Annotated in this window: 56 protein-coding genes, 1 tRNA gene and 1 pseudogene (1 of these 58 only partly in view); 31 read left to right on the forward strand and 27 right to left on the reverse strand. The window is 62.2% G+C overall.

Annotated features, from left to right (window positions below; translation table 11 throughout):
• Together EFD55_RS05955 and EFD55_RS05960 are read left to right on the forward strand one after the other, a co-directional pair.
• A protein-coding gene (locus EFD55_RS05955; RefSeq protein WP_125843689.1) for an elongation factor G crosses the window boundary here: on the forward strand, positions 1–696 show its final stretch. It extends 1,251 nt beyond the left edge of the window; only the last 696 of its 1,947 coding nucleotides appear in the window; its start codon lies beyond the left edge, outside the window; its stop codon occupies positions 694–696.
• 116 nt (positions 697–812) lie between these two features.
• On the forward strand, positions 813–1,895 hold the full coding sequence (locus EFD55_RS05960) for an acyltransferase family protein (RefSeq protein ID WP_125843690.1): 1,083 nt from the start codon (positions 813–815) through the stop codon (positions 1,893–1,895).
• 95 nt (positions 1,896–1,990) lie between these two features.
• On the opposite strand, the gene EFD55_RS05965 is transcribed toward EFD55_RS05960, so the two are convergent.
• On the reverse strand, positions 1,991–3,037 hold the full coding sequence (locus tag EFD55_RS05965; protein WP_125843691.1) for an NAD(P)-dependent alcohol dehydrogenase: 1,047 nt from the start codon (positions 3,035–3,037) through the stop codon (positions 1,991–1,993).
• Between the two features lie 206 nt (positions 3,038–3,243).
• Between EFD55_RS05965 and EFD55_RS05970 the strand changes: the two genes are divergently transcribed.
• The 3 genes from EFD55_RS05970 (at position 3,244) to EFD55_RS05980 (ending at position 7,013) form a co-directional block, all read left to right on the forward strand.
• Positions 3,244–4,152 carry an AraC family transcriptional regulator gene (locus EFD55_RS05970; protein ID WP_125843692.1) on the forward strand — a complete coding sequence of 303 codons (909 nt, stop codon included), beginning with the start codon at positions 3,244–3,246 and terminating at the stop codon, positions 4,150–4,152.
• 99 nt (positions 4,153–4,251) lie between these two features.
• On the forward strand, positions 4,252–5,310 hold the full coding sequence (locus EFD55_RS05975) for a glycosyltransferase family 2 protein (protein ID WP_125843693.1): 1,059 nt from the start codon (positions 4,252–4,254) through the stop codon (positions 5,308–5,310).
• On the forward strand, positions 5,310–7,013 hold the full coding sequence (locus EFD55_RS05980; protein ID WP_125843694.1) for a hypothetical protein: 1,704 nt from the start codon (positions 5,310–5,312) through the stop codon (positions 7,011–7,013). Before EFD55_RS05975 ends, EFD55_RS05980 begins: the two co-directional genes overlap by 1 nt.
• A 37-nt stretch (positions 7,014–7,050) precedes the next feature.
• Here the strand turns inward: EFD55_RS05980 and EFD55_RS05985 are convergent, their stop codons facing one another.
• Both EFD55_RS05985 and EFD55_RS05990 read right to left on the reverse strand, forming a co-directional pair.
• Complete coding sequence (locus EFD55_RS05985; protein WP_125843695.1) at positions 7,051–7,416, reverse strand: DUF4087 domain-containing protein; 366 nt, start codon at positions 7,414–7,416, stop codon at positions 7,051–7,053.
• A 23-nt stretch (positions 7,417–7,439) separates the two neighbouring features.
• The gene (locus EFD55_RS05990) at positions 7,440–7,898 is read right to left on the reverse strand and encodes a hypothetical protein (RefSeq protein WP_125843696.1); all 459 of its coding nucleotides are present in this window, start codon (positions 7,896–7,898) and stop codon (positions 7,440–7,442) included.
• A 190-nt stretch (positions 7,899–8,088) separates the two neighbouring features.
• On the opposite strand from EFD55_RS05990, the gene EFD55_RS05995 reads away from it, so the two are divergent.
• Complete coding sequence (locus tag EFD55_RS05995; RefSeq protein ID WP_125843697.1) at positions 8,089–8,739, forward strand: TetR/AcrR family transcriptional regulator; 651 nt, start codon at positions 8,089–8,091, stop codon at positions 8,737–8,739.
• 48 nt (positions 8,740–8,787) lie between these two features.
• Complete coding sequence (gene ilvC / locus EFD55_RS06000; RefSeq protein WP_125843698.1) at positions 8,788–9,807, forward strand: ketol-acid reductoisomerase; 1,020 nt, start codon at positions 8,788–8,790, stop codon at positions 9,805–9,807.
• A gap of 72 nt (positions 9,808–9,879) precedes the next feature.
• Here the strand turns inward: ilvC and EFD55_RS06005 are convergent, their stop codons facing one another.
• Together EFD55_RS06005 and EFD55_RS06010 are read right to left on the reverse strand one after the other, a co-directional pair.
• Complete coding sequence (locus EFD55_RS06005) at positions 9,880–10,878, reverse strand: DUF808 domain-containing protein (protein ID WP_125843699.1); 999 nt, start codon at positions 10,876–10,878, stop codon at positions 9,880–9,882.
• Positions 10,879–10,980: 102 nt separating this feature from the next.
• The gene (locus EFD55_RS06010) at positions 10,981–11,907 is read right to left on the reverse strand and encodes an MYG1 family protein (RefSeq protein ID WP_125843700.1); all 927 of its coding nucleotides are present in this window, start codon (positions 11,905–11,907) and stop codon (positions 10,981–10,983) included.
• 229 nt (positions 11,908–12,136) lie between these two features.
• Here EFD55_RS06010 and EFD55_RS06015 point away from each other — a divergent pair, with 229 nt between their 5' ends.
• Positions 12,137–12,970, forward strand: coding sequence for a glycosyltransferase family 25 protein (locus EFD55_RS06015; RefSeq protein WP_125843701.1), 834 nt, complete (start codon positions 12,137–12,139; stop codon positions 12,968–12,970).
• Here the strand turns inward: EFD55_RS06015 and EFD55_RS06020 are convergent.
• The 8 genes from EFD55_RS06020 to EFD55_RS06055 form a co-directional block, all read right to left on the reverse strand.
• The gene (locus EFD55_RS06020) at positions 12,912–14,294 is read right to left on the reverse strand and encodes a sensor histidine kinase (protein ID WP_125843702.1); all 1,383 of its coding nucleotides are present in this window, start codon (positions 14,292–14,294) and stop codon (positions 12,912–12,914) included. The genes EFD55_RS06015 and EFD55_RS06020 overlap by 59 nt on opposite strands.
• Positions 14,281–14,958, reverse strand: a complete 678-nt coding sequence (locus tag EFD55_RS06025) for a winged helix-turn-helix domain-containing protein (protein WP_125843703.1) — start codon at positions 14,956–14,958, stop codon at positions 14,281–14,283. Before EFD55_RS06025 ends, EFD55_RS06020 begins: the two co-directional genes overlap by 14 nt.
• Positions 14,959–15,046: 88 nt before the next feature.
• A complete protein-coding gene (locus EFD55_RS06030) occupies positions 15,047–15,634 on the reverse strand; it encodes a class I SAM-dependent methyltransferase (protein ID WP_125843704.1) in 588 nt (195 codons plus the stop codon).
• Positions 15,624–15,956, reverse strand: a complete 333-nt coding sequence (locus tag EFD55_RS06035; protein ID WP_125843705.1) for a type II toxin-antitoxin system RelE/ParE family toxin — start codon at positions 15,954–15,956, stop codon at positions 15,624–15,626. The genes EFD55_RS06030 and EFD55_RS06035 overlap by 11 nt, the downstream gene beginning before the upstream one ends.
• Positions 15,943–16,191 (reverse strand): ribbon-helix-helix domain-containing protein, encoded by a 249-nt coding sequence (locus tag EFD55_RS06040; RefSeq protein WP_125843706.1) that lies wholly within the window; start codon positions 16,189–16,191, stop codon positions 15,943–15,945. Before EFD55_RS06040 ends, EFD55_RS06035 begins: the two co-directional genes overlap by 14 nt.
• 118 nt (positions 16,192–16,309) lie before the next feature.
• The gene (locus EFD55_RS06045; RefSeq protein ID WP_125843707.1) at positions 16,310–16,687 is read right to left on the reverse strand and encodes a type II toxin-antitoxin system VapC family toxin; all 378 of its coding nucleotides are present in this window, start codon (positions 16,685–16,687) and stop codon (positions 16,310–16,312) included.
• Entirely contained in the window at positions 16,687–16,896 is a 210-nt protein-coding gene (locus EFD55_RS06050; RefSeq protein WP_125843708.1) for an AbrB/MazE/SpoVT family DNA-binding domain-containing protein, read from the reverse strand. The genes EFD55_RS06045 and EFD55_RS06050 overlap by 1 nt, the downstream gene beginning before the upstream one ends.
• A gap of 170 nt (positions 16,897–17,066) precedes the next feature.
• Positions 17,067–18,167 (reverse strand): branched-chain amino acid aminotransferase, encoded by a 1,101-nt coding sequence (locus EFD55_RS06055; protein WP_125843709.1) that lies wholly within the window; start codon positions 18,165–18,167, stop codon positions 17,067–17,069.
• Between the two features lie 323 nt (positions 18,168–18,490).
• On the opposite strand from EFD55_RS06055, the gene EFD55_RS06060 reads away from it, so the two are divergent.
• A complete protein-coding gene (locus EFD55_RS06060; RefSeq protein ID WP_125843710.1) occupies positions 18,491–19,711 on the forward strand; it encodes an aminotransferase-like domain-containing protein in 1,221 nt (406 codons plus the stop codon).
• A 261-nt stretch (positions 19,712–19,972) separates the two neighbouring features.
• Here EFD55_RS06060 and EFD55_RS06065 read toward each other — a convergent pair whose 3' ends face one another.
• From EFD55_RS06065 to EFD55_RS06075, 3 genes are all read right to left on the reverse strand, one after another.
• Entirely contained in the window at positions 19,973–21,016 is a 1,044-nt protein-coding gene (locus EFD55_RS06065; protein ID WP_125843711.1) for a DUF2278 family protein, read from the reverse strand.
• 102 nt (positions 21,017–21,118) lie between these two features.
• The gene (locus EFD55_RS06070; RefSeq protein WP_125843712.1) at positions 21,119–22,177 is read right to left on the reverse strand and encodes an aldo/keto reductase; all 1,059 of its coding nucleotides are present in this window, start codon (positions 22,175–22,177) and stop codon (positions 21,119–21,121) included.
• Between the two features lie 138 nt (positions 22,178–22,315).
• The gene (locus EFD55_RS06075) at positions 22,316–22,786 is read right to left on the reverse strand and encodes a MarR family winged helix-turn-helix transcriptional regulator (protein ID WP_125843713.1); all 471 of its coding nucleotides are present in this window, start codon (positions 22,784–22,786) and stop codon (positions 22,316–22,318) included.
• Positions 22,787–23,013: 227 nt separating this feature from the next.
• On the opposite strand from EFD55_RS06075, the gene EFD55_RS06080 reads away from it, so the two are divergent.
• Positions 23,014–23,781, forward strand: a complete 768-nt coding sequence (locus EFD55_RS06080) for an alpha/beta fold hydrolase (RefSeq protein ID WP_125843714.1) — start codon at positions 23,014–23,016, stop codon at positions 23,779–23,781.
• Positions 23,782–23,822: 41 nt separating this feature from the next.
• Here the strand turns inward: EFD55_RS06080 and EFD55_RS06085 are convergent, their stop codons facing one another.
• On the reverse strand, positions 23,823–25,721 hold the full coding sequence (locus EFD55_RS06085; RefSeq protein WP_125843715.1) for a CASTOR/POLLUX-related putative ion channel: 1,899 nt from the start codon (positions 25,719–25,721) through the stop codon (positions 23,823–23,825).
• A gap of 203 nt (positions 25,722–25,924) precedes the next feature.
• On the opposite strand from EFD55_RS06085, the gene EFD55_RS06090 reads away from it, so the two are divergent.
• The 3 genes from EFD55_RS06090 to EFD55_RS06100 are packed head-to-tail and all read left to right on the forward strand — an operon-like array spanning position 25,925 to position 29,611.
• The gene (locus EFD55_RS06090) at positions 25,925–26,902 is read left to right on the forward strand and encodes an ABC transporter substrate-binding protein (RefSeq protein ID WP_125843716.1); all 978 of its coding nucleotides are present in this window, start codon (positions 25,925–25,927) and stop codon (positions 26,900–26,902) included.
• A 7-nt stretch (positions 26,903–26,909) separates the two neighbouring features.
• The gene (locus EFD55_RS06095) at positions 26,910–28,604 is read left to right on the forward strand and encodes an ABC transporter permease (RefSeq protein ID WP_125843717.1); all 1,695 of its coding nucleotides are present in this window, start codon (positions 26,910–26,912) and stop codon (positions 28,602–28,604) included.
• Positions 28,592–29,611 (forward strand): ABC transporter ATP-binding protein, encoded by a 1,020-nt coding sequence (locus tag EFD55_RS06100; RefSeq protein ID WP_125843718.1) that lies wholly within the window; start codon positions 28,592–28,594, stop codon positions 29,609–29,611. Before EFD55_RS06095 ends, EFD55_RS06100 begins: the two co-directional genes overlap by 13 nt.
• 31 nt (positions 29,612–29,642) lie before the next feature.
• On the opposite strand, the gene EFD55_RS06105 is transcribed toward EFD55_RS06100, so the two are convergent.
• Both EFD55_RS06105 and EFD55_RS06110 read right to left on the reverse strand, forming a co-directional pair.
• Positions 29,643–29,864 carry a hypothetical protein gene (locus tag EFD55_RS06105; RefSeq protein WP_125843719.1) on the reverse strand — a complete coding sequence of 74 codons (222 nt, stop codon included), beginning with the start codon at positions 29,862–29,864 and terminating at the stop codon, positions 29,643–29,645.
• A gap of 121 nt (positions 29,865–29,985) precedes the next feature.
• Positions 29,986–30,354, reverse strand: a complete 369-nt coding sequence (locus EFD55_RS06110) for a DUF4189 domain-containing protein (RefSeq protein ID WP_125843720.1) — start codon at positions 30,352–30,354, stop codon at positions 29,986–29,988.
• A gap of 192 nt (positions 30,355–30,546) precedes the next feature.
• On the opposite strand from EFD55_RS06110, the gene EFD55_RS06115 reads away from it, so the two are divergent.
• The 7 genes from EFD55_RS06115 (at position 30,547) to EFD55_RS06155 (ending at position 36,006) form a co-directional block, all read left to right on the forward strand.
• Positions 30,547–31,656, forward strand: coding sequence for an endonuclease/exonuclease/phosphatase family protein (locus EFD55_RS06115; RefSeq protein WP_125843721.1), 1,110 nt, complete (start codon positions 30,547–30,549; stop codon positions 31,654–31,656).
• Between the two features lie 8 nt (positions 31,657–31,664).
• Positions 31,665–32,435: an NUDIX hydrolase gene (locus EFD55_RS06120; protein ID WP_125843722.1), complete on the forward strand. Its 771-nt coding sequence runs from the start codon at positions 31,665–31,667 to the stop codon at positions 32,433–32,435.
• A 477-nt stretch (positions 32,436–32,912) separates the two neighbouring features.
• Positions 32,913–33,824 carry a PhzF family phenazine biosynthesis protein gene (locus EFD55_RS06130; protein ID WP_125843723.1) on the forward strand — a complete coding sequence of 304 codons (912 nt, stop codon included), beginning with the start codon at positions 32,913–32,915 and terminating at the stop codon, positions 33,822–33,824.
• A gap of 226 nt (positions 33,825–34,050) precedes the next feature.
• A tRNA-Lys gene (locus tag EFD55_RS06135) sits at positions 34,051–34,126 on the forward strand.
• Positions 34,127–34,267: 141 nt separating this feature from the next.
• Positions 34,268–34,564, forward strand: coding sequence for a hypothetical protein (locus EFD55_RS06140; RefSeq protein ID WP_125843724.1), 297 nt, complete (start codon positions 34,268–34,270; stop codon positions 34,562–34,564).
• A gap of 661 nt (positions 34,565–35,225) precedes the next feature.
• Positions 35,226–35,528, forward strand: coding sequence for a hypothetical protein (locus EFD55_RS06150; RefSeq protein WP_125843725.1), 303 nt, complete (start codon positions 35,226–35,228; stop codon positions 35,526–35,528).
• A 193-nt stretch (positions 35,529–35,721) separates the two neighbouring features.
• Positions 35,722–36,006, forward strand: coding sequence for a hypothetical protein (locus EFD55_RS06155; protein WP_125843726.1), 285 nt, complete (start codon positions 35,722–35,724; stop codon positions 36,004–36,006).
• 472 nt (positions 36,007–36,478) lie between these two features.
• On the opposite strand, the gene EFD55_RS06160 is transcribed toward EFD55_RS06155, so the two are convergent.
• A complete protein-coding gene (locus tag EFD55_RS06160) occupies positions 36,479–36,805 on the reverse strand; it encodes a hypothetical protein (RefSeq protein WP_125843727.1) in 327 nt (108 codons plus the stop codon).
• 584 nt (positions 36,806–37,389) lie between these two features.
• Here EFD55_RS06160 and EFD55_RS06165 point away from each other — a divergent pair.
• Positions 37,390–38,205 (forward strand): chromate resistance protein ChrB domain-containing protein, encoded by an 816-nt coding sequence (locus EFD55_RS06165; RefSeq protein WP_125843728.1) that lies wholly within the window; start codon positions 37,390–37,392, stop codon positions 38,203–38,205.
• A gap of 1 nt (position 38,206) precedes the next feature.
• Entirely contained in the window at positions 38,207–39,628 is a 1,422-nt protein-coding gene (gene chrA, locus EFD55_RS06170; RefSeq protein WP_125843729.1) for a chromate efflux transporter, read from the forward strand.
• Between the two features lie 7 nt (positions 39,629–39,635).
• Here the strand turns inward: chrA (EFD55_RS06170) and EFD55_RS06175 are convergent, their stop codons facing one another.
• The 3 genes from EFD55_RS06175 to chrA (EFD55_RS06185) all read right to left on the reverse strand — a co-directional run bounded on the left by EFD55_RS06175 (position 39,636) and on the right by chrA (EFD55_RS06185) (position 42,835).
• Positions 39,636–40,967 (reverse strand): hemolysin family protein, encoded by a 1,332-nt coding sequence (locus EFD55_RS06175; RefSeq protein WP_125843730.1) that lies wholly within the window; start codon positions 40,965–40,967, stop codon positions 39,636–39,638.
• Positions 40,968–41,116: 149 nt separating this feature from the next.
• On the reverse strand, positions 41,117–41,500 hold the full coding sequence (locus EFD55_RS06180) for a VOC family protein (RefSeq protein ID WP_125843776.1): 384 nt from the start codon (positions 41,498–41,500) through the stop codon (positions 41,117–41,119).
• Positions 41,501–41,596: 96 nt separating this feature from the next.
• Complete coding sequence (gene chrA / locus EFD55_RS06185) at positions 41,597–42,835, reverse strand: chromate efflux transporter (RefSeq protein WP_125843731.1); 1,239 nt, start codon at positions 42,833–42,835, stop codon at positions 41,597–41,599.
• Between the two features lie 293 nt (positions 42,836–43,128).
• Between chrA (EFD55_RS06185) and EFD55_RS06190 the strand changes: the two genes are divergently transcribed.
• Entirely contained in the window at positions 43,129–43,446 is a 318-nt protein-coding gene (locus EFD55_RS06190) for an RcnB family protein (RefSeq protein WP_245438400.1), read from the forward strand.
• Between the two features lie 334 nt (positions 43,447–43,780).
• Here the strand turns inward: EFD55_RS06190 and EFD55_RS06195 are convergent, their stop codons facing one another.
• Positions 43,781–44,056, reverse strand: a complete 276-nt coding sequence (locus tag EFD55_RS06195; protein ID WP_125843732.1) for a hypothetical protein — start codon at positions 44,054–44,056, stop codon at positions 43,781–43,783.
• Between the two features lie 96 nt (positions 44,057–44,152).
• Here EFD55_RS06195 and EFD55_RS06200 point away from each other — a divergent pair.
• A pseudogene (locus EFD55_RS06200) lies at positions 44,153–44,919 on the forward strand (IS5 family transposase).
• A 169-nt stretch (positions 44,920–45,088) separates the two neighbouring features.
• Here EFD55_RS06200 and zigA read toward each other — a convergent pair.
• Both zigA and EFD55_RS06210 read right to left on the reverse strand, forming a co-directional pair.
• The gene (gene zigA, locus EFD55_RS06205; protein WP_125843733.1) at positions 45,089–46,309 is read right to left on the reverse strand and encodes a zinc metallochaperone GTPase ZigA; all 1,221 of its coding nucleotides are present in this window, start codon (positions 46,307–46,309) and stop codon (positions 45,089–45,091) included.
• 137 nt (positions 46,310–46,446) lie between these two features.
• Positions 46,447–47,475: a zinc ABC transporter substrate-binding protein gene (locus tag EFD55_RS06210; protein WP_125843734.1), complete on the reverse strand. Its 1,029-nt coding sequence runs from the start codon at positions 47,473–47,475 to the stop codon at positions 46,447–46,449.
• 101 nt (positions 47,476–47,576) lie between these two features.
• On the opposite strand from EFD55_RS06210, the gene EFD55_RS06215 reads away from it, so the two are divergent.
• The 3 genes from EFD55_RS06215 to EFD55_RS06225 are packed head-to-tail and all read left to right on the forward strand — an operon-like array spanning position 47,577 to position 49,745.
• Positions 47,577–48,545, forward strand: a complete 969-nt coding sequence (locus EFD55_RS06215; RefSeq protein WP_125843735.1) for an ATP-binding cassette domain-containing protein — start codon at positions 47,577–47,579, stop codon at positions 48,543–48,545.
• Positions 48,538–49,350 carry a zinc ABC transporter permease subunit ZnuB gene (znuB, locus tag EFD55_RS06220; protein WP_125843736.1) on the forward strand — a complete coding sequence of 271 codons (813 nt, stop codon included), beginning with the start codon at positions 48,538–48,540 and terminating at the stop codon, positions 49,348–49,350. The genes EFD55_RS06215 and znuB overlap by 8 nt, the downstream gene beginning before the upstream one ends.
• Positions 49,347–49,745, forward strand: a complete 399-nt coding sequence (locus tag EFD55_RS06225; protein ID WP_085737688.1) for a Fur family transcriptional regulator — start codon at positions 49,347–49,349, stop codon at positions 49,743–49,745. Before znuB ends, EFD55_RS06225 begins: the two co-directional genes overlap by 4 nt.
• Before the next feature lie 186 nt (positions 49,746–49,931).
• Here the strand turns inward: EFD55_RS06225 and EFD55_RS06230 are convergent, their stop codons facing one another.
• Entirely contained in the window at positions 49,932–51,083 is a 1,152-nt protein-coding gene (locus EFD55_RS06230) for a serine-rich family protein (protein ID WP_125843737.1), read from the reverse strand.
• A 191-nt stretch (positions 51,084–51,274) separates the two neighbouring features.
• Here EFD55_RS06230 and EFD55_RS06235 point away from each other — a divergent pair, with 191 nt between their 5' ends.
• The 4 genes from EFD55_RS06235 (at position 51,275) to EFD55_RS06250 (ending at position 53,900) form a co-directional block, all read left to right on the forward strand.
• Positions 51,275–51,850 (forward strand): transglutaminase-like cysteine peptidase, encoded by a 576-nt coding sequence (locus EFD55_RS06235; RefSeq protein WP_125843738.1) that lies wholly within the window; start codon positions 51,275–51,277, stop codon positions 51,848–51,850.
• Positions 51,851–51,938: 88 nt separating this feature from the next.
• Complete coding sequence (locus EFD55_RS06240) at positions 51,939–52,337, forward strand: ester cyclase (RefSeq protein WP_125843739.1); 399 nt, start codon at positions 51,939–51,941, stop codon at positions 52,335–52,337.
• A 251-nt stretch (positions 52,338–52,588) separates the two neighbouring features.
• Positions 52,589–52,990, forward strand: coding sequence for a hypothetical protein (locus tag EFD55_RS06245; protein WP_125843740.1), 402 nt, complete (start codon positions 52,589–52,591; stop codon positions 52,988–52,990).
• Positions 52,991–53,192: 202 nt separating this feature from the next.
• The gene (locus tag EFD55_RS06250; RefSeq protein ID WP_125843741.1) at positions 53,193–53,900 is read left to right on the forward strand and encodes a methyltransferase family protein; all 708 of its coding nucleotides are present in this window, start codon (positions 53,193–53,195) and stop codon (positions 53,898–53,900) included.
• The last annotated feature ends 60 nt before the right edge of the window (positions 53,901–53,960 follow it).

Consider the following 53,960-nt stretch of genomic DNA (forward strand, 5'->3'; position numbering starts at 1 on the left):
AGGTTCGAGGAAAGCACGGTCATCCTGGTCGAGAGGCCCTTGGGGATCGGGGCCGGCCTGCAGATCCTCTTCAAGGAGCCCAATCCGTTTCTCGCGACCGTCGGCCTGCGCGTCGAGCCGCGCGCCCCTGGAGCGGGCAACAGCTTCGCGCTCGAAGTCGATGTCGGCCAGATGCCTGTCGCCTTCTACCGGGCGGTCGAGGAAACCGTGTTCGAGACGCTGAAGCAGGGGATTTTCGGCTGGCAGGTCATCGATTGCCACGTGGCGATGACGGCGGCCCGCCACAGTTCGCCCGCAAGCACCGCCGCCGATTTCCGCCAGCTGACGCCATGGGTGCTGGCAACGGCGCTATCGGCCGCGCAGACCGTCCTCTGCGAGCCGGTCGACCGCTTTCATCTCGTCGCGCCCATGGAGAGCTTGAGCGGCGTGCTCACTCTGCTTGCAAAATCGGCAGCGGCGATGACGGATTCGGTGATCGCCGATGGCGTCGCCCGGCTCGAAGGCACCATGGCGTCTCAGATGATCCAAGGCGTCCAGCAGCAATTGCCGGGCCTGACGAGCGGGGCGGGGACCATGGAAACCTCCTTCGATCACTACGCCCCGATCGCCGGCCAGCCGCGCATGCGCGGGCGCTCCGGCCCCGATCCGTTCAACGGCGCCGAATATCTGCTGCGTCTGCGGGGTGTTCCCATTTAAGTACAATTGTCTGGCGTCGCATAGAAGAACGTTGATGTAGAGCTATTCCCTCGCCAAAGGTCTCTGCATCGAATAATCATAGCTCGCTGGCTGGGAAGAGAGCGTGAGATCTTTGCATGACAAGCGACGTATCAGCTGACGGAAAGCATCGTTTCTGGATGCTCGATTTGTTGCGTGGAGCGTCCGCAATACTCGTTCTTATCTATCATTCCAGCAGTGCATTTCCTGTCGCTTATGCTGCCGTCGATCTTTTCTTCATGTTAAGCGGCTTCGTTTTGGCGGAAAGATACGGCGAGAGCCTGTTAAAGGCGGGTGGCCGCCGAGACTTCATCAGTCACCGTATTGCGCGATTGTACCCCGTCTACCTTGTTTGCACATTGCTCGGCGCTGTGTCCGTTTTCCCATTGATTGGTCACCTTGAAAACTGGAGCCGCAGCGCTTTTGCCGTTTCCTCCGTTGCCAGCCTGCTTATGCTTCCGGCGCCGTCGGACACTGTTCTCGGCATTCTGCCCTTGAACGGCCCGGCATGGTCGTTGTTCTTTGAAGTCGTGGCCAACGCAGTCTTTTTATTCACTGCGGCTCGTTTCCGGCCGGCCGTTTCTATTGTCGCGCTATCGGCGCCGGCGTTTATCGTTGCGCTGTGGTACTTTCGATACCCGCCGGGCTCTGTTTGGGGTGATATTGTCGGGGGCTTTCCCCGGGTGCTGGCGTCTTTCTATGGCGGAGTGCTTATCAGTTGTCTTTGGCGACGAGGCTTCCGCATCAGGCTTGCTGCCTGGCCCGCTTGGATTTTGGTGGCTGCTCTTGCGGCGCTCTATTCGGGATTCGTCCTCACCGAGAGAAAATACTATCTGCTCCTGACATTTGCCGCTCACCCAATGATCATGTGGTTTGGCTTGTGTCTGGCAAGAAATGCACGGTTTGAACGCATCGCCACCTGGATGGGCGAGATATCCTATCCTCTTTACCTCGTGCACGTACCGCTGCTTATTCTTCTCGCAACGTACGGAGTGGGCGATTGCTTTGCTTTGCGCAATTATCTCGGGCTCGGCAACACCTCCTGGGGCGGCGAATGCCACCGAGACGCAACTCCTTTGGTGGTATTCCTTTTGCCCCTGTCATTGTTGACGGCGCACCTCATCGCTATCTCGATACAGTCCCCTGGCCGAAAGTTGTGGCTTCGTTGGAGGCCAATCTAGCCGTCCATAATTGACGGCTACACTTCGAGACGGCCGGTTGCAGGTAGTCCGCGCCGGATAGACAGGCGGCCCCCGAAGGAGCCGCCCCTCGTTCCTCAGGCCGCCAGCGAGGCGATGTCGATCACGAAGCGGTAGCGGACGTCGCTTTTCAGGACGCGCTCATAGGCTTCGTTGACCTGCTGGATGTTGATCTTCTCGATCTCGGAGACGATGTTGTGCTTGCCGCAGAAGTCGAGCATTTCCTGGGTTTCCTTGATCGATCCGATCATCGAGCCGGAGATGCTCTTGCGGCCGGGGATGATCGAGAAGGCATGCACCGGGATCGGGTGTTCCGGGGCGCCGACGACCACGAAGGAACCGTCCACCTTGAGCAGGCCGAGATAGGCGTTCCAGTCGATCCCGGCGCTGACGGTGCAGATGATCAGGTCGAACGTGCCGGCGAGCTTCGTGAAGGTTTCCGGGTCGTTGGTGGCGTAATATTCCTTGGCGCCGAGCTTCAGGCCGTCTTCCTTCTTGGAAAGGGTCTGGGAGAGCACGGTGATATCGGCGCCCATGGCCGAACCAAGCTTGACGCCCATGTGGCCAAGGCCGCCCATGCCGAGGATCGCGACCTTCTTGTCGGGGCCGGCATTCCAGTGGCGCAGCGGCGAATAGAGCGTGATGCCGGCGCAGAGCAGCGGCGCGGAGGCATCGAGCGGAAGGTTGTCAGGGATCGACATGACATAGCCCTCTTTGACGACGATGCTATCGGAATAGCCGCCCTGGGTGCGTGTCTTGCCGTCGGCTTCGAAATCATTGTAGGTGCCGCTGAGACCCGGCATGTACTGTTCGCGGTCGAGATCGCGCTCGGCGCAGCCGATGCAGGAATCGACGAAGCAGCCGACGCCGACGCGGTCGCCGACCTTGAACTTGGTTACGGCGGAGCCGACGGCCGAGACGATGCCGGCGATCTCATGGCCGGGCACGATCGGGTAGACGGCGTTCTTCCACTCGTTGCGGACGGTGTGGATGTCGGAATGGCAGATGCCAGCAAACTTGATGTCGATGACGACGTCATCGGGGTTCGGGTTGCGGCGCTCGAAGGTGAAGGGGGTGAGCGGCTTGGAAGCGTCGGTGGCGGCGTAGCCTCTTGCAATAGGCATGGGAACCTTCCTTTTTGATCATGGAGTGGGGGTTGAACGGGATGCTGGACTATTGCCCGGAACCGCGCGAGAGGGTTAGAGCGATCCTCCGAGCTTTTTGCACGATCCTGCAAAAGTGAGAGGCCGGCCTGTTTGCGAAATGGCGAAGGCACTCTAGATAGAGGCGGTATCGCCGGCGTCAGACAATTGACAGAAAGAGTTGCCGCATGACCTTGCCCTACAGCCCCTATCAGGAAATCGTCGACATCTCGATGCGCTTCGCACCTCACGACGGCGGGTTCTCCACGGCGATCGGCAATCTACACATCAGCCGCCGATCCAGGCCCAGCGACCCGCTGCACAGCAGCTACCAGCCGTGTTTCGCCTTCGTGCTGCAAGGGGCCAAGAGCCTGCGCCTCGGCACGGAGCAGATCAGCTATGGCACCGGCGACTATCTTTTGACCTCGCTCGACCTGCCGGTCGCCTGGCGCGTCACGGAGGCGAGCCCCGAGGTTCCGCACCTCTGCCTGGGGCTGGCAATCGACTCCGAAAAGCTGCTGGAGCTTTTGAGCCGCATCGATATTCCGCGCCCGGCCGCCCATACCGACGGGCAGCGCGGGATGGCGGTGAATGTCGCTCCGCCGGAACTGCTCGACGCCGCTGTCCGCCTGATGCGTTTGCTCGATCGTCCAGCCGACATCCCGGCCATGGCGCCGCTGATCGAGCAGGAAATCCTCTACCGTGTGCTGACCGGGCCTGACGGCGCGCGGCTGATCAACATCGCCACGGCAGACAGCCACAGCAACCGGGTCGCGCGCGCGGTCGCGTGGCTGAAGGAAAATTTCGCGCGGCCGCTGCGGATCGAAGACCTTGCCGAGCGCGTCAGCATGAGCGTGTCGTCCTTCCATCACCACTTCAAATCGGTGACGGCGATGACGCCGGTGCAGTATCAGAAGCAGCTTCGCCTGCATGAGGCGCGCCGCCTGATGCTCGTCGAGCGGCTCGATGCCGGCACGGCCGGCCACCGCGTCGGCTATCAGAGCCCCTCGCAGTTCAGCCGCGAATACAGCCGCCTCTACGGCGCGTCACCCGCCCGCGATATCGACGGCGCGCGCGAAATCATGGCGGCGGAATAGAGCGCAGCGCGTCCGCCAAGACGCCGGTGCAGTTGCTATTAAAGGATGTTTGACGTTTCGCAGCTAGGCTTGTTCGAAACACCAAGCACTGATGGCGGCATGACGCAAACACCATTTCTTTCCATCGTCGCGCCTTGTCACAACGAGGAAGAGGGTCTGCGCGAATTCTGCCGTCGCGCGGTGGCCGCTGCTCGCAGCGTTGCCGGCGATGCCTTCGAGCTCATTCTCGTCGATGACGGCTCGTCCGACGGCACCTGGGAGATCATCTCGGATCTGGCGGCTGATGTGCCCGAGGTGCTCGGCATTCGCCTCCTGCGCAATCACGGCCACCAGCTGGCATCGACGGCGGGTCTTGCCGCGTCCCGGGGCGAGCGCGTGCTTTTGATCGACGCCGATCTTCAGGATCCGCCCGAACTGCTTTTGATGATGATGCCGATCATGGAGCGCGGCGCCGACGTCGTCTACGGCCAGCGCACGCGCCGCGAGGGTGAAACCTGGTTCAAGCTCGCCTCGGCTTCGCTCTTCTATCGCGCCCTGTCCAGGCTCGCTTCGGTGACCATCCCGCGCGATACCGGCGATTTCCGGCTGATGCGCCGGCGCGTCGTCGATATCCTGCTCGCCATGCCGGAGCGCGATCGCTTCATTCGCGGCATGGTCAGCTGGATCGGCGGCAGGCAGGTGGCCCTGCCTTATGAGCGTGATGCCCGCTTTGCCGGCACGACGAAATATCCGCTGCGCAAGATGATCAATTTTGCGCTCGACGCGATCACCAGCTTTTCGACGACGCCGCTGCGTATCGCCACATGGCTCGGCGTGGTCAGCGCCGGCGTCGCGATCGCGTTGCTCGTCTATACATTCGTGCGCTGGCTGGAAGGCGAAACGGTTACCGGCTGGTCGTCGATCATGGTCGCCGTCAGCGTCTTCAGCGCCATCCAGCTGATCTGCATCGGCATCATCGGCGAGTATCTCGGCCGTCTCGTGCAGGAGAGCAAGAAACGGCCGATGTTCATGATCGAAACGGTCCGGCGCGGCAGCGAACAGGCTGAACTGCCGGCCGTCTTTTCCGAGATGAGCGCGAGCGACCGACGCGCCGCGCTGGATGCAGTCTTTGCATCCGGTGAGCCGCCGCGGTCGCAAAAGACCAGCCGGATCGGATAATGGACCAGATTGCCGCGCCTGCCTCGGCCAAGGCCAAGCCTGAAGAATCGGCTGCCAGACAGGATTCCACCATCGCGATCGCCGCTTTCGTCGCACTTGCCGCGGCCTTGGTGGTGCTGTTTCCTTTTCCGCCCATTCTCGATTATGCCAATCACTACGCTCGTCTCTGGCTTCTTTCGGGCGGAATAGGCGAGCAGCCTTTTCCTCAGATCTATGCGGTCGATTGGAACCGCACCTTCACCAATGTGGGAATGGATCTCCTGGCCGTCTGGCTCGGACCGCTCATCGGCGCGGATGCTCTGGCGCGGGCCTTGCTTTTCCTGGCGATCGTGCTGCCGCCGCTTGGCGCGATCTGCCTGCACCGCGCGCTTTTCGGAGGCCGGCACTATTGGCAGATCGCCATGCTGTCGCTCGGCTGGTGCGCCACCATGATCGGCGGCTTCATCAATTTCCAGATCGGCCTCGGCATGGCGCTTGTCTTCGCCTGCGTGGATCTGCGGCTGCAGGGGAAAAATCCCGCCTTGGCTTTTGCCTGGCGGCTCGCCGCCGCACTGGCGCTGACGGTAATGCATATCTTCGCGCTCGGCTTCTACATGGCGATCGTCTGCGGCCTCGAATTTTCCTGGCGCATCGACATAGTGCGATCGAAAGCGGGCCTGCTCAGACTTGCCGGCCGGTTGGCACTGGCGCTTGGCGCCTGCGTCCTCCCGCCGCTTTCGCTCTATCTCCATACGGCGGCTCTGCCCAACGCCGCCGGCAATGGCCTCGGCCTTGTCTGGAACGACAGCATCGTTTTGATTGTCCAGAATTTGCTCTCCGCCATCATGACCTATGTTCCGGTGGTGGATGTCGTGCTGGTTCTGCCGCTGATTTTCATCTGCACGCGGGCCGCGCGCGTCGGCGACATTCGTATTCATGCAGGGCTTGCCGTCGCCGCCTGTGGCCTCCTGCTTCTCTCCTGTATTTCGCCTCGCCACGCGCTCGGCACCGGATGGATCAGCTGGCGCTTTCCGATCATGGCGGCGCTCGTCGCTATGGCAATGGTGTGCCCCTTCGCCAATCTCACGCGCCGGCAGGCGCTGCTGCTGGCGCTCATCGTCAATCTCACGGTGTTCGGCCGTACCGGCTGGATCGGATGGAACTGGTGGTTGGCGCAGAAGGATGTTGCCGCCGTTGAGAGCGTTCTCAAGAAGATACCGGCCGGTGCGGCCGTGCTGCCTCTGGAGCACAAAGCGGGGAAGGAAAGCGGCCTTGCCCACTCCAGCCGGATTTTTGTGTGGGGACTGGCTACCTACCGGCATCTGCCGGCGCTTGCCCTGCCGTTCTCCCATGCTTTCGTGCCGACACTCTTCACCGCAAAAGGCAAGCAGCCGCTCTCCGTCCTGCCGCCATGGTCTGAGATCGCGGCTCCCGAGAGCAGTCTCGTGTCGATTGGCGTGCTTTCCTGCCCGGCATTGATGCAGGAGTTTAAAGCCGATCCGTCTTATCTGTACCTGTCGGATTGGCGCAGGCGGTTCGATTTCGTCCTGGTCGCCAATGCCGATGTTACCGACGACTATGTCGGCAACGTCATGCCAGCCGGCCTGACGCTCATCGAGGATGCCGGTTTCGCGAAGCTATACGCGATCGACAAGACGATGCCGGAAGAATCTCCGCCGATCCCTGCCGGCTGCGCTGCGGCATCAATTGCCCTTGGGTCATGATCGCGCCGGCCTTCCAGTTTTTCGGTTTAGGCTCCGATCAGCCTGGAGATTTCAGCGCCTTGTCGGCACGGCATTTGGCGAGCTTCAGCTGGCGGAAGGAGAGGATTTTCGTGATGCGATCCTTGCCGTCGGTCTCGACGCCCATGCAGGCGCAGGCATAGCCATAATTGCCGTTGGTCCTGACGTAATCGTGTTCTGATATATCGGGGATCAGGTCCATGCCTTCCACCGCATCGACATCCTCGCCCTGGGTCATGATCGTCCAGGTGTTCTCCGCATCCTGCAGCCACCAGTTGGCGGGCGTCGGATTCTCGATCCAGCCGCAACGCGTCTCGGCGGCCTGTGCATTCGCCGCGATGGTCACGGCTGCGGTGATGATGGCCGCGGCTACCCAGTATTTCATTGGCTTTTCCTCGTCGCCGGATTTCAATTGTTGATCGCGATGATCGCCCAATGGCTGTCCTGGCAGGCATTGTCGTCGCAGACCGCGCCCATCCAGACGGCGCCGTTCGCGAGCATGACGCCGTCGCTGTTGACGAAGAGATCCTGATATTGCTGGCGCCCGACGGTGCGGCGGGTCTCAGCCGTCACCAGATCGTCGAAATTCTCGACGAAATCCTCGGCATTCTCGACATCGTAGGTCTCGCCGTTCGCCTTGACGGTGAGCGGGTATTCGACAAGGCCGGCGATAGCCTCGGCATCGCCCGAGCGCATCGCGCGGACGAGCTGGCGCAGCGGCCGGTCGAAACCCGCGGCATCGCCGTGCAACTCCTCGATCTTGTTGTAGACGTCGTTTTCCGACTGCGCGAAAGCGCCGATGGTCAGGGGCGTCGTTGCCAGGAGCAGTGTTCCGGCTAGAAGAAGGGCGGCGGGCAGGCGCGGCATGGAAGGCTCCCGGCAAATGGCGTGGCGCGACATTATGCGATTCCCGGGCGGGCGCGCCTATGCAATTCTGGCGTTTCGCCGGGATATCGGTCATAAAAAAATCCGCCGGGGCTTCTTGACGTCCCGATCGGTTTGCCGCATATAGCTCACGAACCGTACCGTACGGTACTTTCAAAGGGGAGCCACGTCCGTGTCCGTCGATACCGCAGAGCCGAGCGAATTTTCGCCGCGCCAGAACGCCGTTCTGGAGCAGGCGCTGCAGTTGCTCGTCGATGGCGGCGAGAAGGCGCTGACGACCTCGGGGGTCGCGCGCGCCGCCAATTGCTCCAAGGAAAGCCTCTACAAGTGGTTCGGCGACCGCGACGGGCTTCTGTCGGCGATGATCGCCTACCAGGCAAGCAAGGTGCGCACTTTCGAGCGCAACGGCGAGCGACTGACGGCGGCGAGCCTGCACGACCATGTCGTCATCTTCGCGCGCGACCTCTTGGAGGTTCTGGCCGGCGACGTCTCGCTGGCGCTGAACCGGCTGGCGATCGGCCAGTCGCACCGCGACGGCTCCAAGCTCGGCAAGCTGCTGCTTGAACGCGGCCGCCGCCAGATCGACCGGCGCGCCATGGCGCTGATCGATGCCGGCAAAAGGGCAGGGCTCCTTCGGTTTTCCGATGCCGACGAGGCCTATCACACGCTTTACGGCCTCGTGGTCTCCGACCTGCATGTGCGCATGCTGCTCGGCGAGCCCGGCCTCAAGGATACCGCGCGCCAGGCGGAGAGGGCGGTGACCGCCTTCCTCCGGCTCTACGGCACGGACAAGGTTCTCGCGGAGATGCCGGCTCTCGGCTGACCCGCTTTCATGACAGTCAACAAGACAAGCAAAGGGAAGGAACTTCAAATGCGCGTCTATTACGATCGTGATGCCGATCTCAACCTCATCAAGGCCAAGAAGGTCGCCGTCATCGGTTACGGTTCGCAAGGCCGTGCCCATGCGCTGAACCTCAAGGACAGCGGCGCCCAGAACCTCGTCATCGCGCTGAAGGCCGGTTCGCCGACAGTCAAGAAGGCCGAAGCCGACGGCTTCAAGGTCATGACGGTTGCAGAAGCCGCCGCCTGGGCCGATCTGATGATGATGGCGACCCCGGACGAACTGCAGGCCGAGATCTACAAGGCTGACATCGCCGGCAATATCCGCGACGGCGCAGCCATCGCCTTTGCCCACGGCCTCAACGTTCACTTCGGCCTCATCGAGCCGAAGGCTTCGGTCGACGTCGTCATGATCGCCCCGAAGGGCCCGGGCCACACGGTTCGCGGCGAATACCAGAAGGGCGGCGGCGTTCCCTGCCTCGTTGCCGTTCACCAGAACGCTTCCGGCAACGCGCTTGAACTCGCTCTCTCCTACGCCTGCGGCGTCGGCGGCGGCCGTTCCGGCATCATCGAAACCAACTTCCGCGAAGAGTGCGAAACCGACCTCTTCGGCGAACAGGTCGTTCTCTGCGGCGGTCTCGTCGAGCTCATCCGCGCTGGCTTCGAAACGCTCACCGAAGCCGGTTACGCTCCTGAGATGGCCTATTTCGAGTGCCTGCACGAAGTGAAGCTGATCGTCGACCTGATCTATGAAGGCGGCATCGCCAACATGAACTACTCGATCTCCAACACGGCCGAGTGGGGCGAATACGTCACGGGTCCGCGCATCATCACCGAAGAAACCAAGGCCGAGATGAAGCGTGTCCTCAAGGACATCCAGACCGGCAAGTTCACCTCCGAGTGGATGCAGGAATACAAGTCGGGTGCAGCCCGCTTCAAGGGCATCCGCCGCGTCAACGACAGCCACCAGATCGAGGAAGTCGGCGCCAAGCTGCGCGGCATGATGCCCTGGATCGGCAAGAACAAGCTGGTCGACAAGTCCGTCAACTAAGCGCTTTTCGGAGCGCGCCGCATCGAACCTGGTTCATGCGGCGCGCTTCGGTCTTTATCCCGATATTTGTTGTTATGCGGTCCTGATCTTGCGGATGCGTGTCGAGCACCACCGCCATGCGGGTGCCACGGCAAAGCTGACGGTCGGGATCATCGCCAGCCCGAGGGCGATGCCGACGAGGCCGGAGCCTGCGGCCTGAACCAGCCAGGAAACCAATCCGCCGATTGCCGGGAGCACATGGGCAGCACTTTCTCCGGCATCATGGAGAAGGTGGCTCGGCCAGCCGAACCCGAACACCTCGGCGCCGTGCACGATAATGCCGCCGCCGACCCATATCATCGCCGCCGTCCCGACCGCACCCAGCACTTTCAGGAGATAGGGCATGCCCTGCACGAGGCCGCGGCCGAGCATGCGCGGAAGTGCGCCCGCTGGAGACGAAGGCGAGCGCTGGGCGAGCCAGAGCCCGACGTCATCAGCCTTGACGATCAAGGCGACGACGCCGTAGACGCCGGCGGTGATCGCAATGCCGACGATGGCAAGGACCAGCGCCTGCGTTGCCAGGCCGGCTTCAGGAACTGAGCCGAGGGTGATCGCCATGATCTCCGCCGAGAGGATGAAGTCGGTCCGGACGGCGCCCGCCACTTTTTCATCCTCGAAGGCCTTCGGATCGACGCTGCCCGCATCGAGCTCGGCTTCGTGCGCGTGCGCGGTATGGGGAAAGACAAGCTCGTAGACTTTCTCAGCGCCCTCATAGCAGAGGTAAAGCCCGCCGAGCATCAGCAGAGGCGTGATGGCCCCGGGCAGGACGAGGCTCAGGATCAGCGCGGCCGGCAGGAGGAACAGGATCTTGTTCTTCAGCGAACCGAGCGTGATCTTTGCGATGATCGGCAGTTCGCGTGCGGGCGAAAAGCCGGTGACATAGCGCGGCGTGACGGCCGTATCGTCGATGACGACGCCGGCGGCCTTCGCGCCGGCCCTGCCGGCCTGGGCAACCACATCGTCGAGCGAAGCGGCTGCAGCCTTGGCAATCGCTGCGACATCATCAAGAAGGGCAATCAGGCCGACACTCACAGGAAACCTCTCATTTGGGCGTTTGCGACGATGAAACTATAGAGCCAGGCGGCGGCCGGGAAGGGGCGATAGCGGCATGACGGCTGCCATCGACGGCCGCTATCAGGCCTTGCCGCTGGCGACAGCTTCCTCGACCGCAAGCTCGGCCATGGCGAGCGCCGCCTCGCGGGTCCTGGCGGCGGCGATGAAACGGCCGTTGTGGCAGAAGCTTGCGCCGCTCACGCCGCAGGCAGCCTCCAACTCGCCATTGGTGAGGCCCGCCCAGGCGGCAGGCAGATCGGCCCTCAGCTCGAAACCGTCGTCGCCGCGGCGGATGCCGGTCACGCACCAGTCCTTTTCGCGCGGGTGGACGACGAAGAGCAGGTGATCGGCGCCGGCCTTCACGATCGCAGGGCGGAAGGGCATTCCCATCGGCAGCTCGAGCACGCGCCCCTCGCCAGTATCCAGGATTGCCCGATGCACGAGGGCCTCGGCCCGCAATTTTGCGGCGCTCTGGGCGATCTTTGCCTCGACGAAGCTGCGGGCAACGGCAAGTGCTGCGTGGAATGCGCGATCGTCGGCCTCGGGATCCCGGTCGTCGAAAACCGGCTTCAGCGTTTCCAGCAATGCGGGCAGGGTGAGCGCGCCAAGCGGCCCGGAGGGGCTGAGTGCGCCATTGTCCGTCAGATCGATCGGCAGCGCGAAGCTTCGATCGAAGGAGGCATGCACCGCCTCGATATGCTCTTCGGGAAGGCCCGCGGCTGCCAGATAATCATGGCCATAATGCTTCCAGATCAGCCCGAACGAGCTGTAGGGCTGGCCGTCCTCCCGCAGCGGCGCGCCGCGCTGATGGTGATCGAAGATCCCCGCCTCGGCGTCATAGGCGCCGCCCACATCGTAAATGATGCGGTCCGCGCCCGGGGTGATCCATTCCGACGCCCGGCTGCGGACGATGCGCGCCTGCGGGAAAAGCCGGGTCAGGATGACGCTCGACAGCAACTCGTCGGCATGGAAGCCACCGGAATGGGTGACGAGGAAATCTGGGATCATGCGGTTCAGCCTTGTCTTTTGCGGAGGACCCGCTTGAGGTTTGCCTGAGATAGCCGTTGCCGGACGCCATCTCAACCCGTCATTCGCGCATTGATGGCTTGGCCCGCACGTCATGGATGACCAAGCGACAGGCGCGCCTTACGAAATTGTATAGTTCGGGCGAAGTCCCCGTGAGTTTTCGAGCGCAGGCTGGGTGGAATCGTAATTACCCAAGTCGAGGCGAGTTCTCATGAATATGCATGCCACAGCTGCCGATGTCGTTTCGGCCGTTCATCCCGTCAGCCTGCGGATCAATACCTATCTCATCAATCTCGACCGGGCGGAGCTTCGCCGGTTTCGCATGGAGCGCCTGCTCACCGAAATCGGCATGGAATTCGAGCGCGTGGCGGCTGTCGACGGCGTGAGCATTGCCTTGCCGCGTCGCGATTTCGACGCGAAATCCTATCTGCGCCGGCATGGCCGCAGACCGAATCCCTTCGAGATCGGCTGCTATCTCAGCCATGTCGAATGCGCGAGGAAGTTCCTTGCCAGCAAAGGTGAATTCGCTCTCATTCTCGAAGACGACCTCGACTTCGACGACGACTTCGCCGAGGTGCTTGCCGCTGCCCTCGAGCGCCAGGATTCCTGGGATATCCTGCGTCTTTCCACCGTGAATAGCGGGCGCAAGCATAAGGTGGGACCGCTCACGGCATCCCGCTCGCTGGCGATCGCGCTCACCCGCGAGAAAGGATCGGGCGCCTATCTCATCAATCGCAAGGCTGCCGGCTGGATTGCGGACATGCTTCTTCCCATGCGGCTGCCCTATGATATCGCGCTCGATTTGGAGTTCGACGAGGGGCTCAGGGCCTGTTTCGTCGATCCGGTTCCGGTGAGCCAGCGGGCTGATGCGCATTCCCAGATACAGGCCGGCCTCTCGACCTACCGGATTGGCCGGCGCCGCCGGCCGTGGAGCGTTCTGCCATATCGCATGGCGGCTGAGGTGCGTCGGTTTGCCGTCCGCTTCATCAGGCTCGCTGCGTGGAAGGTGAGAGGGCCGGCAGCAGCGGGAAGGCTATCGAAATAATGAGGCCCGGATGGTGTTCCCCCATGGCGATCTCGGCCGAGTGCAGGTCGGCGATCGCCTTGACCAGGCTCAGGCCAAGACCGCTTCCCGTCGTCGTGCGGCTCTTGTCGAGGCGATAGAGACGCCGGAAGACCTTGTCCCGCTCTTCGGCGGGAATGCCCGGGCCGTTATCGGCGACCGACAATATGGCGCGATCGTCCTGTCGTCGAAGCGACAGCGTAATGACCGTTCCGGCCGCGCAGTGATTGATGGCGTTCTCGACCAGATTGGCGAGCATCTGCGTCAGCAGATCGCGGTCGCCCCAGATGACCGCAGGCCCGTGGTCGGAGATCGCCAGAGACTGGCCGGCGTCTTCCGCGACGTCGACATAGACTTCGGATATGACCGCAAGCACATCATCGATATCGGTCGCCTGGAAACGCTCCCTGCGGGCGCCGGCCTCGATCTGGGAGATGCGCAGCAGCGCCTCGAAGGTCGCATTGATCCGGTCGCTCTCGTTTCTCGCTTCGTCGAGAAGGCTGGAAACGTCGAGTTGCCGGTCGTTTCGCGTCACCGCGGCATCCAGTGTCAGGCGAAGTCTGTTGAGCGGGGTCTTGAGATCGTGGGCGATATCGGCGCTCACCTGCCGCATGCTCTCGACCAAAGTCTGGAGCCGCTCCAGGGCCGCGTTGATCTGGATTGCCACCGTGTCGATATCGTCGCCGTTTCCGGTGACCGGAATGCGGGCCTGGAGTTCGCCGTGCGAGACGTCGTTCATGGTGCGGGCGACCTTGTCCAGCCTCGCCTGGGCGCGAACGGCGAGGAAGACGCCGCCGCCGATGGCGGTCGCCACCACGATCGCGGCGGCCCATTCGAAGCTCACCAGGACGATTCTCAGCATTTCGTCGATGTCGTTGAAGTTTTCGGCGACCACCAGCGTATAGGGGCCGATCGTGGAGACCTGCATCCGGTAGCGTTCGTGCCCCTTCAGTCCAACATCCCTCGACGTGACGGTGTAGACGCCGTTCGGGATGTGGGGGGCGGCGAAATTGCCGGCAAGTTTGTGGCCGCCGGCGTCCGTCAGCGAGTAAAGCCCGTCGGAGGTCGACTGGAAGCTCGCATAGTTGTTCAGCGTGTTGACGAGGTCCTCGGTGTCGTGGGCCTCGTAGGCGGAGGCGATCAGCGAGTTCATTTCATGCAGCGACTGTTCCAGGTCGCGCTCAAGGCCGGCACGCAGCATGTGGTACATGATCGCGCCGCTGAAGATGAAGGTGACGACGAAGAGGACGCCGAAGGTGACGGCAAGCCGGAACGGCGTGCTCCTGCGCAGCTTAGCGAGGCGCATGCAGGCTGTATCCGGTATTGCGGACCGTATGGAGAAGCTGCGTCTGGAACGGCTTGTCGACCTTGGCCCTCAGCCGGCTGATATGGGTCTCGACGACGCTGGTCTTCGGGTCGAAGTGGAAATCCCAGACCCGCTCCAGCAGCATCGTCTTGGTGATGACGCGGCCTTCGCCGCGCATCAGCACCTCGAGCAAAGTAAACTCGCGCGGCTGCAGCTCGATGATCTGCCCGGCGCGGCGGGCCTCCCGCCGGATGAGATCGAGCTCGAGATCGGCAACCTTCAGGACGGTCTTCTCTTCCCGCACGGGCGGCCGGCGGCCGAGTGCATTCACGCGGGCGAGAAGCTCGGAGAATGCGAAGGGTTTGACGAGATAATCGTCACCGCCCGCCTCAAGCCCCTCGACGCGGTCGTCGACGCCGCCGATTGATGTCAGAAACAGCGCAGGCGTGCCGATTCTTGCGGCGCGAAGCGAACGGACGATGGCAAGACCGTCGAGACCCGGAAGCATGCGGTCGACGACGATGACGTCATAGGCCTCCCGCTGCGCCTGAAAAAGACTGTCGCGACCATCGGCGAACACGTCGCAGACATGCCCGGCCTCCGAGAAGCCCTTGGAGACATAATCCGACGTCTTGGTATCGTCCTCGATAAGCAGGATTTTCATCGGCTGGGTCGTTTCCGCATCTGTGGAGGGGTAAATCTAGCCGATAGGGCGGTTTGATCACAACATACGGATTGGTAAGGTAGGGCGCTTATCGCTCCGCGCTGACCGTAAGCCATCGGGTCGGCTTGCCGTCGTAGCCGCCGCCATTGTGCTCGGCGATGGCAAAGTCGCGCCAGCCGCCTTTCGTCAGAAGGTCCGATAGCCATTCGGCGGAGGGGTAGTTGTAGTAGCGCCCGAGGCCGTCGTGGCCTTCGGCTTCTCCGGCCTTGAAGCTTGCGTGGAGGAGGCCGCCCGGTCTCAGCGCGCGGTGGATGCGGGCGAAGACGTCGGGCAAGTCCGGCCGGGGGACATGAAGAAGGCTCGCATGCGCCCAGACGCCGTCATAGATGCTTTCGGCGTCGAGGTCCTGGAACAGCATCACCTGTACGGGCTTGCCGAGCCGTGCCTCGGCCTGTCTTGCAAGCTCGGCCGAGCCGTCGGTCGGCGTCACGTCGAAGCCCTGCGACAGCATATAGGCGCTGTCCTGCCCGCCGCCGCAGCCGAGTTCGAGGATGGCGGCGCCTGGCGCAAGCCGGGCCAGGAAGGCATCGAGCTGATGTTTCGGCAGGTTGCGCGCCCGGTTGGCGTATGTCTTCGCGTTCTCCCGGTAGAAGGCGGAGGTGCTGTCATTGGGCATGCGGGTCGGATGGTTTCGGCCGGCGGTTGGATTGAAGGTGTCTTTCGGGAAGCCGGTCGGCACCGATGATGTCGATGACGAGGATGCCTTCCGGTACTTCGCGGTAGAAGGCGACGTGGCGCATGTGGAGGAGGCGGCGAAGGCCGGCGCCGAGCTCCTCGCATTCGTCTCCCATGGAAGGCACGCGCGAAAGAAGAATGAAAATCCTGTCCCAGTCGAGAAGATAGGCATCGGCCTGCGCCTCGCCGAAATGCAGACTGGCATATTCGTCGATGCCTGAGAGTACGGCGTCCGCGGTTCGGGTTAGGCTATAGGTAGTCACGCAGCTTCGCCTTCGTTTCCAACAGGATATCGGGAATGCGCCGGTCGCTGACGCCGCTCTCCTCGGCCAACGTCAGAATGTCACGCAGTTCGTCGTCATCGAGCTTGCGGTGATCCTGGTCCTTCACGATCAGTTCCGCCAGGAATGCGTCGGCACTGTCGTACCTGCCGCTTGCGACACGGCGCGCGACGTAGTCCGCCAGATCATCCGGAAGCGAGATCGTCATTTTCGCCATTGAATTCGGTGCCGTCCGCACATGCCGGTTTTCAGCTGTCCCTGATGCCAGATTACCATTCCCCCCGCTGTGATAGAAGCGTTGATCGGTGCCGTCGAGCACTTGGGTCACATGCAGGTCAGTCTTTTTTATCGATATGGACGACGCGCTCGAGGCCCTTGAAATGGGCGTCGCATGTCAGGATATCGGCATCGTGGCGCTCGGCCGTCGCGTAGATGATCGCATCGGCGGTGGCGAGCTTCAGAGTTGCGGATATTTCGGCGGCGCGGCGGGCGAGGACCGTGTCGAGGGGCACCACGATGCATCTGGCGGTATAGGCGATGAAGCTGTCGACGGCTTCGTCGTCTTTTTCGCGTGCCAACCATTTGGAAAGCTCGAGCTGGACGATCGTCGGGACGATACATTGATCGCGTGGCGGGATTTCAGCCTCAAGGCGGTTTCCCGTCACACTTTTCGTCAGCCATTCCACCCATGCGGAGCTGTCGACCACGCGCATCAGAAGCGATCGTTCCGGTCGCGATAGTTTTTCTTGTCCGCACCCTCGGCCATGCCGTGAAGGTCGGCAAGTGTGGGAACCGGCATCAGCAGCACGCCTTTGCCTTTCGGTATAAATACGAATTCCTGACCTGCCGACCAGTGCTGCTCATCGCGCACTTCCTTCGGAATGGATATCTGGAATTTTGCAGAGAGGGTTGCGGTTGCCATTCTTACCTTTCCTCTATCAATTGATAGAAGGTAAGAAATGAACTGGCGTCGGTCAATGGCGAACCGTTTTTCTGATTTGATCACAAAAAACCGGGCGGTGCGCCCGGTTTCGAAGTTGTCGATCTATGTCCGCCCGTCGGGAACGCTGCGGCGTGCCTAATATTCGGATTTCAGGCCGGGATAAGGCGCGTCCAGCCGCGCTCGTCATTCGTTACGCCCTTCTGCAGGCTGACAAGCTGCTGGCGCAATTCGGTGGTCAGCTTGCCGGTCTGTCCGTCTCCGACCAGAAACTCGCCGCCGGCATGTCGAACCAGGCCGATGCCCGCAAGGACCGCGGCCGTGCCGCAGGCAAAGGCTTCGACGAGCTTGCCGCTGGCAGCGTCGGCCTGCCATTCCGCGAAGGAGTAGGGACGCTGCTCGACGCGCAAGCCCTTTTCTCCAGCGAGCGTGATCACCGAGGCCCGGGTGATACCCGGCAGGATCGTGCCGCCAAGCGGCGGGGTCACCACCGATCCGTCGTTCATGACGAAGAAGACGTTCATGCCGCCGAGTTCCTCGACCCAGCGATGCTCTGCTGCATCCAGGAAGACGACCTGGTCGCAATCCTTCTTCGCCGCTTCAGCCTGCGCCACGAGGCTGGCTGCATAGTTTCCGCCGCATTTTGCAGCACCCGTGCCGCCGGCGGCTGCGCGGGTATAGGTGGTCTCGACCCACAGGGAGACCGCCTTCGCGCCGCCCTTGAAATAGGCGCCGACCGGGGAGGCGATGATGCAGAAGATATATTCCTGAGCCGGACGAACGCCGAGAAACGCCTCGTTGGCGAACATGAAGGGGCGAAGGTAGAGGCTGGCGTCGCCGGATGGAATCCAGGCCTTGTCGACGCGGACCAGTTCTTCGACCGCCTTCAGGAAGAGTTCTTCCGGCACGGCAGGCATTGCCATGCGGGCTGCCGACTGCGCGAAGCGGCGGGCGTTCTCTTCAGGCCGGAAGAGCAGGATGCGGCCATCGTCTGCCTTGTAGGCTTTCATGCCTTCGAAGATTTCCTGAGCGTAGTGCAACACGGCGCTCGCAGGATCGAGCTCCAGAGGACGCCGCGGCGTAACCTTCGCATCGTGCCAGCCCTTGTCGGCCGTCCATCGTGCCAGGACCATATGATCCGTGAAGACCTTGCCGAAGCCGGGCGCCTCCAATGCCTTGATGCGGTCGGCATCCGAGACGGGAGACTTGTGGAGTTCGATTTTGATTTCAGGAGAGGCCGACGTCACGGTCATTGCTGGCACCTTGATAGTACATTGAATTGTGGCGGCGACACTACTGCCGCCGAGCTGGTCTTGGAAAGAGCTGAATCAGCCGGTTTCGGCTTTGATCAGAGGAATAACCGCTCGATGTGGCTGACGTCGAGCCGCAAATTCGGGATCGAGCCTCTTCCCGGAAATTTCATCCCTATCGGAAAGACGCTCGCGGATCTCCCGGAAAGGCTTTGGAATATAAAACTTCCAAACTTGTCACTGCGACAAGAAAATAGGTCAGTATTGTTGACATAAATTTTCCCGCGTGGTCTGGTGGCAATGCCAAAAAAATATGAGGAAACCCCATGCTGAACTGGGACACCATGTTTGCGTCGCGCTCGTCGCGCATGCGCGCATCCGAGATCCGCGAGCTGCTGAAGCTTCTCGACCGGCCCGACATCATTTCCTTTGCCGGCGGCATTCCCGATCCGGCGCTGTTTCCGGATCAGGAATTCAAGCAGGCCTATGCCGATATTTTCGAAAGCACCGCCGTCAATTCGGCGCTGCAATATTCGGTCAGCGAGGGCTACAAGCCGCTGCGCGAATGGCTGGTCGGGCAGATGGTCTCGCTCGGCATCCCCTGCGAACTCGACAACGTCTTCATCGTCTCCGGCTCGCAGCAGGGGCTCGATTATCTCGGCAAGCTCTTCCTGTCGCCAAACGATACCGCACTCGTGACCTGGCCGACCTATCTCGGCGCGCTGCAGGCTTTCAACGCCTATGAGCCCGCCTACGACCAGCTGACGCCGAGCGGCAACCGGACGCCGGAGTCATATCGCGCGGCAGCAGCCGCTGCCGGCGGCAAGGTGAAATTCGCCTATCTCTCCGCCGATTTCTCCAACCCGACCGGCGAAACGGTCGATCTTGCCGGCCGCAGGAAGGTGCTGGCGCTCGCCGAAGAACTCGACATCGCCGTCATCGAGGATGCCGCCTACCAGTCGCTGCGCTACGATGGCGAACCGATCCCGCCGATCCTGGCGCTTGAAATCGCCGAGAAGGGCCATATCAACGATACGCGCACGATCTATTGCGGCAGTTTTTCCAAGACGCTGGCGCCCGGCCTTCGCGTCGGCTTCATCGTCGCCAATGCGCCCGTCATCCGCAAGCTGGTGCTGATGAAGCAGGCGGCCGACCTGCATTCCTCGACGATCAACCAGATGGCAATATCCGATGTCGCCGAGCGCGGCTTCGACGCGCAGGTCGCCAAGATCAAGGCCGTCTATATGAGACGGCGTGACTGCATGCTGGCAGCGCTTCAGAAATACATGCCCAAAGGCACGAGCTGGACGAAGCCGGAAGGCGGCATGTTCATCTGGATCACGCTGCCGGAAGGCATGGACGGCGCCAAGCTGCTCGCCAAATCGCTCGAAACCGCCAAGGTCGCCTTCGTGCCCGGCAAGGCCTTCTTCGCCGACGGCTCCGGCGCCAACACTTTCCGCCTCAGCTTCTCCTGCGCCAACGACCAGATGATCGAAGACGGCATCAGCCGACTCGGCAAGCTGATTGCAGACGAGATTGGTGGCTGAGCAGGGCTAGGTGTCGAGCGGGACGTCGCCACGATTCCGCTTCTCCCCAGCGGGGAGAAGATGCCGGCAGGTAGATGAGGGGGTGAGCGGCAAGCCGCGAATGCGCTGAGCGTAAGCGAAGGGCAACATGAAGGGCGTGCCGTGTGGCCCCCTCATCCGACCCTTCGGGCCAGCGACCGGGGTTGAGCCACGGGTCTCAACCCGTCCTTCGGACCCCCGCTGGGGAGAAGAGGGAGCAAGCTGGTGAGGAGCAAACCCCAATCAAAAGATCGTCGTCCAGCCTTCGTTTGCCGTCTCGCTCTTGCCATAACCGACGCGATCGGCCACCGCTCCGTCGCCGTTGCGCAGGATAATATCGCCGCCTCGGTTGGCGAGTTGTGGGCCGCCGGCTGCGGCATTGAGGGCGATGGTGCGCAGTTCGCCGGCGGCAAGGGTTCCCGATAGCGTCTGGGTCCGGCCGTTTTCGTCCTCCAGTTTCCAGCCGTCGAGCGATACTGACATGTCGGAGCGGTTGATGAGCGTCACCGTTTCGGCTTCCACGCCGCCTTCGCCGTTCACCGGGTTGATCAGTGCGGCGATGATGCGCAGCGAGGAGGCGACGACCGGCTGCGGGCGGCGCGTGCCTTCGCCGCGGCCCTGGCCGCCGCGGTTCTCGGAGACGGGATGGCCGGTCGCCGCATCGGTGTTCCAGTTCTGCGACTGGAAGCAAAGGAAGATCGCCACCCATTCGTCGGTGTCGTTGAAATGGACGAGGAGCGCGCCGTCCTGGTTCGGCGCATTGGTGGCCTTGAAGCTGCCGCCGTCGCCCTGGTTCATGTGGATATCGTGGATGCCGTTGCCGGGCTCGAAGTGGAAATATTCGTCCGGCTTATTGTTCTCAGGTCCCCAGGCCTCGCCGAAGGCATAGAAATGCACGTCGGTATCGGCAATGCCTTCCTGGACGATCGGCTCTATGAAATCGCGAAGGTCGTTCTTCGGGCCAGAGAGCTGGAAGGGCGCGACGTTCATGTCCTCGCGCTCGATCAGGCCGCCGCGGACATAATCGATCGCGAGCTCGGGACGGTCCTTGCGGATATCAGTCAGGCCCATCGGCAGGGCTTCGAGCGCCTCGGTCAGTACCGGGTGCTTGAAGTCGACGATGTTGGCATAGAGCAGGTCGTGCGGCGATTCCTTGGAGCGGACGTTGAGCGCGATGCGATAACTAACGCCGTTCGCCTCGATGCGGATCTCGATGTGGGGATCGTTGTCGTCATCGAGGGCGAGCGCGCTCGCCGTGCCCTTCAGGACCTTGTAATTCTTCAGCATGGAGAACCTCCCTGGCGGTGGCGGGATCTCACGATAGCACGGTGAAAGTGCATCTTTTGTGACGCATCACTTTCACCGTGCAATGCCGTAACTGCCCTTGCTTTATTGCTTGATATGCGGGCCGAAAAGCTCGAGGTCGGCTTCGCCAAACCGGTCGCTCGCCGTGTTCAGCTGGTGCCAATAGGGATAGATCACCGGCGGCAGGCTGACGGCGTCGAGGCGCTTGCGCTCCTCTTCCGTGAGCTTCAGCTCGGCGGCGGCGATATTGTCGTGGAACTGGGCTTCGGTGCGGCCGCCGATGATGACCGAGGTCACCGCCTTGCGGCCGATCAGCCAGGCAAGGGCCACCTGCGCGGCCGAGACACCGCGTTCCTCACCGATCGCGACCAGGGTCTCGACGATGTTCCAGAGGCGGTTCTCGTCGCGGATCGGCGGCTCGGTCCAGCCGGCGAACTGGCGCGTGCCTTCGGGGGCTGCCTGGTTGCGGCGGTGCTTGCCGGAAAGCAGGCCGCCGGCGAGCGGGCTCCAGACCAGCACGCCGAGGCCCTGGTCGATCGAAATCGGCAGCAGCTCGTATTCGGCGTCGCGGGCTTCCAGCGTATAGTGGATCTGCTGGCTGACGAAGCGCTGGTGCTTGTGCTCATTGGCGATGCCGAGCGCCTTCATGATGTGCCAGCCGGAATAGTTCGAGCAGCCGACGTAACGCACCTTGCCCTGCCGGATCAGGGTGTCGAGCGCTTCCATCGTCTCTTCGAGCGGCGTCTGGCCGTCCCATTCATGCACCTGGTAGAGGTCGATGACATCGGTCTTCAGGCGCTTCAGGCTCGCCTCGCATTCGCGGATCAGGTGGTAGCGCGACAGGCCGCTGTCGTTCGGGCCTTCGCCCATGCCGAAGCGGGCCTTGGTGGCGAGAAGCACGCCTTGCGGCCGCTTGCCGGCGAGAACCTCGCCGATGATGTTTTCGGATTCGCCGTTGGAATAGACATTGGCGGTGTCGATGAGGTTGATGCCGGCGTCGATGCACATGTCGATCATCTTCTTCGCCTGGGTGACGCCGAGATCACCCACCATCTTCGCCCAGCCGACGCCGCCGAACGTCATCGTGCCCATGGTCAAAGTCGAAATCTTCAGGCCCGAACGGCCAAGCAGACGATATTCCATTGAAATTCCTCCCTCATGGAAAATACAGGATTGACGTACCTCAGCGCGGCGAAATGGCAATGGCGGCGCGTTCACGCCTGCGTGAGGCTTAGGCAAGATTGTGGGCGCCGACATCGTCCGGCCGTCTGGCGTGCCGCGTCAGGTCTCTTCGCTGCCCTTCTTGTGAATGTTGTCGCGGATGGACGCAATCGTTTCCCGAATCTTATCGACGGTCACGGCGTCGAGGCCGACGGCTTTTCCGATGCAGTCGAACACATGGGCGGCACGGCCCTTCAGGGCGTACCCCTTCGTCGTCAGGCGCAGTAGGACCTGGCGCTCATCGGCGGGATTTCGGTTGCGGGTGACGAAGCCGACATTCTCCAGCCGCTTCAGCAGCGGGGTGAGGGTGCTCGAGTCGAGAAACAGCGTCTCGCCCAGATCCTTGACCGTGCGGTCGTCACGCGCCCACAATGCGGTCATCACCAGGAATTGCGGATAGGTGAGATCCAACTCGTCGAGCAGCGGGCGGTAAAGCTGGTTAAAGGCGTGGCCTGCCGAGTAGATTGAAAAGCAAAGCATTTCATCGACCTTCGGCACGTCGGCGAGATCATCTGATGTGGCGTTTGTCATCACATTCTCCTCAGGCTTCAATATAATTTGTGCGCGATCTATTTGCAAGCTATTGACGTCTCGGCGGAAGCGACCTATTTAGATCGCGTACAAGTAAATCGCTTACAAATTAAATGTTGGGAATGCGAGTGAACCGCCTGCCGCGTCAAGAGATGCGGAAACAAGTGATCCTCCTCTGCCTGCTTCACCATGCCTAGTGAAACTCAACCGACGAAAGGAAATGACCAATGTTCAAGTTTGCTGCTGTCGTCGCCCTGGCGGGCGCGCTTCTTTCCGGTACCGCCGTTGCCGAGCCGGCCAAGCCGACCATCGTCCTCGTTCATGGCGCCTTTGCCGATTCATCCAGCTGGAACGGCGTCGTCGAAATCCTGCGCAAGGACGGGTTCCCGGTCGTGGCTGCCGCCAATCCGCTGCGCAGCGTTTCCAATGACGCCGCCTATGTTTCTGACGTGGTCAGCAGCATTGCCGGCCCGGTCGTTCTCGTCGGCCATTCCTATGGCGGGCAGGTGATCTCGACCGCCGCAAACGGCCATGACAACGTCAAGTCGCTGGTCTATGTCGCGGCCTTCGCGCCTGATGCAGGGGAATCGGTTGCCGATCTCGCCGGCAAGTTTCCCGGCGGCACACTCGGCGCAGCGCTTGCACCCCCGGTGAAGCTCAGCGCAGGCGGCGTCGATCTCTATATCGATCAGGCGAAGTTCCATGACCAATTCGCCAGCGACGTGCCGGCTGAACAGGCTGCCCTGATGGCGGCGGCTCAGCGGCCGGTCACCGAGGCAGCCCTTACCGAAAAGTCGGGCGAGCCCGCCTGGAAGAAGCTGCCGTCGTGGTTCGTCTACGGCACCGGCGACAAGAACATCCCGGCCGCAGCTCTCAGCTTCATGGCCGAGCGGGCAGGCTCGAAGGGGACCGTCGTGGTCGAGGGCGCTTCCCACGTCGTAATGGTTTCGCAGCCGCAGAAGGTGGCAGACCTTATTGAAAAGGCCGCGAAATAACGTTCGACCAGGATCACGGCGCGCAAGCGCCGTGATCCCATCTATTGCCGCGCTAGGATGATCAGCCGGTCGGCTTCGGCGAAGGCCAGGAGATCCGATTTGACGGGATTGACGACGACGCCGGCGAGATTGCGGGCGTCGGCATCGCCCGGCCGCTGGCGGCGATAGCCGATGGCGACTTCGCCGCGGCGCAGCGCCGCCAGGCAGATCGTATAGAAGGTCACCGGCCTGTCGATGGACACATAGTCCGTGACCGGGCGCATGTAGATCTCGGAACCGTCCTCATCGAGCAATTCGTCGAAGATCGCCGCCATCTGGGCGTTTTCGGAGGCCTGCGCCAGCATCAGGCTGACGAGCTTGTTGCTGACGACGAAATCGTCGGCACGGGTGACGGCAGCAAGTTCGCGGTTGCGCACGTCGATCATCTCGCTGACGATGCCGATGTGGCGGCCGTTGGTCTCGGCGATCCGGCGCAGCTGCAAAAGCGTGACGAGCGTGCGCGTATCGGCCGGCTGCGGGCCCATGTGGTCGGAGTAGCCGAGCACCAGCACGTGGTCGTAGGCCGGAACGCCGAGGCCGTCGAGTTCGGCGCGGCTGCTGGTATCGGTGACGCGGCAGGTGACTTTCATGTTGTCGCCGGCAAGCTTCAGGCCGCGGACTTCTTCCTCGATGCCAGGCGTATCGGCGGCGACGGTAAGCTCGGAGCCCGCGGCGACATAACGCGACAGCTCGTGGGCGATGATCGGGCCGCGGCGGTTCCAACCGAGCATCAGCGTGCGTTCGGCCTTCGCCTCCCGTGCCACCGGGGCGACGATCGCCTCCTTGTCGACGCGCATCTCGACCGCGCCGCTTTTGATCGCCGCATCGTCCTCGGCGATGATGATGGCGCGCTCGCCGGGCTGGAAGATGCGGTTTGCCGGCGGGTTGAGATAGACTTCGCCCTCGGTGTCGCAGAAGCCGATCAGCGTCGAGGTCTCGTACATCATCACGGCGGCGCCGAAGCTTTTGCCGGAGAGTTCGGGCTGGTCGAGCGTATAGATCTCGCAGCCGTCGAAATCGAGCAGCTCGGAATAGACGCCTGACAGTCCCGACTGGCGGCTCGAATGGGCGACGATGCGGGAGATCAGGTCGTCGGCCAGGACCAGCTGCAGCTCCTTGCCGCCAACGATGCGTGCTACCTCAGCGTTTTTCGCATCGCGGATCTCGGCGGCGATCTGGTAGGGCTGCGCGCGCCGGCCCGGATCGTTGACGAGGGCGAGCACCGTCTTGATGACCTCGGAGTCGGCATGGCCGCCTTCCGGCGACAGCACGATGATCGAGCGGGAGGTCTGCGGATTGACGATGTTGATGTCGTAGAGATCCGTGGGATCACCGCTGCGGCAGATGATGCGGGTGTTTTTGAAGTCGCCGATCTTGTCGGCAAGCTCGTCCTCCATCTCCACCTTGTCCTTGGCGGCCATGATGACGATGCGCGGGCGGCGCCGGCTGGCATTGGCGATGACAAGCTCGGAGATGACGTCGAAGATCGAGGGCGACCAGTTGAAGATGATCGTGTGATCGTTTTCGAGCACCTGCGAACGGCCCTTGCGCAGGTCGTCGAGCTTTTCTTCGAGACCCGAGCTCAGCACGCCGATGAGGGCGGAGAAGACGAAGATGCCCGATATGGTGACGACGAGCGAGACGCTGCGGAAGGGCCAGCCGAGATCGCCGCCCATTGTGCCGGCATCCATGGTGCGCATCAGCGATTCCCATGCGCCCTCGACGAAGCTCATATGCTCGCTGCCGTCGGGCGCAATGCCCGTCAGCGCCAGTACCAGCCCGGCGGCGATGATGACGACCAGCGATATCACCGCCAGCCAGCCGATCAGCGCGATCGGGCCGGCCGCCATGCTCTTGTCGAACTGGTAGCGCAGGCGCGCACGCCAGGGTGTTCTTTTCATTCCGCCGTCCCCTCGAATCGGCCCGGACGGGCCGCATTCACAGGCGATTCCAGAAATCGGGAGGGCGATCAACTGTATTGTCGGCGGGGCGAGCGAACTCGGCGGGAAGGTTGTGGGAATGGCGTCTGGCGGCTGCGGCGTGCTGTCACATGTCTGTCAACGGCCCCTAATATGGGAGGGGTAACGAAATCGAGGATCTTCCCATGAAAACGATCGTTTCCGCCGCTGCGCTTCTCGCCGCGAGCCTCTTCGCCATTCCAGCGTCCGCCGCAAACCTGGTTCTCTACACCAGCCAGCCGAATGAAGACGCGCAGGCGACGGTCGACGGCTTCATGGCCGCCAATCCCGATATCAAGGTCGACTGGGTCCGCGACGGCACGCCGAAGATCATCGCCAAGCTGCAGGCCGAGATCCAGGCCGGCAATCCGGTCGCCGACATTCTCCTGATCGCCGACATGGTGACGCTGGAGCGCCTCAAGGAGGATGGCAAGCTTCTCGCCTACAAGTCGCCGGAAGCAGCCCATTACGACGCCGCTCTCTATGATGCCGACGGTTACTACTACTCCACCAAGCTGATCACGACAGGCATCATGTACAACACCTCTGCGGCGATGAAGCCGACGAGCTGGAAAGACCTGACGAAGCCGGAGGCCAAGGGCCTCGTCACCATGCCGAGCCCGCTTGCCTCGGGCGCGGCGCTGATCCACGCCCAGACGCTCGCTGCCGTTCCCGGCCTCGGCTGGGATTTCTACAAGTCGCTTGCGCAAAACGGCGCGATCGCGGCCGGTGGCAACGGCGCCGTGCTGAAGTCGGTCGCCTCGGGCGAAAAGGCCTATGGCATGGTCGTCGATTACCTGCCGATCCGCGAGAAGGCCAAGGGCGCTCCCGTCGAGTTCGTCTTCCCGAGCGAAGGCGTTTCGGCCGTCACCGAGCCGGTCGGCATCCTGGCCAGCACCAAGAACGCAGATGCCGCCAAGAAGTTGGTCGATTACGTGCTCTCCGAAAAGGGCCAGGAAGGCTTCCTGAAGCTCGGCTACATCCCGGCCCGCAACGGCATGAAGCTGCCGGAAGGTTTTCCGGCGCGCGACGCCATCAAGGTCCTGCCGATCAAGGCGGCTGAAGCATTGAAGAATACCGACCAGGATCTGAAGACCTTCTCGGGCATCTACGGCTCGAACTGATCCTTCCATGCAAGGATATGTCAGAACAGGAAACAGCCAGCCCGCCTGGCTGTTTCCTTTTATCGTCACCACAGTCCTGATCCTCAGCGTGCTGCCGCTCGCCCGCCTTGCCATGGTCGGGATCGCGGCTTTCGCCAGTGGCGGCGTGATCGATGTGTTGAGTGAGCCGTCGCTCTGGTCGGCGACCTATTACACTGTCGTCACCGCGGTTCTCGGCACCGTCATCTCGCTCGTCATCGGCTGCCTCTTCGCCTTCCTGCTGACGCTGACCGATATTCGCGGCAAGGGGGCGCTCAGCTTCTTCTTCGTGCTGCCGATGATGATCCCGCCGCAGGTGACGGCGCTTGCCTGGGTGCAGATGTCGGGTCCATCAAGTCCGCTGCTGAAGGCGCTCTCCATCGCCCCGCCGCTCGGTTCGCCGCAGCCGCTCTATTCCGTCGGCGGCATCGCGCTGCTCTATGGCGTGCAGCATGCGCCGCTGGTCTATCTGGCGCTCAGGGCAGGGCTGATGACGCTGCCGCGCGACGGCGTCGAGGCGGCGCGGCTTTCCGGTGCCTCCAGCCTGCGGGTGTTCCGCGACATCATCCTGCCTTTGTCGCTGCCCGGCATCATCGCGGGAGCGGCGATCTCCTTCGTCTCCTGCACCGGCAATTTCGGCATTCCGGCCATTCTCGGCATTCCGGCTTCGATCTTCACGCTGCCGACGTTGATCTTCACCAAATTCTCAGCCTTCACCAGCCGCACCTTCGGCGATGTCGCCGTGCTCTCGGCGATCATTGCGATGATCTCGGTCGCGGGGCTGATGATCCAGGACCGGGCGCTGCGCGGCCGCGATTACCGCGTCATCGGCCTGTCGGGCGCGGGTGCTGCCTTCGAACTCGGCGCCTGGCGCCTGCTGTTCACGCCGCTGCTCTGGGCGATCCTGTTCCTCATGCTGGCCGCACCCTTCCTGGCGCTCGTCGCCGGTGCGCTGGTGCCGGCCTATGGCGTGCCGCTCACCTTCAAGACCATGTCGCTGCATGCCTTTCAGGAAATCCTGTTCCGGCAGGCGGTGACGCGCACGGCTTTCGTCAATTCACTGTCGCTCGCCGGCGCAACGGCACTTGGTCTCCTCGTGCTGACGGTGCTTGAGGCCTATGTCCTGACGCGGCGCAGGGATGCGGCTTCCCGCATTGTCGCCAGCCTGATCGAGATACCCTATTCGCTGCCGGGCATCGTCATGGCGGTGTCCTTCATCCTGGTCTTCGCAGCCCCCATTCCGGTCCTCGATATCTCGCTCTACGGCACGATCTGGATCATCCTGATCGCCTATTTCTCCTCCTTTTTCGCCGTCAGCCTGAAACCCGTCGTCAGCGCCTGTCATCAGCTCGATCCGGCGCTGGAAGAGGCCGCGCGGCTTTCCGGCGCCGGCTTCTTCCGTAGGCTTTTCGATATCATCGTGCCGCTGATTGCGCCGGCCGCCGGCGCTTCCGTCATCCTCGTCTTCCTGATCGCCTGCAACGAGCTGACGATCTCGGCGCTGCTCTGGTCGGCCGGCACACAGACGCTCGGCGTCGCCATCTACAATCTCGACGACAGCGGCAGTTCCGACCTTGCCTCGGCGCTCTCGGTGCTCGTCGTCCTCATGGTCGTCGTCATGATGCTGCTGCTCGAACTCCTGGCAAAACGCCTGCCGAAAGGAGTGGTCCCGTGGCGCAACTGATCCTCAACCGGCTCGCCAAGGATTTCGGCACAGGGCGCGCCGCGGTCAGCGATTTCTCGCTCGACGTGCGCGAGGGCGGCTTCCTGGCGCTGCTCGGGCCTTCCGGCTGCGGCAAGACGACGGTGCTGCGCATGATCGCCGGTTTCGAAACGCCGAGCGACGGCTCGATCCATCTCGGCGAGCGGCTGCTGGCCGATGCCTCGAAATCGCTGCCGCCGGAAAAGCGCAACATGGCGATGGTTTTCCAGTCCTATGCGCTCTGGCCGCATATGAGTGTCGCCGACAATGTCGGCTATCCCCTGAAAGTACGCGGCATATCAGGCGAAGCCTACCGGGCGAAGGTGCGCGATGCCCTCGGCACCGTCCGGCTTGCCGATTACGCCGAGAGGCGGCCGGCCGATCTCTCGGGCGGCCAGCGCCAGCGCGTGGCGCTCGCCCGCTGCCTGGTGACATCGCCCGACGTGGTGCTACTCGACGAACCGCTCGCCAATCTCGACCGGCACCTGAAGCAGGAAATGGAGGAGACGTTCCGCGAGTTCCACCAGCGCTCGGGCGCTGCGATGATCTATGTCACCCACGACCAGAGCGAGGCGATGGCGCTGGCAACCGACGTCGCCGTCATGTCGGAAGGCCGCCTGCTGCAGGTGGCGCCGCCGGCCGAGATCTATGCCCGGCCGGAAGGGCGCATCGTCGGCGGCCTGATCGGACGCGGCGCGATCCTGACGCTGCCGGTCATGGGCGGCGAACGCCAGCTGGAGTGGGACGAGCTTCAGGATGCGCTGCATGCCGCCAATACCGATGGCGCCGATATCCTCGTGCGGCCGGAGGATGTGATCATCGGCGGCGAGGGCGCGCGAGCAACCGTCGAATCCGTGCTCTTCGAGGGCGAGCGTTATGCCGTGAAACTGACGCTCGGCAACGGCCAGACGCTGCGCGCCTACAGCCGCGTCGCTGTCGTGCCCGGCGAGGCGGTCCGCGTCGTCATCCGCGCCGGGTGGCGGCTTTAGAGAAGGCGGCGCTAGACTCGTACAGCGACATTCAAAAGCTGAAGCCCGATGAATCGTCGAGAAGAAGCATTCCCTTATTCGTCCAGCGGCCACCTAGGGGAGCTGGCTCAACCAGCCCGTAAGCGGCGAGAACCTCGACCGCCAGTTCGCCGGCATACATCGCCTTGTGATTCAGATAGCCGTTGCCTTGGCTTATGTATTGTTCACACATCCACGCCAGCGCTTTCAGTATCTCTTTCTCTTCGAGGGTCACGACTTTTGGGGCTCCTGCGCACCTAAAATACACAATGAAATCAGAGGCTACATGACTTTAGCGATCATCGCCACCGTCTTGGGATTAGTGGTGCGATGGTTTTGCGGCAACCCAGCCGAGCTCATTCGCCGCCCGAACATTGCCAGCGGATGACGCGGCAGCTGCCGGTCTGCCTGCTGCAACTGCCGATCGCCTGGCGCTGCGCCTCGCGGCGGTCGTAACCCCAACCGGAGCCCCAGCCGCCGCGATAACCGACGGCGACCGCGCCGCAGCCGTTGCGGAACCAGATGGCGATGCGGCAGTCATTTGCGCTGTCGTCACAATTGCGCCGGGCGACGGTTTCGGCGGCGCCGCGACTTCCATAGGCATAGGACCAGCCGGTGGCGCCTGATGACGGCGAATAGGCGATGGCGCCATAGGTGTCGGCGAGCGCCGGGCCGGCGCCGGCAAGGAGTGTCAGAACTGCAAGCGATGCCAGAATTCGTTTCATGAAATGTCCCCGCGTGCGAATCGGCGATTGCCGTCCGGCAAACTATCAGAGGCCTGTGGCGGAATGTCAGCAGCCTAAGTCATAGCTGGACGCTTTCGGCAAAAGCATCGAGCGTCCGCACTTTTCTTGGCCGTGCCATCTTTTCCTGCCGCTTCCGCTGGTTAAGGTAGCGCCTGCAACCGGACTCATTCCATGTCGCTTCGCCTCGCCACCTTCAACGTCGAAAATCTCCTGACCCGTTTCGATTTCACCGGCTTCCGCAACCAGCTGCGCCAGGACCGCGTCATCAAGCTTTTCGAGGTGTCGAGCGAGGGCGTCTATCAGCAGCTCGAGCAGGCCCGCGTGATCGCCGCGACCGACGACACCAGGCAGATGACGGCGCTTGCGATCGCCGATGCGGATGCCGATATCCTCTGCCTGCAGGAAATCGACAACATGGCCGCGCTTCAGGCCTTCGAATACGGCTATCTCTTCCGCATGGTCGGAAACGGCTACCGGCAGAAATTCCTGGTGGAGGGCAATGACAGCCGCGGCATCGATGTCGCCGTGCTGATGCGCGAGGAAACGCGCGACGGCCAGAAGATCGAGCTGCAGGATATCAAGAGCCACGCGATGACGACCTATCGCGATCTCGATCTCTTCGACGAGGAGTTGGCGCTCACCAACCGCATCGACGACAAGATCTTCAAGCGCGATTGCCTGGAACTCGATCTGCTGATCGGCGGCCGGCCGTTTTCGCTCTATGTCGTGCATTTCAAATCGATGGGCAATCCGCGCGAGGGGCTCGACGGACGGCAATCAACCATGCCGATCCGCCGTGCCGAGGCGCGCGCCGTGCGCCGCATCATCGAGGACCGCTTCGGCGCCGGCCAGACGGATAAGAAGAGCTTCGCCATCTGCGGCGACATGAATGATTACCAGGAGCGCGTCGACGTCATCGGCCGCCGCGGCGCCGGCTATCGTTTCGAGCATCAGGACGAGGCCGAAAGCGCGCTCGACGTCTTCAGCCATGACGGCTTTGCCGAAAATGTCGTGCGTCGCCGCGAGGCTCTCGACCGCTGGACGCTCTATCACACGCGCGGGCCGCAGGAGCAGTGGCTCTGCCAGCTCGACTATCTCTGGCTCTCGCCCGCGCTCGCCGCCCACAATGCCGGCCGCCTGCCGGAGATCATCCGCAACGGCCAGCCCTATCGCACCATCTTCCCGCCCGGGCAGGAGGTGGAGCGCTATCCCCGCACCGGCTGGGATCGGCCGAAGGCCTCCGATCACTGCCCCCTCGTCATGACACTGGATCTCCCCTGAGAACGAACATGAAAACCAATTTGAACGTGAATTTTCCGAACACCGATTTTTCCGATGATTTTGCCGGCTGGCCGCTGGAAGCCACGGTCTTCCCGATCGCCGGCGTCGATCTCAAGGTTATGCCCGGCACCCATCCCTTCGTCGCCGCCGAGGAAGCGGCGATCCGCGAGAACTGGGTGAAGGAGAGCGCCGCCAACCCGGCGCTCTTCGACGGGCGTCTCGTCTTCCAGCGGCGGCTGACATTCGGTGAGGATGGAATCTCGGGCGAGGGCTACGTCGTTCCCTTTTCCGCCTTCATGTGGTGGCGCCGCCAGCCTGAGCGCCAAGGCGGCATTCATATCTTCGCCTATCCGGTGCTCGAAAGCTCCGACGGCGCATTGGTGGCGATCCGCATGGGCGCCCATACCGCCAATCCCGGCCAGGTCTATTTCGCCGCCGGCTCGCTTGAACCCGAGGATATCGTCGATAACAACTGCGACATCGAAGCCAACATGCGCCGTGAGGTCCACGAGGAGACTGGGCTCGATCTCGCCCAATCCGTGGCGGGGCAGGGGCTCTACGCCACGCATGCCAGACGGACGGTGACGCTCATCCGGCTCTTCCGCTTCGACATGACGGCCGACGAGATGGTGAAGCGGATCGAGGCTCACATGCTGGTGGCCGAAGACAAGGAGATCGCCGGTGCGGTGGCGATCCGCTCGGCCGATCACGCGGCCCATCCTTACAACATCGCCATGCTGCCGGTGATCGACTGGTATTTCGGCAAGGCTGGTGCGTGAGGGGTAGAGGACAAGATGGCATGGGTTGAGGCCTCTCGGATGCACCATGCCTGGGTTCCTGGGCACCGCCGTGCCGTGTGGCACCCCCCTCTGCCCTGCCGGGCATCTCCCCCACAAGGCTGGAGATTGGCAAGGAGCTTGACCATCGCTCCCTCTCAACCGGCATAGACAATCACAATGCTTTAGTTGTTTGGGGAAGCCGTCACACCCAGCCGATCTCCACCCTTGTGGGGGAGATGGCCGGCAGGCCAGAGGGGGGTGCCACACGGCACGCCCTCCTTTGACAGCCATGCGTTCGCACACGCTCCACCGCCGCTCCCCAAAATCGAATATAGTTTTCATTAACAATCACGCATAAATCCAGGAGTGCCGGCGTCTCCTGCCAGGGATGCGTTGTTCTTACTGGACTTACCGCCTTGCACTCGACCGTCTGGTCGGGCAGGTTGGCGGCGCGATGACCGATTCAAGGAGGCCGATGTGGCGCGAAGCTACAGCGTCTATGACGTGTTCACCGATCGAAAGCTTGCTGGCAACCCGCTGGCGGTGATCTTCGACGGCGACGATCTCAGCGACGAGGCGATGCAGGCGATCACCCGGGAGATCAATCTCTCCGAGACGGTGTTCGTGCAGCCCGCGACCAACCCCGCCTATGCGGCGAAACTCAGGATATTCACACCGGGACGCGAACTGCCCTTTGCCGGCCATCCGACGGTCGGCACGGCGGTGGCGCTTGCCGAATGGACGCACGGCGCCACGACCCGCGATCTCGTCACGGTGCTCGAAGAAAATGTCGGGCCGGTGCGCTGCGCGGTGCGGCTCAGAGAGGGCGAGGCGAGCTTTGCCGAATTCGACCTGCCGCGCAAATCGCAGCAGGCCGTCATGCCGCTCGACAAGCTCGGCATCGCTGATGCGCTGTCGCTGAAGACGAGCGAGATCGGCTTCGAAAATCATGTTCCCGCGATCTGGAGCGCCGGCGTTCCCTTCCTGCTCATTCCGGTCCACGATGTCGGCGCGGCGCAACGGCTGGAGTTCGATCCGCAGCTCTGGGAAAAGATCGTGCCCTTCGTCGACGGCGCGCTCGCCTCGGCCTATGTCTATTGCCGCGGCGGCGTCAACCATGTGGCGAAGTTTCATGCGCGCATGTTCGCAAGCGGCATGGGCATCGTCGAGGACCCGGCGACCGGGTCGGCGGCAGCCGCCCTTTCCGGCGCGATCCACTATTTCGACCGGCTGACGGACGGGCATCACCCGATCCTGATCGAGCAGGGCGTGGAGATGGGCCGGCCCTCCTTCATCCACCTGCATATCGACGTCGACGGCGGGGTGATCTCCAACGCCCGGATCGGCGGTCAGGCAGTGCGGCTGGCAAGCGGTACTCTCGACCTTTGATTTCATAGAGCGCCGCGCGTCCGGACGGACGCGCCAAGGACGCTCTATCACTTTGAATCGGCGCATAATCCTTTCCGAAAATCGATTCCGATTTTCGGGGTTATGCGCTGCATTTCAGCCATGCGGAAAAATCTTTGAGATTAACCAAAGAATTTTCGCCGATGCGCTGGACAAGCCTGCCGATCCTGTTTATACGCCCCGTCACACCGCACAACCAAGCGCGGACGGGTGATTAGCTCAGTTGGTAGAGCAGCTGACTCTTAATCAGCGGGTCGTAGGTTCGAGCCCTACATCACCCACCAAATCTCTTGAAAAGATTGATGATTTGACGTCGGGCCGGATTTTCCGGCCTGCTGGAAATCGTTCCGGAAACGGGCGATACGGTCCGCACTGGCCGCATCGGTGCGCTCGCCCTATCTTCCTCTCATAAACTGGAGGGGGCCATGAGAAGCGTCATCTTCGCTGTCGCCTTGTCTCTGCCGCTGCCGGCTTTTGCCGCCGGAGTGGTGCAGGTCAAAGCGGCCGATCACAGCTGCGGTGAGATTGCGCAGATTGTCCGTCAGAACAAGAAGGTCTTTGTCCGCGTGGGTTTCGGCGGGCGCAGTTTTCGCTATCCGCCGGCTCAATGCAGCCTGGGTGACATGCGCAGCACTGCCAGTTTTCGCGACGGCGGGGGAAAGCAGTGCGTTCTCGATTATGCCTGCGTCTACGACCCGGCGTCCTCCTATAATTTTCCCTGATGGTTCAGCGGCAAAGGCAGTGAGCGCAATGCGTCAATCGCGGTCAGTCGGCTTCACGCCAATGAGCCAGAGACCTCCGAGGATGAAAATCACCAGTGCCGCCATCGCTGCCATAGGCGGTCCGTACTCCGAAAAAGAGTAGGAGGTGTTGAGCGCGGCAAAGTGTGTGGCCGCAATGGCAAGCTTTGCGGCAATCAGAAGGGCGAGGGCACCGTTTCTGACGTATCGCCCGATCCTGCGCCAGTCGTAAGGCGCATCCCTCTTCGGAACCAGAGCGGCCTCGATCCGCTTTCGTTCAGGTAATGCGGGGCGCCTCTGTCCAAACGTGGGTTTCATGATCGGCAGGATAGATGAAACGTCTTAACGGATCGGAGGTTGCGCGATCATTTCCATGCAGGATTGAGGCTCCGCTCCCCTCCGAAGCGCCCCGGACGCTTTGCGTTGAGGCGATGTTCAATTGAATCCTGCGGTTGAAAATTTCTCGTCTGGCGTATTGACTCTTGCGGCATTTGGAACAAAATAAGAACATATCTTCGAACAGCTTGGTAAAAGCACTGGGGTGATAAAGGAAAGGGTGGCGACGGCCAGTCTTATCGGGGCATTCCGGACTGGTCGGATGAAGCTCACACTCTAACTTTATTCGCTCACATCAGGAGTGAGTATGAAAAGCGTCGTTCTGGCTTTTGCGTTGCTGCTTCCATCCGCGGTCCTTGCGGCCCAGGCGGTGGAGGTCAATGCCAGGGATCACAGCTGCGAGGAGCTTGCGCGGATCATCCGTCAGGACAAGGCGGTGTTCGTGCGCATGGGCTTCGGCGGCCGCAGCTTCCGCTATCCGCCGGCCAGGTGCAATCTGGGGGACAAGTACGACACTGCGAGGGTGAGGGATGCCAGCGGCAAGCTCTGCGTCCTCGACTACGAGTGCGTCTACGACCCTCAGTCCTTCTATAACAGAATTCCCAAGTAACCTTCTATAACAGAATTCCCAAGTAATTCCGCCCAAGCATGGCCAAGCCTGACGCGCCTGAGAAGGCGCGAACGGGATCGGCTTGTCCGGTCGCGCGGTGGCGAGGCTGACTGAAGAGCGGGCAGGGAATGAATGAAATCAGTGGTTTATGGTAAGGGTTGAATCCTTCAACCTTCATTTGGGGAGACGTATCATGCGCAAGTTTGTTTTCGCAGCGGCGATGCTGATATCAGGCGAGGCCTTTGCCGGCTGCGAGCTTATCTCCGGTCCGTGCTGGACGCAGGGCCGCGATACCTACACGATGGAGCGGAATTCCGGCGGCAGCTACAACACCTATCGCAACGGCGATCCCTATTCGCAGACCCAGCAGAATCTCAGCGGGAATTATCGCGAAACCATCTACGGAGGCGGTTCTCGCACCTATAATTACGACCCGTATAAGGGCTTCGACAGCAAGAAAAAGAGCAATGGCTGGTAATGCGGCGAACGGCTGATTGCCGTTCGATTTGCCCTGAAAGGCGTGCGCCATCTCAGTTGCATCCATTCCCGCCAATTGCGGCGGGCATCGTTGCCGATGGGGGCGAAAGCCGAAATCCAGGTGAGGGCGGGCGGCCGATATCGATTTCGCCAATCCTGCCGCCGGGGCTGCTCAGTCGGGAGTGATAAGGGCAAGAAAAAAGGCCGGGCGAATTTCGCACCGACCTTCCTCGATCTGCCTCAACGGCGGCTGCCAGTACATCCGTGGTCAGCCGTCGGAGACAAATTGTATGAGTGATATTTAATATTCGCCTGAAGAGGTTCAAGGGCCACGCGGTAAAAAAGATGCCCAGGGTGGCGCATGACGGCGGGAATGGAGATCGGCATTCCCCGATGCGCCAGTATATTGAACCGTCCCCGGAGTGGCGTGTCCGACACGCCAGGGACGTATCCGTTCCATGTGCCGAGCAGGATTAATGCTGGGCAGGGGCAGCCGGCGTGGCCGGAGCCGGAGCCGGAGTTGCCGGTGCCGGTGCTGATGTCGCGCTGTTGTCGGTCGGAGCGATCGGCTTGACCGGTACCGGCTCGGATTGGGTCGTGGAGGCCGTCGTATCCGGGGATGTGCCGGGCGGTGTGCTGCTCCACTGCGAATAGGCGAATGCAGCGACAGCGATCACGGCCAATGCAGCGACCCAGACCACCCAGTTATTGCTGGTGCGCATGCTCGGCGTCGTGCGCAGATCCAGATTCGGGTTCAGCGGGCGGTTCGGATCGTTAGGGCTATTGGGGTCGTACGTCATGGTACTTTCTCCTCTTTCGGTGAGAGAGAAATGGCGAAGCGGGCTTTTTGTTCCGCTATGGGCCGGATGGCCTGTGTTTTCAGGGCTTTTGGTTGCGAAAGGTTCCATAAGCTTTCGTCTCACCGAGCGTAGAGGATCTGCCGCAGCGTCTCGATTCCTCTTCTCCCCTCGGGGAGAAGGTGCCCGTAGGGCGGATGAGGGGGCGGCACGGCATGCCGTTGATCGCCCTCCGCTTGCACTTCGTGCATTCGCTCCTATCGTCGCTCACCCCCTCATCTGCCTGCCGGCATCTTCTCCCCGCCGGGGAGAAGGGGAATCGTGGCGATGTCTCGCCCCGGCATCTTCGCTTCGTTCTTCAAGATTGTTCACTGAACATCTCGGATGACGCCTGCCGATCATCTCATGCGGATGACAAGCCGCCATGCCGACGGCAAGCCGCCGCGCGGACGCCAAGCCGCCGCGATCTAATGCGCTTGACATGGCGGGGGCAGTTTGCGCATGATTTTGCCATGGGGTCGCGATCACCCCACGAGGCGTCATGCTGAAGAATCGCGTCCAGTACACCGATCAACGGAGGACGCGTCATGCCGTCATTTCTTGAAATTTCTCCCGACAAGCTCAACCGCCTCATCGGAACGCCGGGTGCGCCCTGCATCATCGACGTCCGCACCGAGGAGGATTTCGCGCTCGATCCGCGCCTGGTGCCGGGCTCGATCCGGCGCAGCCATGCCGACGTCGCGTCCTGGGCGGGCAGCGTCGATGCCGATGCCGTCGTCGTGGTCTGCCAGAGGGGCGCCAAGCTCAGCCACGGCGTGGCCGCCTATCTCAGACATGCCGGCATCGAGGCGGAAAGCCTCGAAGGCGGCTTCGAAGCCTGGGTTGCGGCGGGCCCTGTCGTGCCCGAGGCGAAGCTGCCGCGCCGCGATGCCGAAGGGCGCACCGTCTGGGTGACGCGGGCGCGGCCGAAGATCGACCGCATCGCCTGTCCCTGGCTGATCCGGCGCTTCGTCGATCCGGACGCCGTCTTCCTGTTCGTGCCGACGTCTGAGGTTCTGGCCGTCGGCGAGCGTTTCGGGGCTGTGCCCTTCGATATCGAAGATGTGTTCTGGAGCCATCGCGGCGAACTCTGCACCTTCGACGTGATGGTCGAGGAGTTCGGGCTGACGTCGGAGCCGCTTCTGCACCTCGCGCGGATCGTCCGGGCAGCCGATACGGCAAGGCCCGATCTTGCGCCCGAGGCATCAGGTCTGCTTGCCGCCTCGCTCGGCCTGTCCCGCATGTATTCCGACGATCTGGAGCAGCTCGAGGCCGGGATGCTGCTCTACGACGCCTTTTACCGCTGGTGCCGCGACGCGACCGAGGAAACCCACAACTGGCCCGCGCCGAAGAAGAGGCCATGAGATGGCCGAGATGACAGGCCATGCGCCCGCCGGGCAGGCGGGGGAGAAAGACGCGGGCGAGGGGCATCGTCACGGCGTCTCGTTCGGGGAGGCCTTCCGGGTGTGGCTGCGCGTTTCGGCGCTCAGCTTCGGCGGCCCTGCCGGCCAGATCGCCGTCATGCACCGGATCATCGTCGACGAGAAGCGATGGATCGGCGAGCACCGTTTCCTGCATGCGCTGAATTATTGCATGCTGCTTCCAGGGCCTGAGGCGCAGCAGCTCGCCATCTATATCGGCTGGCTGATGCACCGCACAGCGGGCGGTCTCGTCGCCGGCATATTGTTCGTGCTGCCGGGGTTCCTGTCGATCCTCGGCCTCAGCTATATCTATGCGGCATACGGCAGCGTCGGCCTCGTCGCCGGCCTGTTCTTCGGGTTGAAGGCGGCCGTGCTTGCCGTCGTCGTGCAGGCCGTCTTCCGCATCGGCGGCCGGGCGCTGAAGAACCGCGTGATGGTCGCCATCGCTGCCGCTGCCTTCGTCGCCATCTTCTTTCTGCACATGCCGTTCCCGCTGATCGTGCTTGCCGCCGGTCTTGGCGGTTTCTTCGGCGGCAGGTTGGGGCTTGCCGCCTTCCAGACGGGCGGCGGGCACAAGGCGGGAAGCGGCCCGGTGCTGTCGGATGCGGAGTCGGCGCTTGGCGAAGACATACCGGCGCATGCGCGCCCGAATCTCGGCTGGTCGCTGCGAATGTCGGCAGTGCTGCTTGCCCTCTGGCTCGTGCCCGTCGCCACACTCTACATCGCCTTCGGTGCGGGCAATGTCTTTACCGAGATCGGGCTGTTCTTCAGCAAGATGGCGGTCGTCACCTTCGGCGGCGCCTATGCCGTGCTCGCCTATGTCGCGCAGCAGGCCGTGCAGCATTTCGGCTGGCTGAAGCCCGGCGAGATGCTCGATGGTCTCGGCATGGCCGAGACGACGCCGGGGCCGCTGATCATGGTCGTGCAGTTCGTCGGCTTCATGGGCGCCTACCGCAATCCCGGATCGCTCGATCCGATGCTTGCCGCCACGCTTGCGGCGATCCTGACGACCTGGGTGACGTTCGTGCCCTGCTTCCTCTGGATCTTCCTCGGCGCACCCTTCATCGAAAAGCTGCGCGGCAACGCCGCACTCGCCGGCGCAATGTCGGCGATCACGGCGGCGGTGGTCGGTGTCATTCTCAACCTCGCGGTCTGGTTCGGCGTGCACACGCTGTTTGCCGAAGTCGCATCCGTCCGGCTCGGCGGGCTGCAGCTCGATATTCCCGTGCTGCAATCGGCCGTGCCGGCGGCAATGGCGCTGTCGGCCGCCGCGGCCATCGCGATCTTCCGCTTCAAGGCCTCGGTCATCGCGACGCTGCTTGCCTGTGCGGCGGCGGGCGTGCTTTGGACGCTGGCTGTCGGCTAGCCTTCAGCTAGCTTTCAGCCCCATCCGCGGGGATGCGCATCGCGAGGATCTTGTCGATGCGCATGCCGTCCATGTCGATCACCTCGAAGCGCCAATCTTCGAAGAGGAAGGTTTCCCCGGTTTCGGGGATGTGCTGGAGCTGATGCAGGGCAAAGCCCGCCAGCGTATGGAAATCGGCATCCGGACGTTCCCGGAGGCCCAGCCGTTCGAAAGCGTCGAAGGCCGGCATCATCGCATCGATCAGCAGCGAGCCGTCCTCGCGGATGATGATGTCGGGCTCCTCGTCGGCCCCCGGCAGGTCGCCGGCAATGGCTTCGAGCAGGTCGGTCTGGGTGACGATGCCTTCCAGGCTGCCATATTCGTCGATGATGATGGCAAGGCGCACGGGCGAGGCCTTGAAACTGTCGATCACGCGCACGACCGAGGTGCCCTCGTGCAGCACCAGCGGCTGCTTGATCACCGCCATCGGCCGGACCTTGCCGCCGTCGAGCACCTGGTCGAGAAGATCCTTCTTCAGCACCATGCCGATCGGCTCGTCTATCGAGCCGCGGGCGACCAGCAGCTGCTCGTGGGTGCATTCGCGGATCGTCTTCAGGATCTCGGCCTCGCTGTCGTCGGCATCGAACCATTCGATGTCGAGACGCGGGGTCATGATGTCGGAGATCGGCCTTTCGCCGATGTTGAATACCCGCTCGACGAGCTGCTGCTGCACCTGGTTCAGGAGGCCTGCCTCGTGGCTCTCGGCGACGAGGAGCTTTAACTCCTGCGGCGAGTGAAACGACGATTCCCCGGTTCCGGCGCGAAGGCCGACGGCGCGCAGCACGAAATTGCCCATACCGTTGAGCGTGAAGATCGCCGGCTTGAACAGCACGAGGAACAGCCCGAGCGGGCGCACGACGGCAAGCGAGGTGGCTTCGCTGCGCTGCAGCGCCAGGCTCTTCGGCGCAAGCTCGCCAAGCACGATGTGCAGCGCGGTGATGATAACGAAGGCGATGACGATCGCGACGGTGTGGGCGCCGGTCCTCGCCCATTCCCCGGGCAGCCACGCGAGCAGAGGCTCGATCAGGTGGGCGAGCGCGGGTTCACCGACCCAGCCGAGGGCGAGAGAAGATATGGTGATGCCGAGCTGGGTGGCCGCAAGGTTGGCGTCGAGATTGTCGACGGCGCGCTGAAGGGCGGAGGCATTCATGCGCCCCGCCGCGGCCAGTTCTGTAACGCGGCTGCGCCTGACCGACACCAGCGCGAATTCGGCAGCGACGAAGAAGCCATTGGCGGCGACGAGAAAAAGCACGGCGAGTATCCCGACATAGTCGTAGAGCCCGCCCGCGGATTCGGACATGTTTTTCCTTGCCTCTGAATTGGTGCGAGTCCGAAACTACACGCTCGCGCACGGCTGGCAAGGCGCGGCCGCCATTCTAGCCGTGGGCGATGGCGATGCCGTCCCGTCTTCGCCGCGATCAAGCGTCCCGGGCCGGACGGCCGATGCCTTCACTTCTTTGGCGCTTCGAAAAGTTCGATCGGGTTTCCGGCCGGGTCCTCGAGCAGGATCTGCTTGCCGCCGACGCCCTGCACGATCTCGTTGCGAAAACGCGCGCCGGCCTTGCGCAGCGTGGCGACCTCCGCTTCCAGATCCTCGACTTCGATATGGATGCGGTTCCATCCGCCGGGTTCCGGCTTTCGCCCGTCGGGCATTGGCTGGGACGCTCCGCCCGGTCCCGTCATGCCGCTGACGAGCAGACGAAAGCCATCCCTGGTCAGGATGGCAAAGCTGGGAGCAGGGCGAAGCGCGACCGAAAAGCCGAGATGTCTGGTGTAGAATTCCACCGCGGCGTCGACGTCGTCGACGATATAGCGCATGCTGATGCCGGGCATGGTTTCCTCCGTTGTGCTTTCCATCGGGCGATCCCGCGTGGGGTGCTCGATGGTTTTGAATCTGCGCCCGATCCTTGCGAAAATCGAATCCGATTTTCAGAGCCAGGCGCCCATCGCGCCGCGCAGGGCACAGCTTGCCGCGAGCAGGAGGACGATGGTCCAGGGCGGCGCTTTCCAGACGGTGAGCAGCATGAAGCCGGCGAGCGCCAGCGCGAAATCCGGCGGCGAAAGCACTGCGCTCGTCCAGACCGGGTTATAGAGCGCTGCTCCGAGAATGCCGACGACGGCAGCGTTGGCGCCGCGCATGGCGGCCTGCATGGCCGGGCGCGAGCGCAGCCCATCCCAGAAGGGCAGCATGCCGTAGACGAGAAGCAGGCCCGGCAGGAAGACGGCGACAAGCGCGATGGCGGCGCCAGCCCATCCGTTCGGCGCCGGCTCCATGACAGCGCCGAGATAGGCCGCGAAGGTAAAGAGCGGCCCGGGCACTGCCTGCGTCAGGCCATAGCCGGCGAGGAAGGATTCATTCGTCACCCAGCCGGGCGCCACGACCTCCGCCTGGAGCAGCGGCAGCACGACGTGGCCACCGCCGAACACCAGCGCACCCGAGCGGTAGAAGGCATCGAAGAGCGCGATTGCCTGGTGGCCGGTCGCACTGGCAAGGAATGGCGGGACGAGGAAGAAGGCAGCAAAGAGGGCGAGCGCGATCGCGCCGCTCCTGCGCGAGACGGGAAAGCCGAGATGGCCGGCAACAACAGGCGCTTCGGAACGGCAGAAGAACAGGCCGGCGGCCGATCCGAGCGCGATCGCGCCGACCTGGCCGAAGGATCCGCCTGTGAAGACCGCAATGGCGACTGCCGAAAGGGCAATGCCGGCGCGTTGCCGATCCGGCGTGAGGCTCTTCGCCATGCCCCAGATCGCTTGCGCGACGACGGCGACGGCAACGAGTTTCAGGCCGTGGAGCAGACCTTCCGCAACGGGGCCGGTGAAGGCGGAGGCGCCGAGCGCGAAAACAAGGAGGATGAGTGCCGACGGCAGCGTGAAGGCGCACCAGGCGGCAAGCCCGCCCGCAAGGCCGTTGCCCCGGAGGATGCCGAGCGAGAAGCCGACCTGGCTGGAAGCCGGGCCCGGCAGGAACTGGCAGAGCGCGACGAGATCGGCATAATCGGCCTCGTCGATCCATTTGCGCCGCACCACCAGTTCGTCCCTGAAATAGCCGAGATGGGCGATCGGCCCGCCGAAGGAGGTGAGGCCGAGCTTCAGGAAAACACGGAGAACTTCGAGCGGCGAGCCCTCGGCAGGGCCGGCAACGGGCAGGGCGTCGTCACGGGCGTTCATCGCCACCTCCGGTATCGGAGCCCGCGTGCTGCTGGTCGTCCATATCTCGTCGTCATCCCGGCTCACATCTTCAAAGGTCGATATTGATGGGCGACTGTATGGATAATCGGCCTGAGGTCAACGGTGTGCGCACGATGGCGATATGTGGGCGTATAAGGCTTATCTAAAATATTAGAAAGTGACCGCAGATTATGGATTTCCTTACGGAAGTTTAATTTTTATTTCAGTTTCGGTTCATCTTCCCGACCCTAGTTTTCTCCCGTGCCCAACACGAGGAACCGCACATGTAAAAGATCTTCGCAGCCCTTCTTTCCGCTTCCTTCCTCCTTTCGCCGATCGTCGCCTCCCAGGCGAGCGCGGGTGATTTTCGCCACCCGCCTGTTGTCGTCGAGAAGAAGGTGATCGTCGAAAGAACGGTCGTCCGGCCGCATTGGAAGAAGGGATACCGCGTCACTGCCGGCGAACGCCGTGGGTTTTCCGACGTCCACGACTACCGCCGCTACCGTCTGGCACCTCCGCCGCACGGCTATCGCTGGGTCCGCGCCGACCACGATTTCCTGCTGATCGGCATCACCAACGGCGTCATCTCCAGCATCATTTCCGGGCGTTGATCGATGGAGGAATGAGGGCGGCTTCGGCCGCCTTTTCCGGTTTTGAGGCGGGCAAGCGACACCGTCTCGATAAGCATGTCGCTCTCTGTCCTCCCTCATTCCTGTGCTTGTCACAGGAATCCAGCCACGGCGCGTCGGCGCCGTGAATGACTCCCATACAGGCAGCGTTTCCCGCGCCCAAGGACTTGGGCGCACTGGATTCCTGTGACGAGCACAGGAATGAGGGTGGGTGGAGCGGCGTTTGCGCCAAACTCGCCGTGTCGGTTGTGATCGCTTAGGCTGTGAACTCATAAATCGTATTGGCGGCGATCGTTGCCAGAATGAGCCAGTCTCCTCAATAGCTCAGATGGAGCCAATAGTTCGGCTCCGTTTCGAGGATTTTCATCAGCTCCAAGTATCTCGACCTTGCTTCAGAATCATCCGGTGCTGCGTTCCTCCACAGCGTGAAGTTGGCTGGCCTGAGAAGCTGGTCGCCCTCATAGTCGCATATTTCGATGCTTGGCAAAGACGTTAAGATCGCGGCGATCACACGATCTGGTCCATGGCGTACGGCGTCCCATGCTGGATGTTCAAAACCTTCGATGGTTTCAACTACGATATTCAGGCTCATCTTTGTTTCCTGCTGCTGCATCCGCAGCATAAGCTGGTTCAACGTCCGTAAGGAAGAAGGCTTTCCTGTCGCTGTGAATTATAATCCAGGCTCCGTATGAACAGATATGACCTGACCGACTTCGAATGGCGCGTGATCGAGCCACTGTTGCCCAACAAACCGCGTGGTGTGCCTCGTGTTGACGACCAAAAAGTCTTGAACGGCATTTTCTGGGTTTTGCGATCCGGTGCGCCATGGCGCGACATGCCGGAACGATATGGCCCCTATACGACCTGCTACAACCGGTTTCGACGCTGGATGAGAGCTGGAATCTAGGACAGGTTGATGGATGCTCTCACGAGCCCGTCGGACGATAATGTGACAATGATCGATGGCACTTCCGTTCGCGTACATCAATTGGCGGCAACACTGAAGGCTGATCATCAGGATCGCTGCTTCGGACGAAGTCGGGGCGGTCTTACGACAAAAATCCATGCCGTAACTGATGGCAACGGGCTGCCAATCAAAGTTGCCATCACACCCGGTAACGCCCACGACCTAACTGCAGCCAGTGAACTGCTCAATGACCTTCCCCTGGCGGAATGCTGCTTGCTGACAAGGCTTACGATGCCGATTGGCTACGCGCAAAGTTGAGAACCAGGCGTTCTTGGGCGAACATCCCACCGAAATCCAACCGAAAGAGACCGATCGTCTTCAGTCCGTGGCTTTACAGGAAGCGAAATCTCATCGAGCGCTTCTTCAGTAAGCTGAAGTGCTACCGAAGAATTGCGACCCGGTACGACAAGCTGGGCGTAACGCTCCTCGCCATGACAAAGCTTGCTTGTATTCGCCTCATTCTCCGCCATAACGAGTCCACGGCCTAGTCCTGCCGCCGTGACGGCATGACCCGTTCAGCAATGACGCCGAGTAATCCTTTGGCCTTGCGCGGCGTTTCGTCCGCGGGCTCAAACGTCCGCGGATGCAACCCCTCGATCGGCGGCAGCGGATCACATTCGCTGCAGACGCAGCGGTAAGACCTGATCGCCGTCGCCTTCATGCCGCCTGCCGGTTCCAGCTGGCAAAGGGATCGGGAAAATTGCGCCAGCGTTCGGGCGTGAACGCATCGCTTTCCACCAGGCAGGCGTCGAGTTCCTTCCTGATCCACGCCTCGTCCATCGGGTCGGCGCCGATGAAGACGATTTGCTGGCGGCGGTCGCCCCAGATGGGGTTGAGATAGGGGTTGAGGGCGCTGAGGAAGCCGGATTCATCGGGCCATTGTTCACGCGGCACGGCTGCCCACCACAGGCCCATCTTGCCGGTGCGGACGATGGCGCCCGCCTGGCTGATCTCGCCGACATGGTGCGGGCGGGTCGCCAGCCAGAAAAAGCCTTTGGCGCGCACAACGCCCGGCCATGTCTTGTCGAGAAAGGCCTGCAGCTTGGCCGGATGGAAGGGCCGCTTTTCGCGGTAGACGAAGGAGCGGATGCCGTATTCCTCGGTTTCCGGCACATGGTCGCGGAAGCCGTGCAGTTCCTTGTACCAGAGCGGATGGGTCTCGGCCCTGTCGATATCGAAACGTTCGGTGCCGAGCACCTCCTTCAGTGCCACCTTGCCGAAATCTGCCTCGATCAATTTGGCGTCCGGGTTGAGGCCGATGATGATTTTCCGCGCTGCGTCGCGCTGTTCATCGCTTGCCGTGCCGATCTTGTTCAGCACCACGACATCGGAAAATTCGATCTGCTCGACCAGCAGGTCGACGATGGTCCTGTTGTCGCCGTCGCCCGCCGTTTCACCGCGGTCAGCGAGAAAATCGGCCGAGGTATAATCGGCGAGCAGGTTGGCGGCATCGACGACGGTCACCATCGTATCCAGCCTTGCCACATCCGAGAGGCTCTCACCGTTCTCGTCGCGGAATTCGAAGGTGGTGGCGACGGGCAGGGGCTCGGCGATGCCGGTGGATTCGATCAGCAGGTAATCAAAGCGGCCCTGATCGGCGAGCTGGCGGACTTCTTTCAGGAGGTCGTCGCGCAGCGTGCAGCAGATGCAGCCATTGGTCATCTCGACCAGCTGCTCCTCGGTGCGGGAGAGATTGGCGCCGCCGTCGCGCACCAGGCTGGCGTCGATATTCACCTCGCTCATGTCGTTGACGATGACGGCGACGCGCAGGCCCTCGCGATTGGCGAGCACATGGTTGAGCAGGGTCGTCTTGCCCGCGCCGAGAAAGCCTGAGAGCACTGTGACCGGAAGTCTGTTGTCTTTCTGCCTGATATTCATCGATTACCTCATTTTATGTTATATCATTACATAAATGGAAACGAAAAAAGGCGGAACGGGGGTGTCGCCGCCTTCTTCCGCCTCGGCTCTCCCAAGCTCTGCGCGTCCGGTCGGACGCACAGAGCCGGCATGAGGGGTCACGCGCTGGAGAGGCAATCCTTCATGCTGTCGGCAATGCCGCGCATGAGGGTGAAGTAGAGATCGGGGCCGGCCTTCAGGGTCGCCGCTTCCGGATCCAGCACGCCGGACTTCGCGCGGGTGCCTTCGATCACGACATCGATCAGGCGAGGCTCGAATTGCGGCTCGGCAAAGACGCAAGTTGCGCCGAGTTCGCCGACTTTGCGGTGGATTTGCGAGACGCGCTCGGCGCCGGGAATGGTTTCCGGGCTGACGGTGATCGAGCCGGCGACGCGGATGGCGTAGCGGTGCTCGAAATACTGGTAGGCGTCGTGGAAGACGATGAAGGGCTTGTCCTTGACCGGGGCGACGGCGGCGGCGATCTCCTTGTCCAGCGCATCCAGCTTGTCATCCAGAGCTTTGGCGTTGCCCTGATAGGTCAGTGCATTGGCGGGGTCGGCGGCAACTAGCGTCGTGGTGATCATGGCGGCCATGGCTTTGGCATTCATCGGGTCGAGCCAGAGATGCGTGTCGAAGGTGCCGTGCTCGTGGTCGTGATCAGCCTCGGCGCCATGCGTGGCGTCAGCCTCCTCGTGCTCGTCTCCGTCATCATGCGGCTCGAATGCGCCGCCTTCGCGGAAGGGCAGCTTGACGAGGCCCGGCGCGTTGTCGAGCTCGGCGATGCTGGCATTTGTGCCCAGCGCTTCAAGCGGCTTTTGGAGAAAGGCCTCGAGGCCGGGGCCGACCCAGAAGACGACCTTGGCTTCCTGCAGAGCCCGCGCGTTCGAAGGCTTCATATTGTAGGTGTGCGGGGAGGCGGCGCCGTCGACGATCAGCTCCGGTTCGCCAACGCCCTGCATGATCGCCGAGACCAGCGAATGGATCGGCTTGATCGAGGTGACGACGACGGGCGCGTCTGCGGCCCGCATCGTGCCGGCAGAGAGGAGGGCGGGGATCGCAAGGGCGGGGATGGTAAGGGCCGGCATGGCGAGAACGGCCGGAATTCGAAGGGCCAGGGTTTTCAGGGCAGGCCCCAGGGCGCGTTTCATCATAGGCTCCGCTTGAATTGCAAATGTTATGTTATTACATCAATTGCGTTATGCTATAACGTGTGCGATAGCAGGACGCAACAGCACTTTCGGAAAATTTGATGCTCTCTCCCGCAAATGCTCCCGCTGGTGTCAGGGGCGAACCGCTGGTTTCGCTCGAGGATGTCGGCGTTCTCAGGAACGGCCGCTGGCTGGTGCGCGGCGTCGATTTCTCCGTCTCGCGCGGCGAGATCGTCACGCTGATCGGGCCGAACGGCTCCGGCAAATCGACGAGCGCGAAGGCGGCGATCGGCGTGTTGAAGCCCGACGAGGGCAGGGTGGAGCGCAAGCCCGGTCTCAAAGTCGGCTATGTCCCGCAGAAGCTTTCGATCGACTGGACGCTGCCGCTGACGGTGCGCCGGCTGATGACGCTGACCGGCCCGCTGCCGGAGCGAGACATGCACGCGGCCCTCGAAGCGGCCGGCATCGCCCATATGCTCGGTGCCGAGGTGCAGCATCTTTCCGGCGGCGAATTCCAGCGGGCGCTGATGGCCCGTGCTATCGCCCGCAAACCCGACCTGCTGGTGCTCGACGAGCCGGTGCAGGGGGTGGATTTCGCCGGCGAGATCGCGCTCTACGACCTCATCAAATCGATCCGCAACTTGAGCGGCTGCGGCATCCTGCTGATCTCGCACGATCTCCACGTCGTCATGGCCGAGACCGATACGGTGATCTGCCTGAACGGCCATGTCTGCTGCCGCGGCACGCCCGAAGCTGTCAGCCGCAGCCCGGAATATGTGCGCCTGTTCGGCAGCCGGGCTGCCCAGACGCTTGCCGTCTACAGCCACCACCACGATCATACGCATTTGCCGGACGGGCGCGTGCGCCATGCCGACGGTTCTGTGACGGATCACTGCCGCCCCGATGACGGGCATCACGCTCATGCCCCGCATGAGCACGCGCATGCCCCGCATGACCACGACCATGATCATTCACACGCAGATGATGCCCATGCGCATGACGGTCAGCATGCGCACGATCATGCCCATGAACACGCCCATTCCCGCAGCGGGGAGGGCCGCCATGCTTGACGATTTCTTCGTGCGGGCGATCCTTGCTGGGGTCGGGCTGGCGCTGACGACCGGGCCGCTCGGCTGCTTCATCATCTGGCGGCGCATGGCCTATTTCGGCGATACGATCGCCCATTCGGCGCTGCTCGGCGTTGCCTTGTCGCTGCTCTTCGAAGTCAACCTGACGCTGGCCGTCTTTGCCGTCGCCGCCTTGGTGTCGGTGCTGCTGCTCTTCCTGCAGAAGCGCCAGGCGCTGTCGGCCGATGCGCTGCTCGGCATCCTCTCGCATGCCACACTTGCAATCGGCCTCGTCATGGTCGCTTTCATGAGCTGGGTCAGGATCGATCTCATCGCCTTCCTGTTCGGCGATATCCTTGCCGTTTCTACCACCGATATCGCGCTGATCTGGGGCGGCGGGCTCTTCGTGCTCGCGGCGATCGCCTGGCTCTGGCGGCCGCTGCTTGCGGCAACCGTCAATGCCGAGCTTGCCGAGGCCGAGGGGCTGAAGCCGGAGCGGGCGCGACTCTTCTTCATGCTGCTGATGGCCGTCGTCATCGCGATCGCCATGAAGATCGTCGGCATCATGCTGATCACCTCGCTGCTGATCATTCCGGCGGCGGCGGCACGGCGCTTCTCGGTCACGCCGGAGATCATGGCGGTGCTTGCCTCGCTGATCGGGGCGGCCGCCGTCGTCGGCGGGCTGTTTGGCTCGCTCACCTACGATACGCCGTCTGGCCCCTCGATCGTGGTCGCGGCGCTGATCCTCTTCATTCTCAGCCTGCTACCCCGGCGCCACCGCACGGTCATGCAAGGACAAGGCTCATGACGACACCGCAACTCACCAAGAACCAGTCGCTGGTCTTCGACGTGCTCGAAAAGGCCGAAGGCCCGCTCAGCGCCTATACTATCCTCGACAAGCTGCGCGATCACGGTTTTCGCGCGCCGCTGCAGGTCTACCGGGCGCTGGAGAAGCTGCTCGAATACGGTGTCGTGCACCGGCTCGAAAGCATCAATTCCTTCGTCGCCTGCGCCCATCCCGGCGACGATTGCCACAGCCACGGCATCGTCGCCTTCGCCATCTGCGAAAGCTGCGGCCAGGTGATGGAGTTCCACGACCACGAGGTCGACCACCGCCTGATGGCCTGGGTGCGCGGGCAGAAGTTCAAGCCCGAGAAGACGACGATCGAGATCCGCGGATTGTGCGAGGCCTGTGCGGCGTAAGACGCGCGGGCCGGAATGAGGTCGTTTCACCTTCCTCATTGCGATGCTTGCCGCAGGAATCCAGCCACCTATCTTCCTGAAAGTGGTGGAGTCGACGGAAACTCAACCTGACAAAAGATGAGGCCGGAAACCGGCCTCATCTTTGCATTCTGTCGCTGGTCGAGTTCAATCCCGGCCGGCATTAGGTCAGCCCTTGTTGCCGCCCTTGCCTGGGTTGCCGTTGTCGCTCTTGCCCTGGCCGTCGTTGTCACTCTTGCCCTGGCCGTCGTTGTCGCTCTTGCCCTGGCCGCCATTGTCGCTCTTGCCCTGGTCGCCGCTGTCGCTCTTGCCCTGGTCGCCGCTGTCGCTCTTGCCCTGGCCGCCGCTGTCGCTCTTGCCCTGGTCGCCGCTGTCGCTCTTGCCCTGGCCGCCGCTGTCGCTCTTGCCCTGGCCGCCATTGTCACTCTTGCCCTGGCCGCCGCTGTCGCTCTTGCCCTGGCCGCCATTGTCACTCTTGCCCTTGCCGCCGTTGTCACTCTTGCCCTGGCCGCCGTTGTCACTCTTGCCCTGGCCGCCATTGTCGCCCTTGCCCTGGCCGCCGTTGTCGCCCTTGCCGTGGCCGCCGTTGTCGCTCTTGCCCTGGCCGCCATTGTCGCCCTTGCCCTGGCCGCCGTTGTCGCCCTTGCCCTTGCCGCCGTTGTCGCCCTTGCCCTGGCCGTCGTTGTCGCCCTTGCCGTGGCCGTCATTGTCGCCCTTGCCGTGGCCGTCATTGTCGCCCTTGCCGTGGCCGTCGTTGTCGCCCTTGCCGTGGCCGTCGTTGTCGCCCTTGCCGTGGCCGTCGTTGTCGCCCTTGCCGTGACCGTCGTTGTCGCCCTTGCCGTGGCCGTCGTTGTCGCCCTTGCCGTGACCGTCGTTGTCGCCCTTGCCGTGGCCGTCGTTGTCGCCCTTGCCGTGACCGTCGTTGTCGCCCTTGCCGTGGCCGTCGTTGTCGCCCTTACCGTGACCGTCGTTGTCGCCCTTACCGTGGCCATCGTTGTCGCCCTTACCGGGGTCGTCTTTTCCGCCGTTGTCTCCAGCGTCGCGGCTATTACCGTTGCTGCCACCGGTCCCGTTGCTGGCGACCGAGCCGGTGCTGGAGGTCTTCTTGCCGCCACCGACGTCTTCGCTGCTGCGATCCTTATCGTTCGGGCTGAACTTGCTGTCGGCCTGAATTGATCTGGTCGGCATGCACAGCCTGTATTCGAGGGTGCCGCGAACTGCGGCCTTGCAATTAACGACTGCCGAGGCTGCCGTTGCCAAGCTGCTGCTTGCCAGAAGGGAAGCAACTGCGAGGCTGAATTTCGCTGCTCTGCTGATCATTTCAATCATCTCCCAAGGTTAAATAACCCTTAATGAGGAGATATTTTATACTAATGATCTATTAACACGAAGGATAGACTATGGTTAATCTGTCTCATTCATATATTACAGTTAAATTCGCAAGTATAAAATTTTAATAAATTTTTATTCTGCCTGTGCTATCGTCCCATACCAAATAAAGGGAATCGGCTATGAAGCGTCTGTTTTCGCTCGCTGCCTTTTTATTCATTCTCCTGCATTTTCAAGCTGTTGCGGGATCGTCGCTGCCGGTGACGCGCAGCATCGGCGCGCCCGTGGGATTCGCCGCGGCCTGTGCCAAGTACAAGTGGCTGTGCGGCAGGATGGCGGCGCAACAGTTGAGCGATCAGGCAGGAATAGCGCTTCTTCAAAAGGTCAATCGCGCCGTAAATGGACGTATCATCCCTGCGGAAGATGGCCCATCTTCCGGGAATAGGGATGTCTGGTCTCTGCCGGTTGCCGGTCATGGCGACTGTGAGGACTATGCTCTCCAGAAAATGAAGGACCTGATCGAAGCCGGTTTTCCGTCAAACAGGCTGGCGCTTTCCGTCGTGATCGGACCGCACGATCAGAACCATGTCGTTCTGATTGCCCGCACGGACGGCGGCGATTATGTGCTCGACAATCTGACCAATGCCGTGCGGCTTTGGCGTATGACGGGTTATACGTTTCTGGCCACTCAAGATTTCCAATCGCGAACGGGCTGGCGCGTCACGCTTGCCGGTCCCCGTGCAGGCGAGTTCTCCTGAACCGAACGCCCCAAGGCGGCCGCTCGCCGCTGGCAAGTGCAGATCCAAGCGCTATCTTTCCCTGGGAATCCGAGCCAGGAGCAATCGCTTGACGAAAACCGACCTCTCTCAGCTCTATCGGGATTACATTGCCTGCCTGAACGGGCAGGACTGGTCCAGTCTCGGGCGGTTCGTCGATGACGGCGTGATCCACAATGGCCGGCGGGTCGGGCTGTCTGGTTACATCGAGATGCTGGAGCGGGATTTCGATGAGATTCCGGACCTTTATTTCGATGTTATGATGTTGATTTCCGATCCGCCTTACGTTGCGTGCCGGCTCGGCTTCGATTGCAGGCCGATGGGAAAATTCCTTGGCCTCGACGTCAATGGCAGAGGCGTCTTCTTCACCGAGAACGTGATCTACGAATTTCGCGAGGGAAAGATCGTCGAGGTCTGGTCTGTTATCGACAAGGCGGCGATCGAAGCCCAGCTTGCGAGCCAGAATTGATCGCGCAGAGTCGTTTTCCGGGGATGGCTCGGCTTTGGGCCGATGCCGGGACCACAGCGAGCCCGAGGCGAAAAACGGGTGCAGGCTGCGGTAAATTCGACGAAGAATTGTGTGTCCGAGAAGGTGCTTTGTGCCTGCACCTTGTAAGAATCGGAAATACTTTGTGACTAAGTGTCTATAAAACATGCATTTTTCGACTTGCCGCGCAAGAAGAGATGACGGATATTCCTCAAACGTTAAGGGAAGCCGTCATGATCAGAATGATAGAAGACCCTGCCGAACTCGCCGGCGAGGACATCACTGGCAAATATATTCTCCGGAAGCTGAACTATCATTGGTTCGCCTACGGCAAGGCAGCCATCGTGACGGCCTGCAAGGGGACGATCCTCCATCTCGATCGGGAAGAGACTGTTCATTCCGAGCGTTGGGGCCGTCGCGCCTATACCGGAACCGGCAAACGTTATCCCGGCGGCATCTGTCCGATTTCGGCGGTCGCCTGCGTTTGCGATACGCCCGACGAGGTCAATGCCGTCATTCAACTGGATGTCGAAGCGCAGGACGAGTTCTATCAGCTGATCGCCAAGACAGAAGCCAGGGTGCAGGCTCTTGCTTCCTCCTCACGGAACAGCCAGTTTCTGGAAGCGGCCGAGTAGGGCGGTTTTTTAACGATATCCGTCATGGCGGCAACTGTGGTCTCCGGCACTGCAAATGCGGGAGGCAAGGCTGTCGCGACGATGAGAGGCGGTTTTCATCTACCGCGCCGCTATCGGGTCGTTGCGCGTTTCACTTCCTAAATTCCGTGCAGGGTTGCTAGACTTGGGCGGTCACTGTGGGCAGCAGGAGCGGAGAAAAATCATGACGCCAGAGGATAGCCGGCACGGTCGCTCGTTGGCGGCGGCGCCATCGCTCGTATCGCTTGCCATCACCCTCATCATCATGTTTGCCGCGCTGTTCTGGCCGGCCGGCACGCTCGACTGGCCGCGCGGCTGGCGCTTTCTCGTCTTCTTCCTGGGGCTGACGGCGGTCGCGATCGTCTGGATCCGGCGGACGAATCCGGAGTTGTTTGCGGCGCGCAGCAAGTATCAGAAAGGCACCAAGCCGTGGGACGCCGTGGTGGCCACGCTGACGATCATCCTCTTTGCCGCCATTCTTCCCATCGCTGCCTTCGACGACGGGCGTTTCCACTGGGCGCCGCAGCCCGGCTGGGTCGTCTTCATCGGCTATATCCTGTTGACCGCGGGCTATCTCGGCCTCACCTGGGCGCAATCGGTCAACCGGCATTTCGAGCCGACGGTGCGCATCCAGACCGACCGCGACCACAAGGTGATCGACACCGGCCCCTACGCCACCATCCGCCATCCCGGGTACGCCACCGCCATCCTGCTCGGCTTCGGCATGGCGTTGTCGCTCGGCTCACTCTACGCGCTGATCCCCGCCGGCCTGCTGGTGGTCGTGCTCTTTGGCCGGACGCTGGGAGAGGAGGCGGAATTGCGCAAGGGGCTGGAGGGCTATGCGGAGTATATGGCTCGGGTGCGGTGGCGCTGGATTCCGGGGATTTGGTAAGGGGCGAGGTGCGCCTGATCATTTGCCCTTCGCTAACGCTCCGTGCATTCGCTCCTGTCG

The sequence above is a fragment of the Rhizobium pisi genome, assembly GCF_003938655.1.
Lineage (GTDB): Bacteria > Pseudomonadota > Alphaproteobacteria > Rhizobiales > Rhizobiaceae > Rhizobium > Rhizobium pisi.

What these genes read in the sequence shown, in the direction of transcription:
- EFD55_RS05960 (WP_125843690.1), top strand. Translation starts at nt 813, where the DNA reads ATGACAAGCGACGTATCAGCTGACGGAAAGCATCGTTTCTGGATGCTC.
- EFD55_RS05965 (WP_125843691.1), bottom strand. Translation starts at nt 3,037, where the DNA reads ATGCCTATTGCAAGAGGCTACGCCGCCACCGACGCTTCCAAGCCGCTC.
- EFD55_RS05970 (WP_125843692.1), top strand. Translation starts at nt 3,244, where the DNA reads ATGACCTTGCCCTACAGCCCCTATCAGGAAATCGTCGACATCTCGATG.
- EFD55_RS05975 (WP_125843693.1), top strand. Translation starts at nt 4,252, where the DNA reads ATGACGCAAACACCATTTCTTTCCATCGTCGCGCCTTGTCACAACGAG.
- EFD55_RS05980 (WP_125843694.1), top strand. Translation starts at nt 5,310, where the DNA reads ATGGACCAGATTGCCGCGCCTGCCTCGGCCAAGGCCAAGCCTGAAGAA.
- EFD55_RS05985 (WP_125843695.1), bottom strand. Translation starts at nt 7,416, where the DNA reads ATGAAATACTGGGTAGCCGCGGCCATCATCACCGCAGCCGTGACCATC.
- EFD55_RS05990 (WP_125843696.1), bottom strand. Translation starts at nt 7,898, where the DNA reads ATGCCGCGCCTGCCCGCCGCCCTTCTTCTAGCCGGAACACTGCTCCTG.
- ilvC (WP_125843698.1), top strand. Translation starts at nt 8,788, where the DNA reads ATGCGCGTCTATTACGATCGTGATGCCGATCTCAACCTCATCAAGGCC.
- EFD55_RS06010 (WP_125843700.1), bottom strand. Translation starts at nt 11,907, where the DNA reads ATGATCCCAGATTTCCTCGTCACCCATTCCGGTGGCTTCCATGCCGAC.
- EFD55_RS06015 (WP_125843701.1), top strand. Translation starts at nt 12,137, where the DNA reads ATGAATATGCATGCCACAGCTGCCGATGTCGTTTCGGCCGTTCATCCC.
- EFD55_RS06020 (WP_125843702.1), bottom strand. Translation starts at nt 14,294, where the DNA reads ATGCGCCTCGCTAAGCTGCGCAGGAGCACGCCGTTCCGGCTTGCCGTC.
- EFD55_RS06025 (WP_125843703.1), bottom strand. Translation starts at nt 14,958, where the DNA reads ATGAAAATCCTGCTTATCGAGGACGATACCAAGACGTCGGATTATGTC.
- EFD55_RS06030 (WP_125843704.1), bottom strand. Translation starts at nt 15,634, where the DNA reads ATGCCCAATGACAGCACCTCCGCCTTCTACCGGGAGAACGCGAAGACA.
- EFD55_RS06040 (WP_125843706.1), bottom strand. Translation starts at nt 16,191, where the DNA reads ATGGCGAAAATGACGATCTCGCTTCCGGATGATCTGGCGGACTACGTC.
- EFD55_RS06045 (WP_125843707.1), bottom strand. Translation starts at nt 16,687, where the DNA reads ATGCGCGTGGTCGACAGCTCCGCATGGGTGGAATGGCTGACGAAAAGT.
- EFD55_RS06050 (WP_125843708.1), bottom strand. Translation starts at nt 16,896, where the DNA reads ATGGCAACCGCAACCCTCTCTGCAAAATTCCAGATATCCATTCCGAAG.
- EFD55_RS06055 (WP_125843709.1), bottom strand. Translation starts at nt 18,167, where the DNA reads ATGACCGTGACGTCGGCCTCTCCTGAAATCAAAATCGAACTCCACAAG.
- EFD55_RS06060 (WP_125843710.1), top strand. Translation starts at nt 18,491, where the DNA reads ATGCTGAACTGGGACACCATGTTTGCGTCGCGCTCGTCGCGCATGCGC.
- EFD55_RS06065 (WP_125843711.1), bottom strand. Translation starts at nt 21,016, where the DNA reads ATGCTGAAGAATTACAAGGTCCTGAAGGGCACGGCGAGCGCGCTCGCC.
- EFD55_RS06070 (WP_125843712.1), bottom strand. Translation starts at nt 22,177, where the DNA reads ATGGAATATCGTCTGCTTGGCCGTTCGGGCCTGAAGATTTCGACTTTG.
- EFD55_RS06075 (WP_125843713.1), bottom strand. Translation starts at nt 22,786, where the DNA reads ATGACAAACGCCACATCAGATGATCTCGCCGACGTGCCGAAGGTCGAT.
- EFD55_RS06080 (WP_125843714.1), top strand. Translation starts at nt 23,014, where the DNA reads ATGTTCAAGTTTGCTGCTGTCGTCGCCCTGGCGGGCGCGCTTCTTTCC.
- EFD55_RS06085 (WP_125843715.1), bottom strand. Translation starts at nt 25,721, where the DNA reads ATGAAAAGAACACCCTGGCGTGCGCGCCTGCGCTACCAGTTCGACAAG.
- EFD55_RS06090 (WP_125843716.1), top strand. Translation starts at nt 25,925, where the DNA reads ATGAAAACGATCGTTTCCGCCGCTGCGCTTCTCGCCGCGAGCCTCTTC.
- EFD55_RS06095 (WP_125843717.1), top strand. Translation starts at nt 26,910, where the DNA reads ATGCAAGGATATGTCAGAACAGGAAACAGCCAGCCCGCCTGGCTGTTT.
- EFD55_RS06110 (WP_125843720.1), bottom strand. Translation starts at nt 30,354, where the DNA reads ATGAAACGAATTCTGGCATCGCTTGCAGTTCTGACACTCCTTGCCGGC.
- EFD55_RS06115 (WP_125843721.1), top strand. Translation starts at nt 30,547, where the DNA reads ATGTCGCTTCGCCTCGCCACCTTCAACGTCGAAAATCTCCTGACCCGT.
- EFD55_RS06120 (WP_125843722.1), top strand. Translation starts at nt 31,665, where the DNA reads ATGAAAACCAATTTGAACGTGAATTTTCCGAACACCGATTTTTCCGAT.
- EFD55_RS06140 (WP_125843724.1), top strand. Translation starts at nt 34,268, where the DNA reads ATGAGAAGCGTCATCTTCGCTGTCGCCTTGTCTCTGCCGCTGCCGGCT.
- EFD55_RS06150 (WP_125843725.1), top strand. Translation starts at nt 35,226, where the DNA reads ATGAAAAGCGTCGTTCTGGCTTTTGCGTTGCTGCTTCCATCCGCGGTC.
- EFD55_RS06155 (WP_125843726.1), top strand. Translation starts at nt 35,722, where the DNA reads ATGCGCAAGTTTGTTTTCGCAGCGGCGATGCTGATATCAGGCGAGGCC.
- EFD55_RS06160 (WP_125843727.1), bottom strand. Translation starts at nt 36,805, where the DNA reads ATGACGTACGACCCCAATAGCCCTAACGATCCGAACCGCCCGCTGAAC.
- EFD55_RS06165 (WP_125843728.1), top strand. Translation starts at nt 37,390, where the DNA reads ATGCCGTCATTTCTTGAAATTTCTCCCGACAAGCTCAACCGCCTCATC.
- chrA (WP_125843729.1), top strand. Translation starts at nt 38,207, where the DNA reads ATGGCCGAGATGACAGGCCATGCGCCCGCCGGGCAGGCGGGGGAGAAA.
- EFD55_RS06175 (WP_125843730.1), bottom strand. Translation starts at nt 40,967, where the DNA reads ATGTCCGAATCCGCGGGCGGGCTCTACGACTATGTCGGGATACTCGCC.
- EFD55_RS06180 (WP_125843776.1), bottom strand. Translation starts at nt 41,500, where the DNA reads ATGCCCGGCATCAGCATGCGCTATATCGTCGACGACGTCGACGCCGCG.
- chrA (WP_125843731.1), bottom strand. Translation starts at nt 42,835, where the DNA reads ATGAACGCCCGTGACGACGCCCTGCCCGTTGCCGGCCCTGCCGAGGGC.
- EFD55_RS06195 (WP_125843732.1), bottom strand. Translation starts at nt 44,056, where the DNA reads ATGAGCCTGAATATCGTAGTTGAAACCATCGAAGGTTTTGAACATCCA.
- zigA (WP_125843733.1), bottom strand. Translation starts at nt 46,309, where the DNA reads ATGAATATCAGGCAGAAAGACAACAGACTTCCGGTCACAGTGCTCTCA.
- EFD55_RS06210 (WP_125843734.1), bottom strand. Translation starts at nt 47,475, where the DNA reads ATGAAACGCGCCCTGGGGCCTGCCCTGAAAACCCTGGCCCTTCGAATT.
- EFD55_RS06215 (WP_125843735.1), top strand. Translation starts at nt 47,577, where the DNA reads ATGCTCTCTCCCGCAAATGCTCCCGCTGGTGTCAGGGGCGAACCGCTG.
- znuB (WP_125843736.1), top strand. Translation starts at nt 48,538, where the DNA reads ATGCTTGACGATTTCTTCGTGCGGGCGATCCTTGCTGGGGTCGGGCTG.
- EFD55_RS06225 (WP_085737688.1), top strand. Translation starts at nt 49,347, where the DNA reads ATGACGACACCGCAACTCACCAAGAACCAGTCGCTGGTCTTCGACGTG.
- EFD55_RS06230 (WP_125843737.1), bottom strand. Translation starts at nt 51,083, where the DNA reads ATGATCAGCAGAGCAGCGAAATTCAGCCTCGCAGTTGCTTCCCTTCTG.
- EFD55_RS06235 (WP_125843738.1), top strand. Translation starts at nt 51,275, where the DNA reads ATGAAGCGTCTGTTTTCGCTCGCTGCCTTTTTATTCATTCTCCTGCAT.
- EFD55_RS06245 (WP_125843740.1), top strand. Translation starts at nt 52,589, where the DNA reads ATGATCAGAATGATAGAAGACCCTGCCGAACTCGCCGGCGAGGACATC.
- EFD55_RS06250 (WP_125843741.1), top strand. Translation starts at nt 53,193, where the DNA reads ATGACGCCAGAGGATAGCCGGCACGGTCGCTCGTTGGCGGCGGCGCCA.